Raw genomic sequence first — 57671 nt, 5'->3', positions numbered from 1 at the left:
CGTACAAATGTCTCAATATAGAAACGTTGGAAACTAGTAATCTGTTTACCTTCAGAAATACGTTCTAGAGCATCATCTTCGATGGGGCCTTTGCTGACTCCCAAATCAAGAATCCTTCCAGCAACATATTTATTCATTGCTTTATCACCAGTATTAGATTTCAAAATGAAACCTGTCAATTGCAATGGTGATAGGAAATATTTGAAAGCATCAGCTTGAACACCGGATTTACTAAACCATTGTGGAGAAATAATGAATACAGCTTTATTTCCCTTAAGGTTAGACATCCCACCAACATTCATTGCTTGTGTCAATGAAGCAGTACCAGGATTACCTTGTAAAAATGGTTTATTCTTCCAATGATATTTTTGTGCCATGGAAGATGGATGGAACGGATCCATTCTAGAAAGTTCTGATGAACCAATAATAGGAATATAGTTTTCCTTTTCAGCAGCATTCTTCACACTTTCACCCTTCAAAACTCGGATGTCCAATGAAGTAGCAGCCTGTCTAACTTTTTGCGGTGTAACCGTCTTAAAGTTGATTGGCGCCCAGAGTAGAATTAATAAAGCAGCAATGGCAACTATAACAGGTCCAAAAATCATCCATAACTTTTTTTTCATAGTCTATTCCAATTCTTGTACACGTTGAGCAATTTTGTTAACAGTTGACCATTGTGAACGGTCGAATTCTGAAACTGGTACTTGAATTCCGAAATCATCTTGGAGTGTTACTAAAACTTCTACTGTTGCCATTGAATCCAGAACACCATCTTTAAATAGGTCTTGATCAGCATCTTGACCAACATTGTCTAGGCCTGTAACATCTTGCAAAATACCTACGATTTTTTCTTTAATATCATCCATAATAAACTCTCCTAACTTAATTTAAACGAACCATAATTTGTCTAAAATACCTGAGAAAATCATAAAACTGAAACATACAACATTGAACGTTAAGAAGATAGCAAATGCTTCTGTAAACTTATTGCTTGGGATTTGTTTACGATGTTTCTTCTTAAATCTTAACCAAGCATCATTAGTAATCATTGCACAGGCATGGAAAATACCATAAACAATGTAGTACCAAGTTTCACCATGCCAGAAGCCCATAATCAGGAACAAAGTAATGTAACCGACGTTGGCAATTGTGACACGATTCTTTAACCATTTGTGTTTGATCACAGTGAACATTAAACGCATATAGATGAAATCACGGAACCAGAATGATAAGGTAATGTGCCATCTATTCCAAAAGTCCTTAATATTGTGGGACTTGAATGGAGCTCTAAAGTTCATTGGTGTCTTTACACCCATGAAATTACTGATTGCTACAGCAAAGAGTGAGTAACCAGCAAAATCAAAGAACAAATACATACTATATACATACATGTAGGCTACTAGAGCCCAAGAAAGTCCTAACGGAGTTTCGCCCTTATAAGATAAGGTCAAAATTTGAATCTTTGGTAACAGTAACGTTCCAAAGAAGTATCCAATAATGAATTTGTATAACAAACCTTGCATCAATCTGTTAACACCACTGTGCAAAAGTTCAACATATTCATCACGACTAGGAACATTCATAACATCTTTTTGGAAACGTCTGAATCTATCAATAGGTCCAGATGAGATGGTTGGGAAGAATAGTAAGAAACGAACGAATTCATATGGCTTAATATCCTTAATAACACCATCACGAATTTCCATAATTATTTCGACGGCTTTGAAGGTCAAATAACTGATACCTAAAAAAGCAAAGAGTGAGATTGTTTGATTCTTAAGAAGTGGATCTAACTTTACGAAAACTAGAGGAATGATTGCCAATACAACATAACCGGTAAAGATCCAGAAATTATTGTGTTTCTTGCGATACGACAGATATGTAAACACTAATAACATTTCGTAAAGAACATAGAATATCAATGAAATCCCTTGGGACATATTGCCACCAAAGAATGTGATTATTAAGATAATGACTGTTGCGATAAAATCATAAACTCTGAAACGTTTACCAAACCACAAACCAATCATGATTGGTAACAAGAGCAACATTAAATAGATAAAATAATGTGGACTACTATAGGGTGTAATGTTATTCATTAATCTGGCCTATTAAAGTCTTTCTATCAATTTTTCCATTTTTACTAATTGGTAGTTGCTCTACAAATTTCAAGACGTTAGGAATCATGTATTCCATTGTCGTTTCTCTCAATGAGTCTTTAATATCAGAATTTAAATCGTTCGCATCATTATCTTTAAATTCATCTTCCAAAACGATGCAGGCAATCATCTTACTTACTTGTTTCTTATTGTTATACAAAGGAACTGTACATGATTGCTTTACCTGTCTTAGGTTACCAAGCATTGAGTCCACTTCTTCTAGTTCAATTCTGTAACCATGCATCTTAATTTGGAAATCAGTTCTACCATGATAGAACAACAAACCGTCATCAGCTTCACTAACCATGTCACCGGTATGATAGAACATCTTACCGTCAACTTCTTCAAAAGCCTTTTCAGTTTGAACAGGATTATTTAGATAACCCTTTGATACATCAGGACCACTAACTAGTAATTCACCAGTCATGAGACCTGTCTTTTCATCGATTGCACCAATAATTTGATGGTCCATATTTGGCTTCAAGTAACCAATTGGTAGACGATCAAATTTCTCTAATGCATCTTGATCAATTTTGATTGATGTAATCGCAACTGTATTCTCAGTTGGTCCATAAGTGTTATAAAGTTCAGCACTAGGGAATTTTTTCAAAAGTTTCTTAGCAGTTGCGTGGGTCAACTCTTCACCACAGAAGATAAACTTATTCAATTGTGGCATGTGTTCCTCATCGAAACCTCTAAATAGTAGACACATTTCAAAGAATGATGGTGTTGAGACCCATGTATTGAAATCCGATTCAATGATGGCCTCTTGCAACTTACCAAAATTCTTAGTTGTATCCTTATCAACTACATTCAACGTAGCACCATTCATCAATCCTGGATAAATATCGAAAACTGACAAATCAAAAGAAAATGGTGCTTGTAATAACATATTCATCTTGTCTGAATAATTAAATTCTTTTTCAGCCCATTGAACGAAATCCAAAATGTTATTCGTACTAATTTGTACCCCCTTAGGAGTACCTGTTGTTCCTGAGGTAAAAATGATATAGAAGTTATCATCTGGACCAACACTACGATTGCTATCGTAAATGTTATTATCAGAAGCTAGTACATTGGAGATTTCAGCTTTAGTTACCTGTGGAGTATCTACTCCAAAGTCTGTCGTGTCACTCCAATTAAGGATCAAAGAAGGTTTGGCAACTGAATTGATTTGAATGATTCTTTGTGGATCTGAACCATCGTCAACTGGAATATAAGCATGTCCGGCTTTGATTGAACCTAAGAACATTACTAACATTTCAAATTGTTGTCCACCGTAGATAATAAGTGGGCTTTTAGCAGGAAGAAATTTGTCCTGTATAAAACTTGCTACACGATCTGATTGCTGCATTAATTCTTGATATGTATGTGTCTCTGACCCATTCTTGTAGCAAACTTTGTCAGGGTTTTGTAATGCGACGGTGGTTATTTTTTCAATGATTTTATTCATTAATATTACCTTCTCCCGTTAAAATTCGTTGTAAATAAATTTGGCACTACCAACACCGTTATACCCATATATATATAAGAGCACTAAGAAAATAGCGAAAAATACAACTGTCTTAATAATAAAAACCGTTGCTGGTTTTTTTAGGAAAACAAGTAAACTATTTTTCATAATCAACACCTCGTTAAAAAGAGTTTGCTTTATGCGAAAACTATCTAACCATTCAATATAAATGGTGTCAAACTAAGAAATGAACCTAAATAATTGATTATTGTTATTTCTATATCATTTGTATAAACATTATAATAAAATCTTCGCTATCATACGTATGCTCTTTTTATAAAGAAATTTATCACTTTTTGACCAATCGCAAGGCCGACATATGATTGCTTGATTATCTGTTTAAACAAATTTATTATAATTGAATTGACTGTAACTTTCCACAATATACGCTTTGTACTCGGTAAACTTTCTCATAAAAAATTACTTTTAATTGCTTAGAAAATTATGATAAAGAATTGCTTTACCGTTTTTCATTATGAACAACCAAAATTAAAAGTAAATGAATGAAGGGCATAATTACCAAAGTGTTAGTCTCATGTGACATTTTTGTAAGATAAATCGTTTACATAGAACCGATATATTTTTTTATTTATTTACTTAAAATAACAAAAATCACAATTATCATATTTGATTATTTCGGTATTTTTGAAAGTAAAGGTAACTTTATATATTTAATTTTGGATATATCAAAAAAGGAGTTCATATTAACCAATACAGTTAATATGAGCTCCTTTTGATTCAAGTTCTTCTCTAGATTTTTGTCACTAATTACATACTCTGTTTGAAGTCAACGTAGGCACCAATCAAATTGGCATCATTATGATACTTACATGATTTGATTACTGGCATAAATGGAGCAATCTCTACTTTATCTAATATGATTTGAATTTCTTTTTCAATATTAGGTATTAAAGTATCAGATTGAGATATTCCTCCACCTAATACTATCATCTCTGGATCAAAACCATATTGTAAGTTATAAATAGCCACGGCCAAATGATGATATAAATCATGAGCATATTCTTGAGCTAATTTGTCTCCATTCTTAGCTAAATCGAAAATATCTTTGCCTGAATAGTTAGTACCTTTGGCTTCATTGTAACGTTTAGCTAGGGAAACTGCTGTACCAACATTACTTAGAGTCTTATAACCTTCAGCAAGGGTGTAACCAAATTCACCACCAAAAAGATGTTTTCCATGATGAACATGTCCATCCATGATAACTGAACCACCGACTCCTGTACCAATAACGATAAAAATCAAATTCTTCAATCCCTTGGCTACGCCACGATCCATTTCAGCTAAGGCAGCACAATTAGCATCGTTTTCCATACTTACTGGTAACCCAAAACGTTTTTCTAATTCGTCCTGTATCTTAAAGTTGTGAATATAGGGCAAAGCACTGGCACCCTCGATAATACCAGTCTCTTTATTAACTGCTCCTGGAGTACTCATCCCTACTCCTGCTAATTCATGATTGGTCTTAAAATCATTGATTACTTTGGTCAAGCCCGCATAATACCCTGCAAGATCCTTTGGAGTATCAAAAGCACCTTTTTCGACCAATTGATCATTTTTACTATCCCATAATCCGTATTTAATACTAGTACCACCAACATCTATTAAAGCAACATCTTTCATTATTCTCTCTCCTAATGCAATCGTTTTCATTTAATATCTCTAGATTAACATAGATACAAATAAATCGTTTAAAAGATTAGAAATAAAGGATTTTTAGTATATATGACTGTTTAAACACCAAATATACTCGTTTGAATTTTTTTAATAGAAATGGTCTTGTTTTTGTTTATAATCATTTTTCAATTTAGATAAAAAACATTTATAAATTTAGATACAAACCGTATGGCTTCTTTTGATAAACTCTAAGTATGAAATAGAGTCACTAATATAACAGTTAGGGGGTTAGCTAATGAAATTACTAAAAAATATCATTCGTATATTAGCTTTGACAAGTCTTAGCCTGTCTTTAACTCCCCTAACAACAGCTAAGGCAGCCGATGCTAATGCTATTAGTGTGAATACGAGTGATTTGACTAAATCCGATGATTCTGTTGTTACTTCATTGGCAGCTAACGATACAACTGTGGCTGATTCTAAAGTTTCAACTGTCACTGTAACTGTTCTATCTGGTTACTTGACACTTGATGCTGTACCTGATTTCAATTTTGGTAACATTGCTTTAGGCACAACTGCTAAGTTAAAAAATAATACAGCCGATACTACTGGAATTGAAAATCCAGGTGAAGATGGTAATACCAAAGGGCTTTTACAAGTTACTGATTCACGTAATCTAACTTCTAAAGAAGATATTCCTGGATTTAACTTATATGCTAAAATGGGATCACTAGTTGGGGCAGACAATACATCTCTTGATGCTATTCTAGATTTAAGCTCTATGCCTCTACTAGATTCCAACAACAATAACGTGTCTAGCAGTTCCACTAACCTTTCAACTCAAGCTGCTTCTTTAACTTCAAATGCCAGCACCACTTCAACTGTTATGGATCTTAAAAAAGGTTCATACAATCCTGGCGTTATCAAAGCTGGATTTAACACACCTGATTCAGCAAGTATGACTCTCCCCAAGAGTTCCGACTACAGCTACGACAAATCATCTAAGAATATGAATGCCGTAGTAACTTGGATATTGACTGCAAATCCTACAGTAACAACCAAATAGATACTAAAATCCTCTAGTTCGAATATGAACTAGAGGATTTTTTATGATCATACGTAAAAAAAACAGTTAGATCAATTTTGACCTAACTGTTTTTATTTAAAATCCGTTATCAGAACTTACTTTAGCGTACCAATGTCCCGACTTTTTCAACGTCTTTGTTTGTGTATGGATATCATCACGAATCAATCCATAGCGATTACGATAGGCATTCTTCCATGACCAACAATCAATTGCGGTCCAGACAAAGTAGCCGTGGCAATTAGAACCAGCCTCGATACCCTTGTGCAATTGAACCAAATGATCATGAATAAAATTGATTCGATAATCATCCTGAATAACGCCATCTTTCATGAAACGCTCTTCTCTTGAGACGCCCATACCATTTTCGGAAACAAACCATGGAATATTTTTATAGTTATCACGAATATTAATCGCAATATCATAAAGCGTCTGTGGATAAATTTCCCATCCCTTGTCGACATTCATAACTCGACCAGGCATTTCGTAATTATCGAAGTAAATATCAGGCATCCAATCTTGAAGACTCTTTGGTGAAACACTAGGTCTCTTGACACGTTCAGGATGATAGAAATTAACACCTAAAACATCAACTGTATTGTCAGCAATCAATTTCAATTCTTCCGGTGTGCTCTGGAAAAGAACACCTGCATTGTCTAATATCTGTACTAATTCTTCAGGAAAATGTCCTAAGACGGCTGGATCTAAGAACATATTATCATCCCACATAGTAGCAAACTTAGCGGCTTTAACATCTTCTGGATCGTTTGAAGCTGGATAAGCTGGTGTCAAATTCAGAATTGTTCCAATTTTAGCATCAGAATTATTGGCTGCCTTCCAAGCTCTGAAACGTTTAATAGCTTTAGCCGATGCCAAGTTCAAATTATAAGCAACTTGAACAGATGCTGGCCCATCAACCTTTAATGGATAGTGAAATTGATATAAGTATTCTCCATCCAAAATAACTTTAGGTTCATTAAATGTGAACCAATTTTTAACTCGATCACCAAATAATTCAAAACATTTCTCAGCGTAATCAGCAAATAAGTCGGTCACGTGCTTTGACTCCCAGCCACCAAATTCTTGATAAAGTTGAACTGGTAAATCAAAGTGAAATAAATTGATGTATGGCTCAATTCCATTTTCGATCAGACAGTTGATTACATTGTTATAAAATTCAGCTCCATCCGGATCAACTTCACCAGTGTCTAAATTTTTAATCAAACGTGTCCATTGAATTGAGGTTCTTAAAGCTTTGATACCAGCTTTTGCCATTAACGGAATATCTTTTTGATAATCATTATAGAAGTTAGAAGCCTCATCAGGTCCTACTCCATCGTAGAAATCGTCTGGCTTCTTTTCAAACCAGTAGTCAAAGACATTTTGATTAGGTTTATGAAAGTTACCCTCCGATTGTGGACCCGAAGTAGCTGCTCCCCAGGCAAAATCATCTGGAAATTTTATCATTGTTTAAGCTTCCCCCTTTGAATAAGTTTGAGCAAAATCAACTGCTGCACCACGTAAATTAGACTCGTCAGTATAGTGACATGGGACAATTTCAGGTTTAATTGAAGCAATTTTAACAACCTTACGAATCTTTTCGACTTCCTTTTCAACTTCAGGAATCAAATGTGGATTGTTGGATACTGCTCCCCCCAGAACAATCAATTCGGGATCAAAACTGTATTGCAAGTTATAGATTCCCTTGGCTAAGGAATAATACATCGTCTGTACTTCTTTTTGTGCACGTGCATCTCCATGATCAGCCAAATCGAAAACTTCTTTACCACTATAATTCGTAACTGGTTTGGAATTGGCATTATATCTTTGAGCCACACCAACCGATGTAGCCAAATTGCTCAAAGTATTTTTATTATCGACAAGTGTAAAACCAAATTCACCACCAAATAAATGTGCACCGTGCCAAATTTGATGATTGATAATTACCGAACCACCAACTCCAGTACCAATAATTAGGAATAGCAAACTTGAAACATCCTTACCAGCACCTGAATCTAGTTCAGCCAAAGCGGCACAATTAGCGTCGTTTTCCATACTGACGGGTAAATCGAAACGTTCACTTAAAGCTTGTTGAATTTCGAAATTATGAATATACGGAATAGCGGAGGCTCCCTCAACCACACCTGTCTTCTTATTAACAGCTCCCGGTGAACTGATACCAACACCTGTAATTTGATATTGTGTTTTCATCGTATTCACTTTAGCCGTTAAAGTTTGATAAAACTCTTCGAGTGTTTGCGGAGTTTTAACTGGCTCTAATTTTTCCAACTGACCATTCTTCATTACTGCAAACTTGATAGATGTTCCACCAATATCAATTAAACCTAAATTACTCATTTTTTATTCAATCTCCATTTCAAAAGGTGCTAGTGGAGCACCAAATTCATTAAATAAGGTACACACTGGATAATTTGCATAAGCATAACGAATCTTTTCAACACCTTGGGCATTACTGATCACGATAACATTGCCAACTGCGGAAACTTCTTGTGTTGACCACTTGCCGGCCTTTTTAACATCCATTTCGGCTTTACCACGTTGAACTAAAGCACTCACTGAAGCGACAAACAAAATTAACTGATCGCCTACTACTTGTTTTCGATAAACATATGGAGTTGAATTGTAACTTTTATCTGAGAGGATTTTACCAATTCTAGTTCCTGCTATTCGTTTATGAGTAGGATGAATATTATGTTTCTCACCAGTGTCAGCAATGGAAACTAAGTGAACATCATTCAAAGTTTGCGTAATTTTCAATTGATGTTGTCGAATAATGGCCCAAGCATTTTGTGGTTCGTCATAATAACCTGGTAATTGCACAATATAAAACGGCAATGATTGGTCGGCAAACAATTTGCGCCAACTCGAAACTAAACCACGCAACATAATGGCATAAACATCAGGATTGTCAGCATCGTTTTCTCCTTGGTACCAGACAACTTTATTGAAAGAATAGTTACTTACTTGCTCAATCATCGTATGGAACAAACCGTTTGGACGTAAATAAGATGTTGGTGTCATTGGAGGTGGCCATGGTGTATGACCAACTTTATCCTTGGCATCGCTCAACGAAACTTTAGGATTTTCCTTTTGAAATTTAGCTAAGTCAGTATTATGTTTTTCTACTGAAGCATTATAGTCAGCAAATTCACGATCATAATCAGCCTGGGTTTTACCAGTCGTGGCTTCTTTAAAAGGCTTAACATAGCGTTCAATCAATTCTTGACTACTTTGCAAGACTTCTTCTGGAACCCATGAAGAAATCGAAGTTCCACCTTTATAGCAATCAATAATACCAACTACTTCATCAGGATCTAACTTTGACAATTCCTTGGCAATCCAATAACCAATATCGGACATTTCCCAAAGTGTCTCTTTATTCGCAGTTTCCCACCTAGATGTGGTCAAATCCTTTGGCAGTGTGAGTTCACTATCTTGATATTCCAATTGTGGAACGTTGTAGAAATAAACATTTTGTAAATTCAAATGGTCAATTTGTTTTTGATATTCGGCGTCATCTCGAAATTTGAATTCAATATTAGATTGTCCTGTCAGTAGAATTACTTTACCTGTTTTAATATCTTTCAAGGTCAAAGTCTCATCTAAATTCTTCAATTCAATATCAGCTATCGTTTTTTCTGGTAAGGCTGAAATTTTAATTGTCCATAATCCATTATCATCAGTAATAGTAGTAAAAACTTTCCCCAATATCTTGGCACTGACAATCGTATTACGAATGGCTCGTCCACTTATTTTAAAAGTTTTGTTTTCAGGAACAACCATCTTATCCGTATAGATGCCGTCTACTTGTAAATCCTTATTCATTTACGTGTTCCTTAGCCTTTAATTGAGAAATTTCATCATGCAAATTGATAACTTTTTCAGCAACCGTCATCATAATATCAGCTGAAATGAAATGATCTTGAGAATGAATCAACATGATTGATTTTTCAACTTGTTCACCATTCATTTCATCAGTCATCCATTTAGTTTGAATATTGTGTGCTTCATGTAAAGTCTTTTTGGCATCTTTCAAAGTTGTTCTAGCAGCATCGATCTCACCTTTTTCTGCTTGATTCATTGCATTAATACACATTGATTTAGCAGTTCCGGCAACTGAGATCAATTCCATTGCGCGTTTTAATTGTTTTTCATCCAAGTTAATGACATCTCCTATGCTTGACTTGTCTTTAATTCCTTTTCTGATTCTTTATGAGCTTCGTTCATTTCTGTCTCTTTAACAATATCTGGGTTCAACTTGTTATCCATCTTAACGAATGGGTAGTAAATGGCTGTTGTAGCAACAACAATTACAGCTTGAACAATTAATCCATTGATTGATCCAGTATATAAAAGTCCTGAAAGCAATGTAGGTACTGTCCATGGAACATTGTTTACGATAGGTCCGATGAAACCAAGCTTTGTAAACAATAGTCCGATATAGAATGCTAATGGTTGAGCTACTACCCATGGAATGAAGTACAAAGGATTCAAGATAATTGGCAAACCAAAAGTAACAGGTTCAGAAATATTAAAGATGGCAGGCATCAAAGAAATCTTAGAAACTTTCTTTGCAGCAGCTCTCTTTGAAAATAGGATCAAAGCTAGAACTGGTGATACTGAACATGAACCAGCAGCAACAGTTGAGAAGTTCATAAATAATGTTGAGTAAATGTGATGTGCTTGACCTAGCATATTTTGAGTATCATTGATATTCCATGTTAAACCAAAGATTGGTCCCCAAATTGATGTTGGGTGAATACCAAACCATTGAAGCAAACTCCATGTTGTTTGTGATACGAAGGCAAATAGTCCAGTACCAGAAATAGCAAGAGCGGGTTTTTGCAAAGCAGTTAATAGTAATTCAGGCATTGTTTCACCAGTGAATGTTGTACTCAAACCTGTCAAAACAATGAAGACACCCATTGTAATAACACCAGGAATCAATGATTCAAAGCTTCGTGCAACAGCTGGTGGTACTGAGTCTGGCATTTTAATAGTAATATTCTTTTCAAGAACCTTATTGTAAATCCAAACGGCGAATCCACTAATTAGTAAAGCAGCGAAGACACCTTTAGTACCAAAGAATGTTGTATCCATGTAGTTCAAAACATCAATAGGCTTTTTAGCACCATCTGGTGTGTATTGGAACTTCCATGGCATACATATAAAGAATGCACCTAGAGCGTATAGAACAGAAGTCATATGTTCCTTACTCTTTGGGAAATATTTGCGTGAAAATGTGTGTGAAAAAATAACAACTAACAATACAGCAAAGGTATTCAATGAACCATTTGAAATGAGTCCAATCAAATTACCTGTTGTCGTTAAACCTTTGAACAAACCAGATGTGGCCCATGCAGACCATGAACCACTGATTAAACGACCTAAACCTAGACCTTGTTTACCGAAGATCAACCCATTAGTTGGATCAACGAAAACATTTTGAATCATAATAGCAAAACCAGCAATCATTGATGTTGCAGCAACAATGATAAATGAATCACGTAAAGTTAATAACAATTTATTAGCAGCAATTTTACCAGCTATTCTAGTAAAGTTTGCTTGGAACTTTTGTGTCCCGCTTCCTTTGCTTTTCCCCATTTTAGCCAATTCCCTTCTCTTTCAATACATCTACAAGAACTTGTCCGTCCATACTACCAAATTGTTGCATGGTCAATAGAATAACTTGTGTATCTGGATGAGCTTCCTTTGTTTGATCGTATGCCCAACCGATTTGTGGAGCTAGCAAGATAACGTCAACATCATCTCCAACTTCATCAACCATACCGAAATCATAAGCATCAACTTTTACATCGGCACCTTCAGCATCATAAACTTTCTGCATCTTTGAACCAATTAGACTTGTGGAAAAACCTCCACTACAGAAAATAGCAATCTTTAATTGTTTCATAATGAAACCCCCTTCATTTGTTAACGCTTTCAGTATAAAAGCATATACATTTGAAGTCAATACCATTTTTATATTTGTTATAACAAATATCACTTTTGAATTCTCATTACATGAATCAATGCCTATTCCAATTTTTCAATTAAAAAATTTAAAAACGCCTATTTACCGCAGTACCAACATTTAAAGACAAAAAAAGTGCAAATTCACTTTCGTAAATTTGCACTTTCTGATATTCAATATTTGTTCTAAACTGATTCATGTAATGAGAATTGTGACGAACGAATGTAAGTATATGCATATTCAAAAATCTGTCCATTATCTAAGAATGAGCGCTGTTCCACGGTTAGTAAAGGTTCAGGCTTTGATAGGTCCAATATTCTAGATGTATCATCATTTGATATTTCCGACGAAATGGTTCTAATGGCGCTATCAATATTTAAATCCAGTTCCTTCTCGATAAAATCATAAATTGACCCATTTAAGGACCCCATTTGCATTCCCTGAATTATCTTTACCGGCATAAAAATATTTTGCAAAGCAATAATTGTCTTACCATTCATGATTAACCGTTGAATCTCATAGGTCAGATCAAACTGGTTGATGTTCATTTGATCCATTACTGTAGGGCTAGGCTTACTTACACCAAAATTGATTAGCTTGACGGAATACTTATTAAAATCAAATATCTCTAAGGATTGTTTACTTTTAACGCCCTCACCTGGTTGATTATCTTTGACAAAAGTTCCTGACCCCTGTATCCGATAAATTAATCCTTCACTTACCAGAATATCCAAAGCTTTTCGAACCGTGATTCGACTAACATTCAATGACTTGGCTATGGCAGTCTCCTGCGGTAACTGCTCATTTATTTGATATTCTTTCTCCAGAATCTGCTGTCTTAAACGATTCGCCACAATCACATATTTGGGCGTCTCTTTCATGTATTTGCCTCCGAACTTAACTCAATATTTGTTATAACAAATATTTACTTGAACTATAAGTAATTATAACTCACGGTATAGATAAGTCTAACAATTCATCTATACCATTATTTTTTCTAACTTTATCTTTCACTCTAACTGTTTAAACATGTTATGATACTATTATATGAACCCTCAAAAAGAAGAAATTATTATGATTAAAACTACCACATGGAAACATAACTTCAGTAACTACGATAACCTCGACCACATTAATGCTAACGGTCATCAACATTTGGAAATATTCCAACCCTTTGAAAGTAAAAAAATTAGATTACAACTCAACAATTTATATGGCGAAACGCCACTAGTAATCGATAGTTTGGAAATTTATACTAATTCTAAGAAAAAAGTTTCAGTAACAAAGGATGGCAAGAAGTCTTTTGCCGTGGAATCTCGCTTAGTTGAATGGTCTGATTGGATCGATTTCAATTTGCCCGCCGATTCCTACCTTTCAGTCGACATTGTTTCACCTACTAAAGCTATTCATACACTAGGTCTAACTATTTCTAATGACTTAATTAGAACTGAAAATTCTGATCCTAAAGAAACCAAATATTTCTTCGGCATTTCAGAAATTCAAGTGAAAACTGAACATGCTCATAAGAGAATTGCCTTATTCGGTGACTCCCTAACTAATCAGGGTAACTACGCAGCACCACTTTCCATTGATTTAGAAAAAGAATTCCACTGTGTTACTGCTAATTATGGTATTTCTGGTAATCGTCTGCTTCATCCTGGTCACAGCACCTCGCAATGGTCCACTAGTTTTGGTGAAGCTGGTTTCACCCGCTTTGATCACATGATTGCCGAATATCAACCTAATATTGTAATATTTATGGAAGGCGTCAACGATTTGCTTCATCCTGGTACTGGTGCACCCATCAACGAATTACCTACTGTCAATGCCCTAGTCAAGGCAGTACATGCTCTTAAGAAAAAGTGTAAAAAACATGGTATTACTTTTGTTCCAATGACTATCACACCTGCTTATGGGAATATTAATGGTGGCGTTTTTGCCTGGTCAGAAGAAAAGGAAAAGATTCGTCTAGCCGTCAATCATGAACTATTAAAAATGCCTCATATTATTGATATTGCCGATTTTGTCAGCAATGATGACAAGTTAAAACCAGAGTTTGATTATGGCGATCACGTCCATCTATCTAACGAGGGCGGTAAACAAGTTGCTAAATTTGTTGAAGAACAATTAATTCGTAAGCGGATGGTTTAAGACAATATTCCATGATATATAAATCACATAAATTTTTGGAATATATTCTTATATTTATAATTAAGTTTTCAGGTAATATGTTTAAATCATTTTTAATATAATGTAATATGAATAGTATATATTGATCAATTATATTTATTGGAGATTTAATAATGGTTGAAACTACTAACAGCGATATTTATACAATATTAAAAGAGCGTGTCTTAAGCGGACAATACAACATTAAGATGCGTTTGCCAACTGAAGATGCTCTGATTGAAGAATTCAACGTTAGTCGCTATGCAATCAGAAAAGCCATTAAACAGTTGGTTAATGAGGGCCTTGTTTACAGTGTCAAAGGTAAAGGAGTAGTTGTTTTAGAGCAGACTCCTCAAACTAAGGAGATCAACCTTAGTTTGGCAAAAATAAATGGCCTTCAATCTCTCAATAGTGATCAAAAGATAGACCGAAAAACAATTATTGCCGACTTCCAACAGATCATTGTTGACGAAAAACTTCATCAGAAAACATCATTCTCTGTGGGTGTTCCCGTCTACGCCATCAAACGTGTTCGCAGGATTAATACCAAGAATGCAGTTTTGGATATCAATTATTTCAACGCGCAAATTGTTCCAGAAATCACACCAGAAATCGCATCAGGCTCAATTTATGATTACATAAAAAAAGATTTACAGATGAAAATTGCTGTAGTCAAACGACAATTACGAATTGAGCATGCTACCCAAATTGACTATGAACACCTCAATTTAGGAATCAATAACTGCGTGGGTAATATGGTCAGTTTTGCATTCAACGACGATGGTAAACAATTCGAATACACCGAGTCACATTTTATTCCCGATAACTTTATTTTCAATCAAATCATTAAATTCTAATCATAACAAAAAAGTGAGTACCCTTTTAAGTAGGTACTCACTTTTTTTGTGCTTAATATGATTCAAAACCAACCAACGAAAAATGATTAGGAATATATTTAGTTTCAGTACATTCAAACAAACTGCCCAAATCAGTATAAACATATTTCTTTAAAACACCGACACAATTGGATTCATTCAAATCTAGCAAACCAATTTCTTTTTCATTTGCTGTCTCCACAGTCGCAACTGAACGAGCCGCTGCAATTTTAAAAAGATTTTCATCACGAATATATTGATAAATAGACTTTTGAGCATCAGTTTCACTCAAGTCTGGCATATTTTCTTTTCTAAAATAACTAGTATCTAGGGCCATTGCCTTCCCATTTACCATACGTAATCTCTCAACGTGATAAGCAATATCACCTAAACTGAAAGAAGTGTGCTCTGACAACGCACTATCAATTTCAACTTCCTCAAAGGTTAACACTTTTGTTGACAACTCTCGAATCGATTTGTTCTGTGGAAAACTCATCAAATCTTGAAATCCAAAATGATTAGCGGCTGAAAAAACCATTCGATTATCAGTAACTGGCTCAAGTACAACTACACCACGTCCCTTAACCGTATAAACTAGACCTTCGGATTGTAGTTTCTTCAAGGCACGGCGGATTGTATTTCTAGTTACACTAAAACGTTCTGATAATTCCTCTTCACCAGGCAAAATTGTTTTTGGTGGATAAACGTTACTATCAATTTCACCCTTCAATATGTGATATATATCTGAATATAAATTTTTTGGCATAATTTCTCCTCAATATAATTGCTTAAAAGCAACAACCTCATCTATTCGAAGATATTAAATATCTACTTCTTTTCTAACATGACTGATTCATATGGGCGCAAAGTTACTTTCCCATGATTAAACTGCATATCGCCATAATTCCCCAAAATTAAATCGAAACCTGCAGCCACATCACGCTCATGAGTTTGCTCAGTAAAATTAGCCATTACTAAAATTTTACGCTTATTATTAAATCTTTCATAGCTATAAACGCTATTATCCCTAGGATTCAATAACTTATATTCACCATCAACAAGAACTGTTTTATGTTTTCGTAGAAAAATCAATGCTCGATAAAAATCGAAGATATTATTCTTCGTCTTTAATACTTCTTCAACCGAATAATCATCATGGTGTTGTGGCTTTAACCATGGTTGACCTGTTGTGAAACCATAATACTTACTTGAATCCCATTGCATTGGTAATCGTGAATTCTCACGCGATTTTTGTTGCAGAATTTGAAGTGCCAAATCCTCAGACATTCCATTTTTTAACATTGCATGGTAGGCATTAATTGACTCATGATCTTTGTACTGATTAATATCAGTGAAGTAGGCGTTCTTCATCGCAATCTCATCGCCCTGATAAATATAAGGCGTTCCTTGCAATCCAAATTCCACCATTGCTAATAATTTAGCTGATTGATCACGATATTCATCATCATTTGTAAATCTTGAGATAGCACGTGGTTGATCATGATTATTCCAGAATAGTGCATTCCAACCACCATGTCGTTGCATCTGTGTTTGCCATTCACTCAAAATACTAGTCAAATCAGTTAATTTATAGTGTCCCAAAGTCCATTTCTTACCATTGGTATAATCAACTTTCACATGATGAAAAGTAAAAGCCATCGATAACTCCTGACGTTTAGGATTAGTATATTTAACAGCCTCAGAAATAGGTGTTGATGATAATTCACCAACCGTAACAAAGTTATTAGGACCAAAGACTTTTTCGTACATTTCATGAATATATTCGTGAACATGTGGTCCATTAGTATAGAAATTTCGTCCATCATCTAAAGGCGTGTCAAAAGTATCATTTGGCATATTCTTATCTTTAGAAATGTTATTAATAACATCCAAACGAAAACCATCAATACCCTTATTGGCCCAGTATGTTAACATCTTAAAAATTTCAGCTCGCAAATTTTCATTACGCCAATTCAAATCAGGCATTGTTACATCATATAAATGTAAATAATATTGGTCTAATTCTGGTACATACTTCCAAGCACTACCACTGAATTTTGAAACCCAGTTGTTTGGTTCATGTCCATCAACGGGATCACGCCAAATATAGTAATTATGATATGGATTATCCTTTGATTTCAAAGCCTCTTTAAACCAAGGGTTTTCATTGGAAGTGTGATTCAACACCATATCCATAATGATTTTAATATCACGTTTGTGTGCTTCCGTTAGTAGTTTTTCAAAATCATCCATTGTTCCAAAAACAGGATCGATCTTGTAATAATCAGCGATATCGTAACCATTATCATTTCCAGGTGAAAGGTACATTGGCGTTAACCAAATCAAACCAATTCCCAGCTTTTGTAAATAATCGAGACGCGAAATAATACCGTTGATATCACCGATACCATCCCCGTTAGAATCTTGAAAACTGCGCGGATAGATCTGATAAACAGTTTCTTTTTGCCATTCCTTCATTTTAATACTCCTCAATATAAGTCCTCACTTAACGACGCAATTTTATAATATGTTTATACATCTGTCAATTGTTCTATACCGGATGGAATAATGGAATATAGCCAAAACGACTATTATTGCACCAGTTCCAAGTAAAATTTAATTTAAAAAATAATATATTTTTTATGAAGATAGTTTATCTAATTCAGAAAACCAACCGACTTACCAATATAGCGTAAAATTACCGTCCTCCACAACAAGAAAATTTGGCTGGAACGCCATGGGCCGACTGGAAGCTAATAAATTTGCACTTTGTGCAAATTCATGGATCTTCAAGCTCGGCCTTCATCTAAGCAATAAATTGCTAAGATGAATTTCATGGCTGAGCCAATTTTCTTGTTGTTCCGGACTAAATCCTGCTTCTTTTATCAGTTACCGTAAAATCTAAATAAAAACAGTCCCATCAAAGAATTCAAGTACATAAAATATATCTTGAATGATTAATGGAGACCGTTTTTCTGATTTAAAATTTTCTTTTTGATTATATGGATTCAAAAGTTTAAAACATCAATAATATTAGAACTAGGGAACTAGTCGGTAGTAAAAAATTTGTGGGCCCTCAGTGGTGAAATTATACTTAGCTTGCGTAGCAAGGTTAGTATAAGACCGATCTTCGAGATCCATAATTTCGCACAAGGTGCGGAATTATTAGCTTGAAGTCGTGTCCACCACGTTCCAGCGGCCCACAGATTTTTTGCGGACGACGGCATACTTCAGTTATATTTGTTAGCATTACAACAAAAATCATACCTTCTTTACTCTAGATCAAATCTCTATGAATATCCTGCATGCCACGTTCAATATCTTCTAGTTCGTCAGCGTAACCCTTCAAACGATCGCCATACTTATCGACTAAGTTGCTATCAGTATCTGTTTTATAGCGTAACTTATGTTCCAAACTGGCCCACATATCCATACCAACAGTTCTAATTTGAATCTCCACTGGGACATCAATTGGCCCTTTAGATTGAAAAACTGGTACTTTAACTACAATGTGCAAACTACGATATCCGCTTTCCTTAGGATGCTTTAAATAATCTTTTCGTCTCAATAATGTGACGTCAGTTTGACTAGTCAGTAACTTTTCGATTTTATAAATATCATCAATGTAATTAGTTATTACTCTGATACCAGCAATATCATAAATATTCTTTTGAATACTTTCAGCCGTTAAATCATAGCCTTTACGATCAGCCTTTTCGAGTAAACTTTGAATCTTCTTCATACGTGATTCCATATGGTGAATTGGATTGTAATCGTAATTAACTTGAAATTCTGAATCCAAATTTTCCAATTTAGTACTGATTTCCTTTTGACCTGCTTGATAAAGTTGATACATTTTTATCATTTTAGATAGTTCCTGTACATCAGGTCGGTTATCCAAATCCCCTAATTGTGACTTTAATTCCCGCAAATTAATAGTATTGGATCTTTCTAGTATCATACTTTCCGTCCTTTTAAATTAGTAATTATCAAAAAAGCAGCCATAGTGGCTGCCCTAATTTTAACTCTAATTATTATAATTTTAATGACGGATTTTCTTTTGACACTTTGCGATGCCATAAATAAATTCCAACTAACAATAAGACACTGATGGTACATGACAATCCAAAAGTTAAATGCATTCCATCAATAAATAATTGTGGATCACTTGGTATGTAAGAAGTGACTCTGGAACCTTTCAAGATTGACATCGAACCAAACAACAACGTTGTCGACATAGCTGAACCAACTACCATCCCAACTGTTCTGGCTAAACTATAAACACTACCAGCTGATCCATAATCTTTTTCATCAACTGTACTCATGACTAAAACGTTATTAGGAGAATGGAATAATCCATTGCCCAATCCTGCCATAGCAGCTCCAAAGGCGAAAATCAGAATGGTATTCTGCAATCCACTTAGAACATAGAATATCTGGCCGAAACTAATAATAGCTAATCCTACTAAAGTAATTTTAAATGGATCATACTTATCAGCTAAACTTCCTGAAATTGGAGCGACGAACAATTGCACAACTGGGAAAATCAATAAGAAGAAACCACTGAATAAAGGACTGAACTCTCGAGCATTCTGCAAGTAGAATGGTGCAATCACATCAAAGAAGAAATCAATGATAAAGACCATGAAACAAGTTAGCAATTGTACTGAGAACCATTTATTTTTAAATAATTTCACCGGCAAAATTGGATCAACTTGTTTAGTTTCATAACGATATAATAGCGTCAAAAGAATTACTCCAACGATTGTCAAAGTTAAAATGCGCCAATCACTCCAACCTAATTGTTGACTCAAAAGGATGCCGACAAACATACTGGTAAATCCTACAATCAACAATGCTGAGCCAAACAAATCGAATTTGGCACTAGCAAACTTCTTATCCAAGCTGCTAGGTAAATATTTAAATAGAATAAAAATTGCAATAAAACCAATTGGTACATTTAACCAGAAAATGATGTGCCATGGGAAGAAATTCAAAAGAATCCCACCCAAACTTGGTCCGATAATACCACCTAATGAAACGAATGATCCCATCCAACCTAAAGCTTGACCACGGCGATCATCTGGAAAAATTTCAACAATAATTCCATTTGAAGTAGCCATTGTCATTGCAGCTCCGATTGCCTGCAAACTTCTGGCAATAATTAATGTTAACCAACTTACTGATAAAGCACACAGCGCTGAACTGATAACAAAAATTAGAGTTCCCAATTGGAAAAATTTGATTTTCCCGTACTTATCACCTAATTTACCAAAAATCATCAGAGTGCTACTCATCACAATCAGATACATCGTCACAACCCAATTGATTAAACTCATATTGGTGTGAAGTGCCTTACTCAAGACTGGTAGCGCCACAGTGACAATGCTACTATCAAGAGTAGACATAAAAATAACGATCCCGACACCAATCAAGATCATCGTTAAATTTTTTCTTTGAACTGTTTCCATAATCGTCCTCTAAACTATATATTAATATATATAGTTTAATACATAGTAAAAATTTGTAAAGGAGCATTCCATGGCACGTTCTAATACACTTCAATATATGATTCTAGGCTTATTGACTCGTCAACCAATGACAGGTTACGATATCAAACAAATTTTTGATAAAGAAAAAGCTGAATTCTGGACCGCACCCTTCAGCCAAATTTATCCCGAATTAAACCGCCTTTTGAATAAAGAACTAATCAGCTTAGTTGAACCAACCGAAGCCAATTCCCGAAGAAAAATTTATCAATTAACTAAATTAGGAACTGATACTTTCATGGACTGGTTAAAACTGCCGCTGTCACCAGAAATAACTCAATTAAACAATGACGATTTCATCTTACGCTTACACTTCTTGGGTAAAAAACATCTCGATATTTTAAAAGCTTTGCTAAAAATGAGAGAACAAACTTTGAAATTAGAACTAGCTCAATTGGAACTAGAGTTATCAGAAGTTGTTTACCATCCCGAACAATTTGGACGTGAGTTGATTATTCAAAAAGAACTCTCCAATAAAAAATCAGACTTGAAACTCTGGCGTTCTGAATTAAAAAATCTATAACACTAAAAAAGGTCTCTATTAAACATTCAAGACATACATGTTAATAGAGACCGTTCTTATTTATTATCTAATTCAAATATATAGGCGATAGAACAGGATATTAGTCTGGAGCAACAAGCCGATTGGTCTCAGCCGTGAAATTATACTAAGCGATTTATCGCTTAGTATAAGACCTGTATTTGAGACAATTGCGAACTTTAATTGGCTCAAATCAGCGTCCACAGCGTTCCAGACCAATCGGCTTGTTGTAGAAGATGGCAATCTAAATCTATTTTCAGCTAAACTTCCGAAAAACCAGTCTGTTCCTCTTTAACTTCATGTAAATCAAAAAGAGATTTTTTATCCTGCAATTCTTCGGCAAAAACGACTTTAACAATAATATTCGTCAATACTTCTGGTGACTCTTTCATACCATTCTTAACCCAACGTTTCATAATACCCTGGACGCCTAGCATGATATAAGTAGCTTCATATTCATCCATCGTTGTCTTAACTAATTTAGCATGATCATGAAAGTGACTCATCCGATCTAGCAATTTAGTTTTACCCTCCACAAAAACCAGATTACTCAACGCCGGATTTTTATAGAATTCTCCAAGCATAATCTTTAATCCTTCGATCATTGAAGTACCTTGGGGGATTTTTAAATTGTCCAAAAAATCCGTTTCGATACTGTCGACACATGAATACACATCATCATAATAACGATAAAAAGTTGTTCGATTAACGTCAGCAGCCTTGCAAACTTCCGTTACAGTTATAGAATCGATCGATTCTTTTTGTAAAAGTGATAAAACTGTCTCTTTAATAATCTTTCTGGTATATTGTGCCCGACGATTATTTTTTACTCCGACCATAGCTTCTCCTTGAATACAACAAATAAGTAATTTTCGTTTAATTAATGACACTTTGTCTCAAATTGATGGTTGAAAATTCATTAAATTGTTTTTATTATATGAAACATAGTGTTGCAATAATGACATTCTAACAGAAATTTTATTAGAAGCCATTAAAAATTTGAAGATTAGAGAGAGTTCAATTAATGCTGGAATTAAAACACATAAAAAAATACTATTATGTCGGCGATTCTGTGACTAAAGCCTTAGACGATGTATCCGTCTCCTTTAGAAAACAAGAATTCGTCGCTATTCTGGGACCTAGTGGTTCCGGTAAAACTACTATGCTAAATGGTATTGGTGGTTTGGACATTTATGATTCTGGTGACTTAGTCATCAATGGTAAATCTACTAAAGATTTTTCCGAATCTGACTGGGACGCCTACCGTAATAATTCTGTTGGTTTCATTTTCCAAAGTTACAATATTATCGGTCATTTAAGTATCATCGATAACGTTGAACTTGGAATGACACTTAGTGGTGTCAATGCCGACGAGAAGAAGCGTAAAGCCCGTGAAGCTTTGGAAAGAGTTGGCTTAGGACCTCATATCAACAAGAAGCCTAACCAACTATCTGGTGGTCAACTTCAACGTGTTGCCATTGCCCGTGCAATTGCTAATGATCCCGAAATTCTACTTTGTGACGAGCCAACCGGTGCACTGGATACTGAAACCAGTGAAGAAATCATGAAATTGATCAAGGAATTGTCAAAAGAACGACTTGTCATCATGGTTACTCATAATCCTACTTTGGCTAAAGAATACGCTGATAGAATTATCAACTTCGCCGATGGTAAAATTTTAGACGATTCTAATCCTTTTGTTGAAGATACTACTAAAGATAACTTTGAACTTAAGAAAACTAAGATGACTTTCTGGACTGCTTTGAAATTGTCCTTCACTAACTTAAAGACAAAAAAAGCCCGAACAGCTTTGACAGCTTTTGCCTCCAGTATTGGTATCATCAGTATCGCCATTGTTTTGGCCTTATCATCTGGTTTCCAAAAACAAATTGATAAGACTCAAGGAAATACCCTGGCACAGTTCCCAGTTACAATTTCCCAAACGGCTTCCAAACAAACTGCTCCTGACACTAAGGTTAAGAGTTCTAATTCTAAAAAAGTAACTGCTAAACTTAGTCAACAGGAAAAGTCAACGCACACAAACAAATTGAACAAGAGCTACGTTAACTACATCAAAAAGCTTGATCCTGAATTGAGTAAGGATATCACTTACAATTATTCAACTGGAATGAATCTTTTGAGTAAAGTTGATGGCAAAGTTAAAACAGCCCAATTCTCAAATACAAGTAGTTCAAATTCAATGAGTAGCATGTCCGCTGCCATGGCCTCATCTACAGGTGTTGGTAGTTCAGTTTATCCTTCATCAAATAACAATGGAACTAATTTCTTAAAGAAACACTACAAAGTTATCTCCGGTTCACTTCCTAAGAGTGAAAATGATGTTGTTTTGATTGTTGACCGTGACAACTCTACTAACGTCAACGCTTTAAAGAACATCGGCATGAAAGTTAAAGATAATCAGAAATTAGACTTCAGTAAAATTGTTGGACAAGAATTCAAAGTTGTTTCTAACAATAATTACTACAAACAAGTAACAGCTGGTCTCTTCACACCAAACACTGATCTTGCCAGTCTTTACGACAATTCTGATAATAAGACTTTGAAGATCTCAGGTATCTTAAAAGTTAAATCCAAATCATCAGAGAATATCCTTTCATCAGGTATCGCATATAGCGACAAACTAACTAAGGATATCGTTGATACTAATAAGAACTCTGATATTGTCACTGCCCAAAAGAACAGTGATACAAACGTTCTAACAGGTGCCAGTGTTGATGATGCTACAACTAAAGAAAGTCTTGTTAGTTACTTAGGTGGTTCCGCCACACCATCAAGTATTCTAATTTACCCAAGTACATTTAAAACGAAAGATAAAGTTTTAAGTTACCTTGATAAGTACAACAAAGGCAAGAAAACCTCTGATAAAGTTATTTACACTGACTTAGCCGGACAAGTTTCAAGTCTTACAGGTGGTTTAATGGACGCTATCACTTACGTTCTAGTTGCCTTTGCCGGCATCTCATTAGTAACAAGTATGATCATGATCGGTATCATCACTTACACATCAGTTCTAGAAAGAACCAAAGAAATTGGTATTTTGAAAGCCTTAGGTGCTAGAAAGAAAGACGTTACCCGCGTCTTCGATGCCGAAACAACCATCTTAGGAGTTTCCTCAGGTGTGTTAGGTATCTTAATTGCTTGGTTAGCAACCTTCCCTATCAATGCCATACTAAAAGGACTAACCGATCTAAGCGGAGTAGCACAATTGAACCCCGTTCATGCGATAATCTTGATTATTATCAGTACTATTTTGACAGTAATCGGTGGACACATCCCAGCTAGAATGGCGGCAAGAAAAGACGCAGCCACAGCATTGAGATCAGAATAGAAAGCGGAGCAAGGGCGGTTAGCCCACGAGGATTTGTCTAAGTATCAGAATTGCACGCGTACTTTGCGGGCGATTTTGATACTGTAACAAACCGGAATGGGTTGCCCTCGCGCAGCTCATTTCAATAGAGAGCGAAGCAGGCCTGATTAGATTCTGAGCATTTGCAGGATTTTACGAATTGGCTACGTAGCAGACAGTTCGTGAAGTCAGGCAAAGCACAGGAATCTGGCCTGCGCAGCTCGTTTTCACTATAAAACATATACCCCATTGGTTATTCACAAAAAGGACCAGTACTCAAATTCCGAGTACTGGTTCTTTTCTATCTCAAAATTAAATTTTAACTACCGCGACCCCAATCAATCCAGGTCCGGTGTGAACGCCCAAAGCTGGTCCAACTTGTTCGGTAAATTCTTGTTGACCTTTAATACCATTATCGTGCAATAAATCTAGCATATTCTTACCACCGGCCTCATCAGCGCCCTGTCCAATACCAATTAAATAGTTTTTATCTTCACCGATAAATTTTTGAGCAAAGTCTAACATCATCTTTTGACCCTTTTTCATACCTCGTGCTTTAGCGGCAATGGTGTATGAACCGTCTTCTTTACAAGTGATAATAGGTGCTAATTTTAACATTCCTCCGACTACAGAAGCGGCAGCACTAATTCTGCCCCCAGCTCTCAAATAAGTCAGTGTTGGAATACAGAAGTAAACAACAGCATGTTTAATCATAGTCGCTACTTGAGAAGCTACTTCATCAAAGCCTTTTCCTGCATCTATCAAATCTTTAGCACCAATTGCAATCAAACCTGAAGCTATTGCTACTTGCTTAGTATCAAAATATTTTGTTGTGAAACGATCATCATCATCTAAAAATACTTTGAGAAAGTTAAAAGTTCCACTCAATCCCGAAGAAACAGAAATAGAGATAATATGAGTATATCCATCTTCAGCAATTTCATTCAAAGTTTTTTCGATTGATTCCCCTGAAGGCAATGAAGTCTTAGGAATCTCAACAGGAAGATGTTCATAGACTTCTTCAGCTGAAATGTCGACACGATCAAGATAAGTCTTGTCATGATAAGCAATTTGCATTGGTAACTCATATACGCCATTTTTGTCACGGTATTCTTTTGGTAAATCACAGCAAGAATCTACCAATACAGCAATCTTTTCCATTTTACTCGCTCTTTTCGTCTTGATTATTACTTTCAATCATTAATATTTTCTTAGTTATTAATTTTGTTGCAAAAGCCATTGTGACCATCTCAACCATTAAATAAGCTGAAGATTGGTCATTTTCCGAGAGGATCTGTCCCTCTTCACGATGATTTAACATTTTTAAAGCTAACTCTTGTTTATCGCAGAAAAAATCATAGGCCTTGGCAATGCCACCATTCAATTTAGTCTGCACTTCTAATCCCGCCTGAATCTCATTAATCGATACGACTTGTTTCAAAAAGGTTATCGCAATCAAATATGCCAAGTGTTCACGTGTGTAACGTTTCTTGACGGGATGTGGCAATAGTCCATTCTTAACGTAATTATTGACCATCGATGTCGTTACAACCGGTCCTTCTTCTAACCAAACAGGCCCAATATACTTATCAACTAATGTTAAAAGTTGATCACGATACAGATCTAATTCAGGTAGATCTTCAAACCTAGGTAAACGATAATTTTCCAATTTATCTAACCATTCTTGCAACTCATCCATGAACATGCACTCCTTTTGTAATTACAAATATAATTTATCATAATTATTAATACTATTCAATCTAGTTTTAAAAACTAGATAGTTTGATAAAGATAAATTTGCATTACCATTCTTTACGACAAGAAAATTTAGTTGGAATGTCATAAGTAAATTTCTTATTGCTTTAGACTAAATGGTAATTCGATTGTTCGCTTTGAACAAATATTTTAATCTTTTATTTTTGTATCAAAAAAAGCGTCCATATCAACCTTATATAGGTCAACATGAACGTTTCCTTAGCGCTTAAAGCTTCTTTCTTGTCACAATTTTTTACTTATCGTCTAATCCACTAATCACTACTGATGATGAGATATTAACTGTATTTTCTGATACTGATCCTGAGAATTTCACTTTGTCTCCGTCTCTCACAAAGACATTTTTAGGATCATTCTTACTTGAAGCATAGAAAATTTTATCGCTATTATTCAATAGAAAAATGATATTGTCACTATCAATAACTGCTCGTTTGACTGTCCCACTAAATACCCTTTCAACACTTGTATTGGACGAACTGGCTGTGGTTAGTCCATTGGAAACCAATGCACGATATTTTGTCAAAGTAGTTTTGGCATCGTTGCCTACAGAAACAGTACTTTGAGTTCCGTTACCATTCGCTAAAAGATAAACATAAGACATAAATGCCCCATTTGAATCTATCATTGAAACGATCCAAGTTGGTTTGCCATCAATTCTATAAAGTAATGGCATGCTTGCTTTCCATTGGGTCTGCTTCATTCTATTTTCAGCGAGGCTCTTTGCTCTATTAGGTGTCATTGCATCTTCTTTTTCACGATAGAAATAAGTTTTACCGTTTCTGGCATTAACATAAATATATCCTAATACAGAAGTTTGCTTCTTATTCTTACTTGTCATTGAAGCAAAATAATATACCTGACCTTTATAAGAAATCGGAGTAAATTCTTTATTTACTCCTTCTGTTCCCACATTATCAACGGCTTCCATAACGCCAGTTCTTGAGCCACCGATTCCATGAGCATTCCACCAGCCATTTCTGTCACTGCTAAAGGATTCAACCTTACTTGAGGCAATACCAGGATCAAATGTCACATCTAACCATTTAGGTGCATTCTTTTGTTCAATGATTCGTGTCTTTCCTGTTTCTGCATCAACCATGCCTAACCACGTTTTTTTATAGTTAGGAGATCTAGTGATTCCATACGTTTTGTAAAGTGTTTTTACATAGTATGGCTTCCCTTTTTCATCGATCTCTAATTGCGCATCTCCACCTGTCAGCACTAAGTTGGAACCTTTAATTGCTGAATAAATGCGTCTATTAACATCATGTCCAAAATATGCTGATGGAGTATAAGCCATATCTTTCTTTACAAATTTTGGATGAGAATTCTTTGAGGTTGCGTCGACAATAAAATATCCAGGTACTTTCTTATAGTGTACATATCTAAAGAAATCACCTTCAAAATCCAGTGGTGCAATATAAACTAATTTTCCATGATAAAACTGAACTCTTAAATGATTCAAGCTATAAACGTTTGAATTCTTAACATTAGAAAGAGAATTTTGCAGCTGACTGCTGACAGTTTTGTTCGAATTAACAACCGGAACTTCCTTCTTGCTGGAGCTAATTACTGGCATCGGTGCATCTTTTACTTGTTGTGACTGTTGAACGTTCGTTGTCTTAGCGATTGCTTTAGCAAAAGGCCGCATGTTAACGATGGTTCCTAATGCAACCACGATAACTAATGCCAAAATAATACCGAATCCTGGTTTAGCAATATATTTGAGATTTAAACTAGATCCACCATGCGCACTTCTAACACTAAACTTACTAGAGCTAAAAATTAAGAATAGTATTCCAAAGATAGTTGTACATAGCAACAGATTAATAAGATTGTAAAAAATTACATTATACAAATAAGCCCCCGGTAAGAATATAAACACATACAGATATTGGATCAAAAAAATGATCAACTGTAAGCCAGCATAAAAAACTGTATGTTTCTTATCAAAAACTATTGCCAAAATCATTGGCAAGAATGATAACATTCCAAATTTCAGCGTCAAAATCAAAAAATCATAAAACACAATAATCCCCTCCCTATTAGTCATAGAATATCATATTTTGATTGGGGACCATTAGATTGCAAAAAAATTTGAAGGTTCTTTCTTATATTTTAGTTTCCCATCAACCTCCTACCGCCTCAGTCAGCTTTTCTTTTTATGAAGGACGGCAATAAAAAAAGCCTTGAACATTACTCAAGACTTTCTTTAAGATTATATTCACGCCAACCAAAGGCAACCGTCATAACGATGCCAATCGCTGTTAATAAGACGATATAACCAACATTACTACTGAAATTAGTATCTCCCAGATACAAATCACCAAGCAAAGTTGCTAAGACAGTTACCCAGATTCCAATTCTTTGAGCTCTGGTAAAAGCTGTACCTGTCTGACTTCTTTTTTCTCTCTTTGTTATGTATGGTAATACAAAACCTAAGCCAATTAAAACAAATATAGCTACAAAATTAATAACTAATTCATACCACCACATTGAAGATCCGAAAGCAACATCTTGTGGACCGACTGCAGCAATTGTAGCTACTCCTGTCAGACCCAGACACCACCAGCCAACAATCAATGACATGGTTTTATTCTTAATATAAACATACCCTGATGAATAAATATCATCTCTCATTCTAACCTTGATGAAGGACCAGAAAATCCAACATGTAACTCCCGGTGAAATGATTCCATTCAGGTTCAATAACCAATTGAAGATATCCTTCATATTTGGTAACAAAATACCTAAGAACATGATGAAAGCACTCAAAGCTACAGTTAGTATATAACCATTAATTGGTAAACCAGCTGAATTAGTCTTTCTCAAAAATTCTGGCATGTATTTGTTGCCAGTATCAGAAATCAACATTCTGGTCATGGCATTCAATAACACTGCTAACAAAGCTGCTAAGTAAAAGATTTCCGTGAAGGCGAATAAGTACATTAATGTATTACCCATATGGAATTTATTACCTAAAGCCTGGAAAGCATAGTAGGAACCATTGATCTTCAAGTCATCTGGTAGATGATAGGCGTTAAAGAAAACACCTAATGAGAATGATCCAAAGATTGTCAAAAAGCCTGTCATAACAGACAACATAATCATGGCTTTAGGAAAATCTTTATTAGGGTTACGCATTTTCGTAACGAATGGAGCAATTCTTTCAGCCCCGTTAATAGCAAAAATCAAAAATCCTAAAGTTGTTAAATAGTGGAGATTGAATGAAGGTACAATCGTATGGAAAGTTAGTGGTTTAGTCGCAATATGACCACCCATCATTAAGGCCGTAACGGTCATTATTACAAATAGAACCGTCATTCCAAACATGGCAATCCCACCAATTGTACTCAGTACTTCCAATGAATGTTCAAATCGTGACTGAATAATAATGAAGAAAATGAATATCAATAATGTGAATAGTGCGAAATGACTGTTCGACATTTGAGACTGCATTCTGTCACTGCCGTTAACAACCCAGCCCATGGCTACAGCAATTGTATTTGCCGTATCAACGACATAAGGAATCGAGGCGGCCCAGTATGTCCAAGCTGCAAAATATCCTAAGAATTCTCCACTAGTTTCTCTGACCCACGATGTTAATCCACCACCGTCATCATCAAAGGTCGACCCTAGTTGGCCTACCATCAATGAATATGGAATAACATACAGTAAAATCATGATGATCCAGGACGTAATGACGCCCATTCCTTGATTTTGAAAATTGTAGGTTAGATCATCGAATCCAACTACAGTTACAAAATCCATTAGAGCTAGCACTGGCCAGCTAATATATTTCTTCTTTGTTCCTAAATCTGTCATGGCGTTTTCCTCAGTGAAAATAAATCATACTTTCTTAATTTACTCACCAAACGGTTACTTAAAATATACAATATTTTTTGCTAAATAAATTAAAAAATGATTCGAAAGTATAAAAAAATTTAAGCGCTTACTTCCCCGACATGACCGCAACAGTAACTGTTGCCTATTTTGTGTACAATTTGGAAAGTTAGCGACTCGAAATATTTTACCATAAAAGCAACGAACTAGATATATAAAAATTTTTTAAACAAATATTTAGACAACAAAATAACGCCTATTTAGAATTCACACAATATATGCAGTGAAATTCTGAATAGACGCTATTATTTATTATGCTTCTTTTAGATTATATTCCTTCCAACCGAAGGCGATAACCAGAGCTATTCCGACTATACTGATAATCACGATTGAAACGATGTTGTGTTCATAATTAGAACCACCTAAAGCCAAATCACCAACAATTGTTAGGAACAAAGCAGCTAGGATTCCTGTCCATTGTAGACGTGTAAAGGCTGAACCAGTAGTACTTCTACCTTCACGGCGTGTTACGTATGGTAAGACAACACCCAAACCAATCAAGACGATAATGGCAATGAAGTTAATTACTAATTCATACCACCATGTTGATGAAGCAAACTTAACATCTTGAGGTCCAATACCAAAGATTGTAGCTATGGCAGTGATGATCAAGCACCACCAACCAACAGCTAGAGCTAATTTATCATTTTTAATATAGACATAGTCTGAAGGGAATTTTTGACTGTCTTGTCTGATCTTAATGAAAGCAAAGAAGATCCAGCAAGTAACACCCGGTGAAATAATTCCGTTCAAGTTTAATAGCCAATTGAAAATATCATTCATACTTGGTAAGAAAATACCTAGTAACATGATGAAAGCACTCAAACCACAAGTTAATAAGTAACCATTAACTGGTAGGCCATTGGAATTAGTTTTACGTAAGACCTTAGGCATGTACTTAGCACCTGTATCAGAGATCAACATTCTTGTCATAGCGTCCAATAGAACGGCTAACAAGGCTGCTAGGTAAAATACTTCAGTCCAAGCAAAGATATACATCAAAGTATTACCCATATGATATTGCTTACCTAAAGCTTGGAATGCATAGTAAGAACCATTCATCTTCAAGTCATTTGGTAAGTTGAATCCATCAAAGAACACACCCAATGAGAATGAACCAAAGATAGTCAAGAAGGCCGTCATAACGGCTAACATGATCATAGCTTTAGGGAATTCACGCTTAGGATGACGCATCTTTGTAACGAAAGGTGCGATAAGTTCGGCACCATTAACCGCATAAATCAACAAACCAATCGTTGTTAGATAATGAAGATCAAACTTAGGTACGATTGTATGAAGATTCATTGGTTGTGTTGCAATATGACCACCAGCAGCAAGTCCGGCAAAAGTCATTAACACAAACAATACAGTCATTCCAAACATGGCGATACCACCAATTGTACTCAAAACTTCAAGTGAGCGTTTGAAACGAGATTGTACAAAAATAAAGACAATAAAAGTAATCAATGTCCAAAAAGCAAACCAGCCGTTTGACATTTGGCTTTGCATCTTGGCATTACCGTTGTAGGCCCATCCGAGTCCAACAACGATTGAGTTAGCAGTATCAACAACATAAGGAATTGAAGCTGCCCAGTAAGTCCACGCAGTAAAGTAACCTAGAAATTCACCACTAGTACCACGAACCCATGAAGTAAGTCCCCCACCTTCATGATTGAAAACTGATCCTAATTGACCAACCATTAATGAATATGGAATAACATATAAAAATAGCATGATGACCCAAGAGGTAATAACACCCATACCCTGGTTCTGGAAGTTATAAGTTAAATCATCAAACCCGATTACGGTAACAAAATCCATTAAGGCAAGAATAGGCCAGCTTATATAGTTCTTTTTTGGTTCTAAATCTTCCATAATAAGCTCCTATAATTTATATACATATTTAACACAAGATTATATTTTACTCTTTTGAGTTTATATACATAGAGCCTAAAAACGTTTTCTTGAATTAAATTGTTTGTTATTTGTCGATTTCGATTGTTGAAATCAATAATTTATCAGCTAAATTCGATAGTTTAGTAATATCAAAATCTTTTTTGCGCATCGCTGTATGCAAAACGCCGACCATTCCCCAGCAACAATAATTCAAAATATATTCAGCTTCGATTTGATTGGAAAAAGGAATTACTCGTTGGCCGTTCGTAACGGTTAACTGAATTAATTTCTGCATCAACTCCGAATCTGGATTGCGACACAAGACACCAATCATTTTTTGATTAGCTTCTATATAAGACATAACGACTTTGAAAAATTGTGGGCCAATGGCACTCTTATCATTTGGAGGTTCAAACTCCTCTAGTATTTCAGAAAAATGATGCATTACATAGTCTTCCGTTTTATGAAGCAAGTCATAAATATCCTCGTAATGAAGATAAAATGTGCGACGATTGATGTCAGCTTTGTCAGTGATTTTTTGAATCGTTATTTCTTCAATTGGCATGACTGACATTAAATCGATGAAATTTTCACGGATAGATTTCTGCGTACGTCTAGTACGGCGATCATTTTCATTCATTTTGAACCCTCCTTTACTTCACAACTTGGTGCTTTTTGTGTATTAAGACACGAATTACATTGGTCTGTTTATTGTTCACAAAGCACTTTCTTAATATTATAAAGCCATAAGTCAAGGAGGTACAAACATGTATTTAACTTTAAGGGAACTCAGACACGACAAATGGAAATTCAGTGCCTTAGGATTAATCATCTTTTTGATTGTCTTTTTAGTCCTATTCATCACTGGATTAGCTAATGGTCTGGCCAATGACAGTGGTTCAGCCATCAAAGAGACCCCTGCCGAAACATTTATTCTTCAAAAAGGATCACAAGCTCGACTCAATCGTTCCAATCTATCAAAGAAGGATTGGCAAAAGTTTCAAAACAAATATCATAACGACGCTACAAAATTAAGTGTCGCTCAAATGACTATCCAAAGAAAAAATAATGCTAGCAAGAAAACAGATATTGCCTACTTCGTCATAAATCAGGACAGTTTTCTTACTCCTAAAACTGTTAAAAAGACTGACGGCAATCAGGTTTATGTCAGTCGTAAACTAGAATCTGACGGTTACAAAGTCGGTGACAGTTTCAAAGACTCAAACAGTGGTAAAACTTTTAAAATTGCTGGCTTCACCAATACTGAATCTTACTCACATTCACCTGTTATTTATTTAAACAATCAGCAGGCCAAAAATATTCTACCCGACTCCAATAGTTTCAACGCTATTGCTTTAAAGAACAATCTAACTAAGAAATCTGGTTACCAAGTTATCAGCAAGCAAACTTTAATTAACAATATCCCTGGTTATTCGGCTGAACAAAGTTCACTTTATTTAATGATTGGTTTCCTATATCTCATTTCATTATTCGTTCTCGCTGTTTTCTTCTACATTATCAATTTACAAAAACTCAGCGATTTCGGAACCCTCAAGGCTTTGGGTACGAATACTGGCTACTTAGTCAGACACGTCCTATCTGAAATGGGACTATTGTCTGTAAGTGGAATTCTTGTCTCATTTTTAGTAACTTATCTGATTCAACTGAAAATGCCTGCCTCAATGCCATTTAGTCTTAGTTTGACAACACTTTTAGGAACCGGACTACTATTTCTCATCATTGCACTTTTAAGTGCGCTTCTCTCACTCATCAAAGTTGTCAAAGTCGATCCTATCAACACTATCGGAGGTAACAATTAATGTCAGTTTTAGAATTGAAAAATATTATCAAAAATTATCCCGATGGAGAAAACATCAATGAAGTTTTGAAAGACATCTCCTTCCACGTCGAAAAAGGCGAATTTGCTGCCATTATTGGACCTAGTGGTGCTGGTAAAAGTACTTTACTCACAATTATGGGTGCCCTGCTTTCGCCTAGTTCTGGAACTGTTTTGCTGAATAATCAAGATATCAGTCACTTTTCCAAAAAACAACAGACTCAACTTCGTTTAAATGAGATCGGTTTTATTTTCCAAAATTCTGATTTGATTCCTTATTTAAAGATTTCTGAACAACTACAATTCATCCAAAAAATTTCTAACAAGAAACCAACTGATGCCATCGCTATTCTCAAGCAATTAGGATTGGGACATCGTTTAAACAGTTATCCCAATGCTCTTTCTGGCGGTGAAAAACAACGTGTCGCTATCGCTAGAGCTTTTATCAATCAACCCGATTTGATCTTAGCTGACGAACCTACAGCCAGCTTGGATTCAAAACGTGGTCGTGAAGTCGTTCAGATTATTCAAGAAACTGTTCACCAACAAGATAAAGCCGCCGTGATGGTGACACACGACGAACGTGTTCTTGATTTAGTTGATTCCATTTGGCAAATTGAAGATGGTAAACTGAAGAAAGTAAATAAGTAGTTTGAAAGGCTTAAATTATGCGACTAACTTGGCTGTTCTTACTCAAACTTGGTTAAGGTGTGAATCCCGTCTTCCGCAAGAATTGGAAATGTGTTGGAACGCTATGGGCATGACTTGAAGCTAAGTATGTTTAATACGTAATTTTGTAAAAAAAAACGACCTCTATTAAGAGATTCAAGTAAAAGATCTATCTTGAACACCTAATGGAGGTCGTTTTTTTTATTACGTATTTTTACTAACTTAGTTAATTTCTTGGCAGCAACCATTTGATTGAGATATATTCCCAACCAAATAAAGAGATAAATAATAACAAACGTAAACAGATTGTTCCAACTGTGTTTGGATAAAACACTAAGCCACCCATTGTAAGAAGTCATTGCTATTACTAAAGCCAAAGTGACAACAAAATGAATCACTATTTCTAATAAAATATTTAAATCATATTCAAATATCATCGATATCCAACCGATAAAAAGACTCATAATCCAAATACTGATAATATTTTGAGGTGTAACTGTGGTTGTGCCCTGCATAATAAGAATTGCTAAATAGGTTAACGATCCAATCAGAATTCCAATCAAGCCATAACGGAAAAGTTTTCTTATCATCTTACATCCCCAAGCTTTCTTTTAATTGTGTTAAATATTTACGACTAACGGTTAATTTTTCATCATTATCCATAAAAGCTAGCATATTACCCGAAAACGACGCTTCCAATGAACTCAAATGATTCAGATTTATCACGGCGCTTTTAGAAATCTGGATAAAGTCACCATTATTCAGACGTTGATACATTTCTTTCAATTTTCCTCTTAATTTATACGCCTTTATTTGTGTATAAACCGTTAATTCATTTTTGTATACTTCAATCGCGATAATCTCATCTAATTGAATCATAACAACACGATCATCTACCGCTAATGGTACGACATCAGTATGATTATCCAAATTATCAATTGTTTTCATCAAATTTTGGACGTCACCAGAAAAACTTTGTGCCTCAACAGTTACTTTAGCTTTGTCCACCGGCATGTCATCTTTTTGTTGATAATTAATTTCTATTTTCATGAGTTTTCCTAATTAAACTTTATTTAGAACTACATTTTTATTATATCGGTAAAATCCAAGAATTAGGACAATCACAATTACAAAAGTTATTCCCATGTTAAATGTCTCCGTGGAAAATCCTTTGCCAATGATGATTCCCATTGATTTTTTGAAATTCAAAATTTTATCCACAGGTAATCCTTTTAATGCATGATTCAGTTCTTTATTCATCATTACCTGTCGATAAATTGCAGCATTATATGGAGCTGGTGTTAATTTAATCAACGATTTAGCAAAAGTAGGCATGGCTCCGATAGGAAAATAAACTCCCGCAAAGAATCCGGCTGCAGTTCCAATAATCGTATTGATTTTTCCAAAGGTATCAGAGGTCTTCACAAAAGTAAAAATCAAGAGATTGATTGCCGACCACAACAAACTACTTAAAATCATCAATCCTAATAACTTTAGAAAAACTATTCCATCAAAACTTATCTTGTCCTGAATCATGAAATAAACTTGCATGATGGCGTACATAAAACCTTGCATAATAAAACCAATTATCCAAGCACTTAATAGATAGGATAACGTAATTTTAGTGTAGGAGGTATCAGTTAAAACTAAATCAGCTAATCGATTACTTTCACGGTCACTAACTAAATTGTTCATCGCACCTCCGGTAGTGGTTATTGCCGTGACTGTCAAAGTTCCACCTATCAACCAATAATCTAATATTCTTTTTGAATCTTTAATTGCTGACCAACTTTCTTGCATATTCTGTCTTAAAAAAATTAAATAGAGTACAAATGAAATCAATGCTCCCAATAACGAGAAGAAAACTTTACCTTTACTAGAGAAGAACAATCTTAAATTACGCTCAATTAAACTTTTCATCCTATTCGACCTCTCTCCCTGTCAGATTCAAAAAGATATCATCCATATTGCCTTGTCGATAATCAAAACTGACTATTTGATCAGATAACTGACTCAGAATTTCTAAGCAATCCGATGTTGATACGGATATAGAAATTTTATTTCCATCCCACTGGTATTGATATTTTCCTGGTAATTGAACATTCTTTGATCTAACCTTCATTGTTAAACGATTCTGAGCATATTTACATTTCAAATTCTCCACAGAATCCGATGCAATAATTTCACCATGATCAATTACATAAACAAAATCTGCTTCCTCGGCTTCTTCTAGATAATGTGTTGTCAAAATTATGGTCAAATTCATTTCTCGACGTAATTCATTAAGAACCTGCCAGATTAATTCTCGCGTTTGAATATCCAAACCTGTTGTTGGCTCATCAAGAAATAAAACCTCTGGTTCATGCAGTAATGCACGTACAATATCGACTCGTCGCTTCTGACCTCCAGACAAAGTTCGATATTTCTGATCAATAATTTTTTGTAGCGCAAATTTTTCAATCCAATAATCGAGATTACGACTTAAATGTGGATACAAACCCCGACGGATCATTAAATTTTGTCTGACTGTCAAATCATCATCTAAAATGCTCTCTTGAAAAACAACACCAATCTTTTGACGATATACCTTCTCTTGAGGAGTAAATCCGTTTAAAGATATCCGCCCTTCAGTTGGTTGAATAATTCCAATCAACATATTGATCGTAGTCGATTTTCCTGCCCCATTAGGTCCCAAGAAGGCTACTAAATCTCCTTTTTTGATTGATAAATTAATATTCTTAACAACCGTTTTATGATTGAATTTTTTAGTAAGATTTTGAACTTGTAAAAACATAATTTTGACCTCCTTTGTTGAGTGAAGTCATTATAGCCAGGACTTTTTTATCATGGTTTAATTTTTCGATAAGTGGTCAAAATTGGTTGTTAAGATGTTGATTTTTAAGGATAAAAAAACAAGCAAATCTATTTGATTTGCTTGTTGGCATTTAAATTTATTATTGATCGATATCTTCAACACCTAAAGTAACGTTCTCTTTAGCATTATCAACAGCATCAAGAGCTGCCAAAACAACCATGCTGACAGGTAGACTTCTGTGTGGTTCGTTGCTATCAACGGCTTCTTCATCAGATACCATTGTTGCTGGTCTCAAGATAACACTTCTGAAATTGCGTTTCTTTAAATCGTCTTCGGCATCACGTTTTGTTTGGATGTATCTCTTATTGGCATTAGGAATGTCATCAACTGAGAAGTAAACAAAGACAGGAACATTGTTTTCTTCTGCGGCATCGGCGATATTCAAAGCACTCTCATAGTTAACTTTTTCAAAAGTAAGGTTCTCGTTAGGATCTTCATGCCACTCACCGATTGTATCAATAACAACATCGGCATCTTTCAAATATTGTGTCCAAAATCCTTTAGATAAAGCATTCCCAATCTTCCAATCAACCTTGCTGTGCCATGAGTCATTACCAACTGGTTCTCCAGTTCTAGAAATACTTGTAACTGTATAATCGTCTTCCAAAAGTTGTTGGGCAAACTCCTTACCTGCAAATCCATTTGCTCCTAAAATAACTGCTTTCTTAGTCATAATTTATCCCTCTTTCAATTAATTCAAAGCTATTCAACATCCATAAAAGCTTCGTCAATCATGTGATAATCTTTATCACTCAGTTTGATATCTAATGACTTAACGTTTTGATCAACTTGTTCCGGTTTTCTAGCTCCTGGAATTACGATCGAAATATTAGGGTTTTGCATGTACCAAGCTAAAATAACTTGGGCGACGGTTGCTTCATATCTGTCCGCAATCTTCTCCACAATCTCCAATGAAGTGATAATATCACCAAATTTTTCACGACTGTATTGACTAAACTTATCGCTGTCGCTGAATCTATATTTCCCAGTCAATAAGCCCGACGCTAGTGGGAAATATGGAACAAAGGAAATTTTGTTTTCCTTCAAATATGGGAATAATTCTTTTTCAGCATCACGATGTAACAAGCTGTAATTATCCTCAACAATATCAACGTAACCATCCTTATTGGCTTCTTTGATTTGATCCAATGAAAAATTAGAAACACCAATAGCTCTGATTTTGCCACTCTTTTTGAGTTCATTCAAAGCTCTTACGGCTTGATCCTTAGGTGTCTTTTCATCTGGAAAATGAATATAAAAAATATCAATATAGTCTGTTTTTAATCGTTTTAATGCTTCATCGACAGACTTCTTCAAGAATTCTGGACTATTATCAACTTTATTATTACTAGAATCTTGAGCCGCCTTTGTAGCGATAACCAATTTACTGCGGTCATAATCTTGAATGACATCACCGATAATTTCCTCTGAACGCCCTAAACCGTACATGTAGGCTGTATCCAAAGTAGTGATTCCACTTTCAATAGCTTCTTTAACTACCGCATAACCGTCTTCATCTTTTAAACCAGTAAAAATATTATGGCCACCGACTTTATTTGTCCCCAAGCCTAATTTTTTACTTACTACATCCGTGTTACCAATCTTTACTAAATCAGTCATACGTTCACCTCACTATTTTTGAAACCGTTACCTTTATAATAGCTCAATTATGCCAAAAAAATAAGATTACGTCTAATTCGTAATCTTATTTTTAATAAATAAGTATTTTAATTTTCAGATGGTAATTCATGTGCTTGACGTTTTTCTTCAATTGATTGACGAACTGCTTCTTCAGTAGCACGTCCACGTTTAGCAAGTTCACCATTTTCAAGTTCTTCTTTAACCTTAGCCAATTCATCGACTTCTTGGTGTGCTTCAGGATTATTACGTCTGAAAATAGCCATAACCTTGTAAGCAATCTTTTCACCCATAAGAGTAACGAATGAACCAAGTAAGATAACGACAATACCAATAATAGTGTTAACCTTCATAGCCTCGCCTAAAACAATCAATGCTAGAACAGGAGCCAAAGCTGGTTTGACTAAGAAAATCAATGAAGCTTGAAGAATACCAACTTTTTCCATTGAAAGGAAGTACAATCCAAAAGCTACACCAGTAACCAAAACAGAAATGTAAAGAATCAACGGTAGTGTTTGTAAAGTAATTCCCTTGAAGAAAGGAATATTAACAAATTCAGAATAGTTATTTGGAATATTTTGAGCAATTGGTAAGTGACTTAGACCCATCAAAACACCCAATTCAGCTGAACCAAATAAGAATGATAAGCAAGTCATTGAAAGACCATTTAAACCAATTTTGCCACCATTAACACGTGACATAACACCGTAAACACCGAAAAGAATTGATGAAAGCAATCCTAACATGATACCCATAGCACCACTCAAGTGGAATGGATTAATAATGATCAAAAGACCGATCAAAGTCAAAACTAGAGCCAAGACATTAGTTCTAGATAATTTTTCTTTTAAGAACACGAAACCAATAATCAAACCAAAGATAGGATTAGCACTCAACATAATAGCGATAACAGAAGCAGTAGCCATCCCGATAGATAATTGATACAACGTCATACTCAAAACCACAATAACAAAACCAGTTAGAGCAATACGTCCAAAATCAGATCTAGATAATCTGACACTGTGCTTTCTAATGTACATCATAGTGAAAGGCAAAAGAGCCAAACCACCAATCAAGAATCTGACAAAGTTCAATTCAATTGGATTAAATTGCCCACCGGCAATCTTCAAGGCAATTTCCATAGAACTGAAAAGAAAAGTTGGTATCAATATATAAAAGAAACTCTTTAAATTCAAAACTTAATTTCATCCCCATTTTTGTAAGTCAATATTCTAAGTGTACTCCTGATTTTGGGGTCTATTTGAATGAAAGTGTTTCCAGTCAAAAAAAAGAGAGCGAAGCAAGGGTGCTCAACCCACGAGGATTTGCCTAAGTACTGGAATCGACCGTGCACTATACGGGCAATTTCAGTACTGTAGCAAACCACAGGAGACTCCCCCTGCGTAGCTCGTTTCAATAGAGAGCAAAGCAGGGGCGCTCAGGCTCTGAGGATTTGCCTAAGAATTGGAATTAGCCGCTGAACTTGCGGATGATTTCAGTTCTGTAGCAAACCACAGGAGACTCCCCCTGCGTAGCTCGTTTCAATAGAGAGCAAAGCAGGGGCGCTCAGGCTCTGAGGATTTGCCTAAGAATTGGAATTAGCCGCTGAACTTGCGGATGATTTCAGTTCTGTAGCAAACCACAGGAGACTGCCCCTGCGTAGCTCGTTTCCACTATATTGCATAGAACCATGGTTATCTTACTAAAGAGAACCCCCCAACAAAAAAAGAGAAGCTCCAAAAGCTTCCCCTTTCTAAAAACTACTTATTAATAACATTTCGAGAATAACCCTTACCAGCAGTCAAATCATACTGAACCATTCGATAATCATCAATAATCTTTTGTTGCTTCTTAGTTAATTTATCAACACTCTTACTATCTTGATTTACATACAAATTATTAGTACCTTCATCAATACTCTTAGCCATAGCTGGAGCATCTTGTTGAACCTTTGTTAACAATGCATAGTAAGGCGTTACCTTCTGATCCATTTGTTCCAAAGCTAGTGGAATGAATCCATTAGGATCAGTTACTTTGGTAGCATCATCTAACTTAGTTGTACCCTCACCATGATCTCTAGCATACTTATTACTGTAAACAAAGTAGTCTGTTTGATGTTCTTCAACATTGTATTTATAAATATCAACGCCATCATAAATACCTGGTAAATGATCACCATACCAAACAACCGTAATTGGTTTATTTACTTTATCCAACTCTGCTAAAAATTCTTTAGTTGAATTGTCAGTCGTATTAATGCTTTTGGCAAAGTTCTCGATTTGTGTACGTGAACTATCAGTAACACCAGAACCACTAGCCTTGAAGGGATTGTTAGTGTAATTGTTGGTATAAGGCATGTGGTTTTGCATTGTAACTAAATTAATGAATTGTCCACCTTTAGCCTGATTAATCTGCCACAAAGTATCTTTATAAGCTGACTCATCACTGACATATTCCATTTCTGGCAATGTGTCAGCATACTTCAAAGGCTCTGTTTTAGCAGTATCAAGATTTCTAAACGATTGAATTCCAAAATTCTTATAAACTGAATTACGATTATAGAAATTACCATGGAATGGATGAATAGCAGCACTCGTCTTAAAACTATTGGAAATGTTGATTGGATTTTCTTGCTTATTAACCAGCTGCGTATAAGGTGATTGCAAAGAATCCGAGAATTGGTTCATGGCTAGACCTGTTAAAGTCATGTATTCCATGTTGGCCGTTCCCCCACCATAGCCAGAACTCATCATTAAACCAGAAGTGGTATTCTCTTTGATTTTCTCAATGTTAGGAATTGGATCTTGATTGAGTTTCACACCAGGAACTCGATTTGGATTCGAGAAACTCTCACTCAAAACAAAGATCAAAGTTTGCTTACTCAAATTATTATTAGAACGATCTTGGTTAATATCGTCCGCAACACCTTGATATTTTTTAACTAGTTTTTCCATCTTTTGCTTGCTATAGCCTTTAGGCTTATCCATTACATCAACATACATGTTACCCAAGAAAGTCAACATTGGTCCATTGCTGTTAGCTGATTGGTTGATGTTAGAAGCATAGTTAGTATAACCAGCCTTAGCTAGAACTTTGTAAGTGAATGAATTATTGTCACTAGCTGTATAGAAACTACCAATACTGATAGCTGCTAAAGCAATAAAAATCAATCTGACAATATAATTGAAACGCAACGTATGCTTGCCTAAGAAGTGTTCTAACAAGATAGCGGCTGCTATCAAGATTATTAATAGAATCACCATGAAGATAACTATCTTTGGCGTAACCATCGATAAGAGACCTTTGACATTCTTCAAAAGACTCAAATCACTAGGTAAAATCGGTTCTGAACGATAATTAACTTTTAAACGATCAGCAACTGCGTAAATAGCAAAAAACACGTAGAAGATGGCCGATGCATAGAAGAAGCGGTTACATAAACCATACAAACCTAAATAGATGAAAAACAAGATCAACACCGTCAATAAGTAAGTATTTAGATTCGATTGAAAAACAATTTGCTTGGAAAAGACAATATCGCCCGTTTGAGCGTAATTCAAAATAAAACCGACCAAAAAGGCCGATGCAATAATGAATATAAACTGCACTATCCCCAATATGTTAATTTTTTTTTGCATTAGTAAAACGTCCTCATTAATATCCCTTAATATAATTAATATATTAAACCAAATTCCGTTAATATCTAGGTTTATCATTCATTAATTTCTAAAAAAGTTTATTCGTTATACTTTTTAATTTTTATTTAGTTTAATAATTAAGCATAATTTTAAAATTAAATTATAGTAGTTTGGGTACAAAAAAGTGCAAATTCAATTTATGAATTTGCATCTTCGTATTCTTCAATTAAATTAATCAAAAACTTTTGACGATTCTCATCAGTTGTTACATTAACCTGACCAAAGTGAATCCAAGTCGTATTCTTAGGATTTAGTCCAATATCGGCTAGTGTCCGCTTAATAAAAACTGATTGAATTGGATCACCACAATTATTTATCAAATAATCCTTTGTTGTGGTTGAAGTAGTTACAACTGTGACTTTCTCTATCTGCGTTAATAACCCCTTCCAACCATTACTTTCATCATAGGCAAAGCCATTCAACATGACACGGTCGAAAAATCCCTTTAACATGGCTGGTACATTATGCCACCAAATAGGAAAAATAAAAATCAGTTCATTAGAATTATTTATCCGACGTTGATATTTTTTCACCAGTTCATCACTAGTTTGCCCTTGACTGTATGTTTTCAAGCCTTCCGCAGAGAGAATTGGATTGAATTTGTCCGCATACAAGTCAATCACTTCAAATTCTTCATCATTTCGGCAAAAATAATTCGACAATGTATTTAGAATCTCATGATTGAAACTACTAGCATTCGGATGAGTATAAATAATTGTTTTCATAATCTAAAATCTCCTCATGAATCGTTGGTTTCAGTATATTATCTTTGAGGAAATTTATGATATCAATTCATGCTTAAATTTATTTTCTAATTTGATTTAGTGTATTAATTGTCGTTGAACTTACCAGCAATAGACATTGTAGGTTGGATATTAATAAATGCATTGGGATCAACGTCCAAAATAATTTTCTTTGCGAAGAATAATTGATACTTCGTTAGAACCATTGTGATAGAACCAATTTCTTCACCAGAATAAGCACCCTTCAAGTGATAATCCAGCGTCAAACCACGATTGAGTGATTTGAGTAATTCTTGAGAAATCTGATCAATTTTATGTGTGTAAACTGTAACGGTAATCTTTTGTTGTTGAATATACATTTTGTCAATTACCATATTGGTAATATAAATTGAAATGATTGTATATAATGCTAGTTCCCAGCCGAACGTAAAACCAGCAATCGTAATAATAATCGCATTAACTGCAAAGCTGACTTGTCCAACAGTTCTACCAGTACTTCTTTGCACGATCAAAGCAATAATATCTGTTCCACCAGTTGAAAATCCATAACGGAAGCAAAGTCCAATACCTGATCCAGATAAAATACCACCAAACACAGCTGATAATAATGGGTCTTTAGTCAATGGATGCAATGGAACAATTAAGATGAATAACGATGCCGAAACGATAGAAATAATCGACAAAATCGTAAATTTCTTACCTAACTTAAACCAAGCCAAAATCACTAATGGTAAATTTAATAAGGCATACCAGAAGTAAACTGGCGTACTTGTTTGTGCAAATTCATTGAGCAAGTTAACGATTAACTGTGCCGCACCAGTCACACCACTGGTATAAAGCTTTGCCGGCTGTAGCAATAACTGAATTCCTAGAGCCGAGGTAATTCCATAGAAAAGAGCTGCAAAAATACTTTTATAATAGTCTCTAATAAATTTCATGAAATCCCCCTCCTTTTTCTGTAAATATATATTCATATCATATGAATTATAGCAAACCTCATCATACATAAAACAGTTCAAATGTATCATTACTGACAATTTTTTTGTATATATTATAATTAAAGCAATGATTGGAGGATATAATAATGCAAAAAATTGGCTTCATTGGTACTGGCGTCATGGGTAGTGGCGTTATAAACAATTTATTAAAAGCAGGCTATGCTGTTGATATTTATACAAGAACAAAATCAAAAGCTGAACCTCTAATTAAACAAGGTGCTAACTGGTACGCTGATCCTAAAGACGTGGCTGAAAGTGCCGACATAATCTTTTCTATGGTAGGTTTCCCTCAAGATGTTGAAGATGTCTACTTCAAAGACAACGGTATCTTCGCTGGTTTATCAGCTGGTAAAATTATCGTCGATATGACAACTAGTACACCAACACTTGCTAAAAAAATTGGTGAAAAAGCTGAAGCAATCGGTGTCCAAGCCTTAGATGCTCCTGTCTCTGGTGGTGACGTTGGTGCCCGTGATGGTAAATTAACTATTATGGTCGGTGGTTCTAAAGAAGCTTACCAAACACTTCTTCCTATTTTTGAAATTATCGGTAAAGCTAATCACCACTTCGGACCTTACGGTGCTGGTCAACATGCTAAAATGGCTAACCAAATCATGATTGCCGGTACTATGACCGGTCTAACAGAAATGTTTGTTTATGCCAAGGCAGCTGGTCTCGATCTGCAATCAGTTTTGAAAACCGTTGAAGGCGGCAGTGGTGACAATTGGAGTTTGGAAAACTATGGACCCCGTATTTTGAATGGCGATTTTAAACCAGGATTTTATTCCAAACATTTCCTTAAAGATTTAAGAATTGCACTCGATGAAAGTGAGAAAATGAAACTTGACCTTCCTGCTACTAAGCAGGCTAAGAAATTATACGAGACACTAGTTGATGATAAGGATTTGGGTAATGACGGTACTCAAGGACTTATCAAACTTTGGTGGTAAAATAAATCAAAATACAAATCCAGTAACTCAAATTGAGCTACTGGATTTTTTAGTATATTCAGATAAACGACTCATCAATTCCAAATGATGCTTAATTGAAAGTTTTTTTATGACACCTAGACCAGGAAACTTATCTCCATGACCATATTCTAATAGTGTTTCTAGTGCAGGGGTCAAATTAAGCCCATTAATATTTTTATGGACCCAAGGTTCCAATTTATTCATGGCCTCAAAGAATTTTTGCTTTTGTCCACGCATAGACTCATTACTGTCAGATACAAAATGATGCACGCGTAAACTTCCATCCGTCGTCACATAGATAATATGAATTGCAATTGCTCGTGATGGCATACCTTTATCAAAATAGATATGACCTAGCATTGAATAATCACCGAAGCCCTTGAATCCGTCTACCTGTTGATACCAGTCTGGACCTTCAAAAAATTCATCATCCAATTGATCGTAGTCCTCCACATGATGATGAAAAGTAAATGGATCAGTTAAACTAGCAGCCTTGGCTCCAATAATCTTATGCATTCTTGCAACATTGGGAATTAACACTTTATCCACCTTTTTTAAAACGGTAGTATCACGATAAACTTTAAACAGCTCATAATTATTAACAATCAAGATTGATTTTTGCTGGGGTAAAGTTTCAATGAAGTCACTTCGAAAGTCTGCTGCCAAAATTGCACTCGGCACATAAAAATCTAAGTTGTACACATCTGGCAGTGGATAAAGTTTCGTATCATTCAAACCATATACGCTGACCTGTGGATTAGCAATTACACTGAATGACTGTTTTTTATCGATAAAGGTTTGGACTGTCTTCTGTAGCTCTTTAGAATCACGAACCGGTTCAATTATTGGAACAATCTGTGAATTAAACCAACCCTCTTCACATAATTCCTTCAAAGCAAGTAGATCGTACATTCGACCACGAAAATAAGGATAATAGGTCATATTTTATCCTCCAAATTCGGTTGCTGTAATTTTTGTAGTTGAAATTTCAATTCTTGATATTCCGCATTTCTTGCGTCAAGTTCATCTTGTAACGCCGTTACAGCATCATTCTGTATTTCTTCAATAAAGCGATCATAAAGATTGTTATCAGGATTATAGACATCATAACCGGCTTTTTGACGTTTCTTCAATTCCTTATAGAGCCTATCCTCAGAATATAACTGCAATCCCTTCTCCACTTTCTTAGCCTTATCGACTTCTCTAAATAATGAGGCCACAAAATGGCTTGTCAGTTGTTTTTCATCAACTTGTAGTTCTTGGAATTGAGCCTTCTTAGCAACCGTCAAGAATCCTGGTGCCACTAGAGTCTGAGGCGAAGCTTCCATGGCTTTTTTATCAAAGGCCCGATAGATCAAAACTCCAATGTGACTGGGAATTTCATCAGCCACTTCTTCGAATAGTTTCTGAGGCAAAACGAAATAATTGTAATTACCGATAAAAGACAATTTAGCCTTGGAGTGAAAATCAGATTTCGTTACTTTCAATTCATAGCAACGCCACTCAATCTGACCATCCCGCAATTGTTGATAACTCAAAGTATCAACGATACCTTTATCATCTGGCATCGAAACTTCTTCAACAACGTATGAGCCCTGTTCTTTACAATATTGATAAAGCGTACTCTCTAAATCCTTAGTTAACTTAGTTTTCATCTTGTTCCTTCCAAAAGTTATCCACTGTACCTGTTAATTGTTGCAACGATGAAATACGATGATAATTTTGCCAATGCTGTGGAAAAAATCTAGTGTAGCGCATACCGCCAAATCTTTGATCTACCAATAAAACAATCCCTTTATCATGGCTACTTCTGATCAAACGCCCCGCGGCCTGTAAAACATTATTCATCCCTGGCATCTGATATGCATACTCAAATCCATGTCCATTTTTATTATCATAGTAATCTCTAATCAAATTATTCTCAGCACTTAATCCTGGTAAACCGACACTGACGATGGCAACACCGATTAATTTATCGCCTCTTAAATCAATTCCTTCAGAGAAAATACCACCTAAAACACAAAAACCAACCAAAGTTTCCTCCGTGGCATTATCGAATTGATCCAAAAATTCTTGTCGAGTTATACTATCCATCTCTGATGTCTGGGCAATTGTATTAACATGTGGATAACTTTTTTCAAAACTAGTCTTCACCTGTTCTAAATACCCATATGAAGGAAAGAAGAATAAATAATTACCTTTTTTACTATCGACTAAAGTTTTCAAGCTCTCGACAATCCTCTCTTGATTGAATTCTCGTTGTCGATAAGTCGTCTGAATATACTGCGTTATCAAAATAGCTTGATGATCTATCGGAAACGGTGATGGCAACTGATAGGCCAAACTGTTATCACTTCCACCTAAAACACTTTGATAGTAGTCCATTGGTGATAATGTGGCGGAGAACAACACTGCTCCCAATCCAAGATCCAACGATTGATCAATAAAATGACTTGGGTCAAGGCACAATTGTTTAACGACAAGATGTTTATTTTCAATTACAATACGTGTCTTATAAGTATCGTTATACAACGCTCCAATTTTGACAAAGGTCAGACAATCAAAGAAATAATCCTTAGCACTATCTAAAAAATCAGATGGTTTCTGATCTTGCATCCATTCACCCATAAAGTCATCAAACTTACCTAGAACTTTTAACAATTCATCTGGGGCATCTGAAGTTATTTTTTCTTCCAAATCATCCGTTTGTAATTGTTTCTTGATTTGATTGAAAACACGTCGGACTTTTTTTAACTGCTTTTGAAAATCCTTACTGGTTTTGGTTTCAATCTTTTTAGCCACTCTCAATAATGAAGAAATCTTAAAATCACTTACCTCCGCTGAATACATTGAACGTGAACGACTGACCAAATTATGGGCTTCATCAATTAGGAAGAAATTATCTGTGTCCTTTTCGATAAAGAAACGTTGTAGATAGACTAACGGATCGAATAAATAATTGTAATCACAAATAATGACATCACAAAATAACGAGGCATCCAGTGAAAACTCGAATGGGTCAACTGTGTGCTTTCTAGCATACTTTTCCACAACCTCACGGGTAATTGCATCTTCGTTGGTTAATAAATCGGCTAGAGCTGGTTTTAATCGGTCATAGTAACCAATCATATATGGATCCTTTTCCGGTGGTACATCTTGTTCCTTAAAACGTATTTTGTCTTTGGCAGTTAAGGTAATACTCTTCAATTGAAGTCCTTTTTTGGACATCAAAGCTATTGTTTCTTCGGCAACTCGTCTAGTACTCTGCTTGGCCGTTAAATAAAACAATCGTTGGATCTTTTCTTCTCCCATCGATTTAATAGCTGGAAATAAAGTAGAGATTGTTTTACCTGTGCCAGTTGGTGCTTCAACAAAGAGACGCTTTTGATAATAAACAGTTTTATAAACGGCCGCTGCTAATTCATGTTGACCAGCACGGAACCTATCAAATGGGAAAGGCATTTGTTGAATCGATTGATTACGGGTTTTACGTAATTTAGCTCGTAAGACTAGCCAATATTCGTATTCATCTATTAAATTTTGAAAAAATTCATTTAATTCGTCACGCTCAAAAGTCTTGTCATCACTCGTAATTGTCTCGGTGCTGACTTGAAAATAAGTCAATCGTAAATTAACATGTTCTAACTCTGGATGTTCTTTCAAAATAATGTAGCCATAAACTTTAACCTGACCCCAATATAGTTCCAAAGTATTGTCGCTCAATTCATCAAATAGTTGATCTGATGTTTTGATTTCTTCAATTAAAATACTCTTATCAGTTGTCGTAATACCATCAGCACGTCCTGAAATGACATACTCAGTATCATTCATAGTTACTTCCGTCTTTAAATAAAATTCACTTTCATAGTCAGCATTTCTCGAACGTGTTTTTTGTAGTCTACGGTGAATTCGGGAACCGTTTTGAGCCGTATTTTGACTATTTTTATTTTCCATTAAATCACCACTACGTAGTACGAACTCAACTAACTGTCGAATTCCAATTTTGGTCGCCATAGACTACCTCCTCAAATTACTATTTAACATTGTAAAACATACGTTCGATTTTGTCTGTAGACAATTTTTGTAAACTTTCAATCATTAGTGCCAACTACTCAGCTACTTTTTACAATTAAAAAATCATATAATTAATATTATTAATTCAGTTGGGGATGTATTTCATGCAAATTAGTACCGAAGATGTCTTAATTGATTCACTCAATAATCTTTTAGAAAGCAAATCAGTTGATAAAATCACTGTCAAAGACATTGTCTCTGAATGTGGTTTAACCAGACAAACTTTTTATAACCATTTCTCCGATATTTATGCACTGGTGGAATACTCTGCCTGTCAAAATGCTAAAAAATATCTGGACAAAGCTTCTGATTACGATAATTGGCAAGAAGGTTTTTGCAATATCATGATCAAGATCAAAGAGAACAAAACCATTGCTCAAAATGTTTACCATTCGATTTATCGTGATTTGATGGAAAAATATATCTATGATGTCCTTTACGGATATATCATTCAAATTGTCGAAAAACAGGCTGAAGGTATGTCCGTTTCACAAAACCATAAGGATTTTATTGCTCATTTCTATAGTCTTGCCTTCATCGCCATAATTTTTGAATGGATTCGTGATGATATGAAAGATGATCCTGAAGAAATCGTTGAGCAGATTGGTGTCCTGATTCATGGTGATTTTAAAAAAGCTTTGAATAAATACGCTAAATAAGTTTACAGATATTGGGAAGTGTAAATAATATTTACACTTCTATTTTTTTGTCAATTGTTCATTCCCGGAGTTTATTTTATCTTGAATGCAAGGACGAAGTTCCTTTGACATTTTCGAAAGAAGGCAACAACAATGAACATTTATAAAACAATGTATCATCCTCATAAACCAGCCGGTATTGATGACCGCAAATCTAATATCATTGGTGGAGGAATCGCCGGATTGGCAACAGCAGCATTCTTAATTGATGACGCTAAAATGCCAGCTCGTAACATTACCATTTACGAGAAAAAGCCTGTTATGGGTGGTTCTATGGACGGTACTAAAGGTAATGAAGGTTACCTTTGCCGTGCCGAACGTGAACTAGAACCTTATATGGAATGTCTCTGGTATCTCTGCGGCAAGATTCCTTCACTTGAAAATGAAGGCAGAACTGTTCTTGATGATGTCGTTGATTTTAACCGTGATGAACCAATTCATACTGAAGCCAGAGTTATCGTTAACCAAGGAGAAATTGACGGACAATATCATAATTACAAGATGCCTCAACGTTACGTTACCGCTATGGTTAAAATTGTTTCTTCAACTGAAGAAGAATTAGCTGATAAACGAATCGATGAATTCTTCGATAAAGATTTCTTCAAGACTAATTTCTGGACTTGCTTCCACAGTCAACTAGCCTTCAAACACTATCACAGTGCCATCGAATGTCGTCGTTATTGGCAAAGATTTACTTTCATCAACCGTCACGAATATCTTGAAGGTTTCATTCATACTAAATATAACGAATATGACGCAATTATTTTACCTATTGAAAGATGGTTGATTGATCATGGAGTTCACTTTGTAAATAATTTCTCTGTTTACGACCTAACTCTTGATACAAAGAATGATACTGTTCAAGCAATTCTTGCTCATCAAAACGGCCAAGATGTCACTATTCCCGTAAGCAACAAAGACTTAGTCTTCGTTACTAGCGGTTCTATCAGTGAAAATAGTTGCTTCGGTGATAATAATACTGTTGCCAAAACAAATACTGATACTGAAGATATGGGTACTTTCACTATTTGGAAGAATCTAGCCAAGAAGGATGATAAATTTGGACATCCCGATAAATTCTTAGGTCAGATCGACCAAACAAAGTGGATTTCCTTCTTCCCAACTGTCAAAGGCTATCCTGAATTCTTCAGACGTATTGAAGAGTTATCCGGAAGCAAAGCCGGTACTGGTGGTTTAATGACTTTCAAAGATTCAAATTGGGACATGTCATTTGAAATTCACCACAAACCATTCTTCCCTTACCAAGCTGACGATGAAGAAGTTGGTTGGGGCTATGGTCTCTACGGCGAAAACGTCGGTAATTACATCAAGAAACGCATGTGGGATTGTACCGGTGACGAAATCATGACTGAACTTCTTTATCATCTAGGTATGTTGGACATCAAAGACGAAGTTCTAAAACATACTTACATGTCAACAGCTATGATGCCTTACGCAACTAGTCAATTCATGCCACGTAAATTAGGCGATCGTCCTAAAGTGGTTCCTGATGGCTGTACTAACCTAGCCTTCTTAGGTCAATTCGTTGAAGTTGATGACGATGTTGTCTTCACCGTTGAAACTTCAGTTAGAACTGGTCTAGAAAGCGTCTATGAACTACTTGATGTTGATAAAGATGTTCTTGAAGTTAACCCTTCAAGATACGACATCAGATACTTGCTAGAAAGAGTTAAACGTTTCAACGGTATCAAGGGTAAGATTACACCTGATATGTTGCCACAATTAACTCCGGATCAACTCCCTGCTGTGACTCAAGAACTATTACACTACGTAAATAATATTCCACCATATTATACGATGTACCTTGGACGCGACAAGACCGTACCATATAAGGAATCAATCTTGCATCCCAAAGCACCACACAGTAAATAAAATCTAACAAGCAAATAGCCAGTAACTCGATTTTGAGTTACTGGTTATTTTGGTTTTCATTGGAATTTGGATTGGATTAAATCACTTTAAAATTTTTAGACATAGAGGATATTAGATCAAATAATTCTTCTTAAACAGGACAGTCAAAATACTTTTTAGTCTGGAAAAAAATTGGGAATGCATTCAACTATGAAATCATTGTTAGTGGCTTGCCACTTACAATGAGACCGATCTTGGAGATCCATAATTTTACACAAAGTGTAAAATTATTAGCCTCAAGTCGTGTCCATAGCGTTCCAATGCATTCCCAATTTTTTGGAAGACGGAAATATAAGCATATTTATCTTATTTAATTTGTCCAACTAAAATTGTTGATCCAACTGTTATTTGCTTTACCTGATTCCAATCTATCAAACTATTATCAACGTTGAACAATAACGGTGTCATATTGATAAAGGCATTTCGTTCTTCCCCAGAGACGTTATACGTCTTTGTAGCGTCAATTTGATCCACTAACGTACAATGTTCCTCAAAGTAATCTAAAACCTTCTGATTGGAGTATTTCTCTTGTTTCAACTGATCCTTAGCTTGCTGACGTAATTCCTGAACGTGATATTCATTAGGAATAACTTTCAAAACGTACCCTGCTGGTTTTAAAATTCTACTGAACTCGCCATAGTTGGCAGGAGAAAAGATATCAATGATTCCATCAATTTTTTGAGCTTGTATTGGCAAATGAGCTAAATCACCAACAAACCATTCCACCGGCGTATTAGGCCCCTTAGCTGCCAATTGAATTGAGTCTTTTGAAATATCAAAAGCAAAGACATCCTTATTCTCTAACTCAGCAATCTTCTTTGAATAATAGCCTTCACCACAACCGACATCGAGTGTACTTTGAATATTAAGATTCTGAACCAATTTAACAATTTTATCAGCGATATGATCGTACATTCCGTGTTCCAAAACCAAGTGACGATTCTCAAATGATTCCAAATCATAATTTTTCTGTTGCTTACTATTTAATACGAAATCGACAAAACCTTTTTTGGAAATATCGAAGGTATGATTCTGATCACAAATCAGACTATTTCCCACTAAATCCAATTTTTCACCACAAATGGGACATTGGAAATATTCATCACTGTTATTAAACTTTTGAATCTTATTATTCATTAAAAGCACCTATTCTTCTGCTCTCGATATTAACTGAGGCATCGCACTATCTAAAAATTTTTGCGCAAAATCATCGTTATATATCCAGGCATTAATTTGATTTTTAGTTAAGATCAATGGCATTCGATCGTGAATTTTGACCATCGATTCATTCGGTTGGGTGGTAAAAAGAATACTCTGCGCCACACCATCAAAATAATTGTAACAACCTGCAATGAAAAGTGTTTCGGGGTCATTACTGAAATTAAATTTATATTTCTGTTTTGTCTTATTCCACTCAAAGAAACCAGTTGTCGGATAAACGCAACGCCGTTTTTTAAAAGAGTCCGCAAACATCTGCTTCTGTTGAACCGTTTCTGAACGAGCATTGATAATTGATTGTCCCGTTTTAAAACCTGGGAAACCCCATTTCATGCCGACGACTCTTACCATTTTTTCTCCAGCAATAATCAACGCCGTTTCATCAGTTGGAAAAACTTCACCAACCTTAGGATTGTACCCAGCATCGATCGCCAACTGATAAATTCGTTTTATTTCAGGATTCTGATCTGGTTGAAACATATAACGTCCACACATAATTGTCCTCCCGCTTTTACTTTACAATTATGCAACAAAAAAAAATCAATTCCAATTAGAATTGATTTTTATGTTGAAAGCAAGTTAAATATTTTTGGGCCAGGAATTTCCCAAATCTTTTTGTGACAAACATAACAATACTAGTAACGCTATATCGCCTAAAAATGGAATTATTGGTAACAATACCCACCAGCCATGCATCTTTCTATCATGCAATCTTCTAATAACGGCTGTGAAAATAGAAATCATATAATATCCGAATGTTATCGCCAACGCTACACCGACAATTGAACTCCAATAGAAATCAGTTATTGGCATTTTTGTAATTACAAAAGCTAAAATTCCCATAATGATTCCGGCCACAATAGTCATTCCTAAAAAGCCCCACCAAAAATCCTTACGACTCATTCTTTTAGCACCTACAAATAAATCTTGAAAATATAATTTTGTGGAAGAAATAATTCCTGGATGAAAACTTTCATTCCATACGTGTTCTTTCATTTGCATTTGATTTCTCCTAAATATGAATTCCAACGATAAATCCTAAAATACCGAAAATATAAGTTAAAACAAAGTATAACAGACATCTCCACAAACGGTGTTGGAAACACAACTGACTTAACTCCATACTGAAGGTACCAAAAGTTGTAAAACCACCACAAAATCCAGTACCTAGTAGTAATAATATCGCACCATTATGAATTTTTGCAGTGAATATTCCCAACAACAAGGCACCAAAGATATTAATCAGTAAGGTTATAACGGGAAAATCAACCGGAATCTTGGATTGCAATAAAGTTAATTCATTTCTTATAAAGGCACCAATAGCAGCACCAAAACCTACAATTAAAAAGTTCATTTGCGTCTACTCCTTACATAGTCGTTAAATGCCTGACCAGCTGCCCAATAGTTACCTAATAGAGCTAATAAGAAGCCACCGACAAGTGTAAACGTTAAATATATCAGTAGGGATTGCCATTGACCGTTCTCATACAATCGATAAGTATCAGCCGTAAATGTTGAAAAAGTTGTATAAGAACCTAATAGACCTGTACTTAAGGTCAAAACTACTTGTGAGGACAAGTTGTAACGATCCTGTAAATAATGAATCAAAAATGGTAATAGCAAAGCCCCACTCAAATTTGCTATTAACGTACCCAGAGGAAAACCGTCACTCGTTTTAAAAATTAAACTCTCGGCATAACGAAGATTACTACCGATAAATGCTCCAATTAAGAGAAGCAAAAACACTTTACCTTTTTCCTTCACCATAAAAAATCACCCTCAAGAACAAAAAAAGCTTGTCAACGGCAAGCTTCCTTAATTATTATTTTTTATCGACATCATGTCCACCAAATTCATTTCTCAAGGCAGCCACGACTTTACCGGTAAAGGTATCATCTTCCAAAGAACGGTAACGCATCATCAACGATGCTGCAATAACTGGTGTTGGTACTTGTAATTTCAAGGCTTCTTCCAAAGTCCACTTACCTTCACCAGAGGAGTGCATTACCCCTTTTATTTCATTCAAATTAGGATCTTTTGAAAATGCTGATTGTGTCAATTCCATCAACCAACCACGAATAACTGATCCGTGTTCCCAAACTTTAGCAACAGCTTCATTATCATAATCAAATTGACTGTGTGCCAAAACATCGAACCCTTCAGCAATTGCTTGCATCATTCCATATTCGATACCATTGTGAACCATCTTTAGATAATGACCACTACCGGCCTTTCCAGTATACAAGTATCCGTCTGTTTGAGCAATTCCTTTGAAAATTGGTTCGATATATTCAAAAGTTTTTTCATCGTCGCCACCAATCATGAAGTTACCATCACGATTAGCACCACTCATACCGCCTGAAGTACCGACGTCAAAGAATTTAATTTGTTTATCTTTCAAGATTTGGTTATGTTTCAATGAATTCTCGAAAAATGAATTGCCACCATCAATCACAATATCATTGGGATCAAGAATTTCGCTAAGCTTATCAATTGTTTCATTTGTAGGATTCCCTGCTGGTAACATTACCCATACGATACGTGGAGCTTGTAATTGTTTAACAGCGTCTTCCAAGGTTTGTTCTACTTGTGCACCTAGTGTTGAGGCATCATTTCTGGCAGCGTCGTTTAAATCGAACGCAACTACCTCGTTTCCATTACGAATCAAATTCTCAGTCAAATTGATTCCCATCTTGCCTAACCCAATCATTGCTAATTTCAAAATTAATCCTCCTAAATTGTTATCACAAGGATTAATTATACATAAAAAAGCCGCACCAAAAACAACATTTTGGTACGACCCGATTGCTTAAAAGGTTGATATCATAGACTTAATTGGCTGCCTAGCCCATGAACTTGTTCCACCAGTGACCTTTTTTATCATTATTAACCTTTTCGTTTACGCGTTCTTTGATCTCTTCATTATTATTGCCATCAGCACTAGAATCCGTACTTTGAACCTTTTCCTCTGCTTGTTGCTTCAAGGTATCTAGTTCAACCTGTAGTTCTTCCTTAGCTTTTTGAGCGTCATTAAGTTCGCCTTGCAATTCTTTGATTGTAAGCTCACGTTTCTTATTTTCAGACTCTAATTTAGCAACGGTTACTTGTAATTCCTTAACCTTTGCTTCTTGTTGTCCATCCTCAACTTTATCCTTTTTCACTTCAGAAGTTGGATAAATTTGCATTGCGGACGTTTCCAGAGTCATTTTAGGTCCATGGCTCAACTTAACCATTTCTCTAAAATCTTCGATGTTTTTTTGCGTATACAAACGATTATTTTGACTATTACGTTCAAAATATTTACTATTCTCAGTCGTGCGTTCAACGATCAAAGAATATTTACGCAGTGTAGCTACACTTATCCCTAAATCTTTAGCAGCTTGTGCAGGAGTTAATAAATTGTTGCTTTTTACTTTAGTCAAAAGGATTCCCCCAAGGTTGTTTCATTCTCTTCATTATAAAAATAATAATTGTGAAGTTCAACTACAAAATCGATGTAGTCTAAATTAAAATCATCCTTGCTATATTTTAACCTTCAAATTGGATATACTAAAGATGTATTAATAAAATATTTACTCTTAGCCGACACAGTCGGTTTTTCTTTGGTGTATAATTCATCTTACAAGAACAGAAGGGGAAATCATATATTGTCAAGTTCTACAATTACAACAAATTTCATTATCATTTTACTTACTTTCATTTTTGCTTTCTTCTTTGTTGCTGCTGAGTTTGCTTTGGTACAAACCAGATCCAGTCAACTAGAAGATGCAATTTCAAAGGGTAATGGTAATACCAAAAAATTAAAACGTGCTCTTATGATGGTCAACAACCTCAATGAGTATTTATCAACAACACAGGTTG

At 35.3% G+C, this 57671-nt stretch carries 55 protein-coding genes (2 of these 55 cut by a window edge); 11 read left to right on the top strand and 44 right to left on the bottom strand.

Going from position 1 to position 57671, the window contains the following annotated elements:
- The 6 genes from dltD to LKACC16343_RS03545 form a co-directional block, all read right to left on the bottom strand.
- Positions 1-623, bottom strand: the start of a protein-coding gene (dltD, locus tag LKACC16343_RS03570) for a D-alanyl-lipoteichoic acid biosynthesis protein DltD (protein ID WP_056954247.1). 640 nt of this gene lie to the left of the window's left edge; 623 of the gene's 1263 nt are visible here — the first part of the coding sequence; the start codon lies at positions 621-623; its stop codon lies beyond the left edge, outside the window.
- 3 nt (positions 624-626) lie between these two features.
- Entirely contained in the window at positions 627-866 is a 240-nt protein-coding gene (gene dltC / locus LKACC16343_RS03565; protein ID WP_371125783.1) for a D-alanine--poly(phosphoribitol) ligase subunit DltC, read from the bottom strand.
- Between the two features lie 21 nt (positions 867-887).
- Positions 888-2099, bottom strand: a complete 1212-nt coding sequence (dltB, locus tag LKACC16343_RS03560) for a D-alanyl-lipoteichoic acid biosynthesis protein DltB (RefSeq protein ID WP_056954245.1) — start codon at positions 2097-2099, stop codon at positions 888-890.
- Positions 2092-3612 (bottom strand): D-alanine--poly(phosphoribitol) ligase subunit DltA, encoded by a 1521-nt coding sequence (gene dltA / locus LKACC16343_RS03555; RefSeq protein ID WP_056954243.1) that lies wholly within the window; start codon positions 3610-3612, stop codon positions 2092-2094. Before dltA ends, dltB begins: the two co-directional genes overlap by 8 nt.
- Positions 3613-3630: 18 nt before the next feature.
- Complete coding sequence (locus tag LKACC16343_RS03550) at positions 3631-3780, bottom strand: teichoic acid D-Ala incorporation-associated protein DltX (protein ID WP_056954241.1); 150 nt, start codon at positions 3778-3780, stop codon at positions 3631-3633.
- A gap of 660 nt (positions 3781-4440) precedes the next feature.
- Positions 4441-5313, bottom strand: coding sequence for an ROK family protein (locus LKACC16343_RS03545; protein ID WP_056954239.1), 873 nt, complete (start codon positions 5311-5313; stop codon positions 4441-4443).
- A gap of 289 nt (positions 5314-5602) precedes the next feature.
- On the opposite strand from LKACC16343_RS03545, the gene LKACC16343_RS03540 reads away from it, so the two are divergent.
- Entirely contained in the window at positions 5603-6373 is a 771-nt protein-coding gene (locus tag LKACC16343_RS03540; protein WP_056954237.1) for a WxL domain-containing protein, read from the top strand.
- 96 nt (positions 6374-6469) lie between these two features.
- Here the strand turns inward: LKACC16343_RS03540 and LKACC16343_RS03535 are convergent, their stop codons facing one another.
- From LKACC16343_RS03535 to LKACC16343_RS03505, 7 genes are all read right to left on the bottom strand, one after another.
- The gene (locus LKACC16343_RS03535) at positions 6470-7858 is read right to left on the bottom strand and encodes a glycoside hydrolase family 1 protein (RefSeq protein WP_056954235.1); all 1389 of its coding nucleotides are present in this window, start codon (positions 7856-7858) and stop codon (positions 6470-6472) included.
- Between the two features lie 3 nt (positions 7859-7861).
- Entirely contained in the window at positions 7862-8749 is an 888-nt protein-coding gene (locus tag LKACC16343_RS03530) for an ROK family protein (RefSeq protein ID WP_056954233.1), read from the bottom strand.
- Positions 8750-8752: 3 nt separating this feature from the next.
- Positions 8753-10237, bottom strand: coding sequence for a sialate O-acetylesterase (locus LKACC16343_RS03525; RefSeq protein WP_056954231.1), 1485 nt, complete (start codon positions 10235-10237; stop codon positions 8753-8755).
- On the bottom strand, positions 10230-10571 hold the full coding sequence (locus LKACC16343_RS03520; protein WP_056954229.1) for a PTS lactose/cellobiose transporter subunit IIA: 342 nt from the start codon (positions 10569-10571) through the stop codon (positions 10230-10232). Before LKACC16343_RS03520 ends, LKACC16343_RS03525 begins: the two co-directional genes overlap by 8 nt.
- 14 nt (positions 10572-10585) lie before the next feature.
- Positions 10586-12016: a PTS sugar transporter subunit IIC gene (locus LKACC16343_RS03515; RefSeq protein ID WP_056954227.1), complete on the bottom strand. Its 1431-nt coding sequence runs from the start codon at positions 12014-12016 to the stop codon at positions 10586-10588.
- A 1-nt stretch (position 12017) separates the two neighbouring features.
- Positions 12018-12326, bottom strand: coding sequence for a PTS sugar transporter subunit IIB (locus LKACC16343_RS03510; protein ID WP_056954226.1), 309 nt, complete (start codon positions 12324-12326; stop codon positions 12018-12020).
- Positions 12327-12571: 245 nt separating this feature from the next.
- Entirely contained in the window at positions 12572-13267 is a 696-nt protein-coding gene (locus LKACC16343_RS03505) for a GntR family transcriptional regulator (protein WP_056954223.1), read from the bottom strand.
- A 193-nt stretch (positions 13268-13460) separates the two neighbouring features.
- Between LKACC16343_RS03505 and LKACC16343_RS03500 the strand changes: the two genes are divergently transcribed.
- The gene (locus LKACC16343_RS03500) at positions 13461-14537 is read left to right on the top strand and encodes a GDSL-type esterase/lipase family protein (RefSeq protein ID WP_056954221.1); all 1077 of its coding nucleotides are present in this window, start codon (positions 13461-13463) and stop codon (positions 14535-14537) included.
- A gap of 152 nt (positions 14538-14689) precedes the next feature.
- Positions 14690-15412, top strand: a complete 723-nt coding sequence (locus LKACC16343_RS03495; protein WP_056954219.1) for a UTRA domain-containing protein — start codon at positions 14690-14692, stop codon at positions 15410-15412.
- A 52-nt stretch (positions 15413-15464) separates the two neighbouring features.
- Here the strand turns inward: LKACC16343_RS03495 and LKACC16343_RS03490 are convergent, their stop codons facing one another.
- From LKACC16343_RS03490 to LKACC16343_RS03475, 4 genes are all read right to left on the bottom strand, one after another.
- Positions 15465-16196: a GntR family transcriptional regulator gene (locus LKACC16343_RS03490; protein ID WP_056954218.1), complete on the bottom strand. Its 732-nt coding sequence runs from the start codon at positions 16194-16196 to the stop codon at positions 15465-15467.
- A gap of 62 nt (positions 16197-16258) precedes the next feature.
- Positions 16259-17908 (bottom strand): alpha,alpha-phosphotrehalase, encoded by a 1650-nt coding sequence (locus LKACC16343_RS03485; protein ID WP_082604586.1) that lies wholly within the window; start codon positions 17906-17908, stop codon positions 16259-16261.
- Positions 17909-18707: 799 nt separating this feature from the next.
- Positions 18708-19391 (bottom strand): GTP pyrophosphokinase, encoded by a 684-nt coding sequence (locus LKACC16343_RS03480; RefSeq protein WP_056954216.1) that lies wholly within the window; start codon positions 19389-19391, stop codon positions 18708-18710.
- 73 nt (positions 19392-19464) lie between these two features.
- Entirely contained in the window at positions 19465-20901 is a 1437-nt protein-coding gene (locus LKACC16343_RS03475) for an MFS transporter (RefSeq protein ID WP_056954214.1), read from the bottom strand.
- A gap of 70 nt (positions 20902-20971) precedes the next feature.
- Here LKACC16343_RS03475 and LKACC16343_RS03470 point away from each other — a divergent pair, with 70 nt between their 5' ends.
- Entirely contained in the window at positions 20972-21502 is a 531-nt protein-coding gene (locus LKACC16343_RS03470) for a PadR family transcriptional regulator (RefSeq protein WP_056954212.1), read from the top strand.
- A gap of 278 nt (positions 21503-21780) precedes the next feature.
- Here LKACC16343_RS03470 and LKACC16343_RS03465 read toward each other — a convergent pair whose 3' ends face one another.
- Positions 21781-22359: a TetR/AcrR family transcriptional regulator gene (locus tag LKACC16343_RS03465; RefSeq protein ID WP_056954210.1), complete on the bottom strand. Its 579-nt coding sequence runs from the start codon at positions 22357-22359 to the stop codon at positions 21781-21783.
- Between the two features lie 185 nt (positions 22360-22544).
- Between LKACC16343_RS03465 and LKACC16343_RS03460 the strand changes: the two genes are divergently transcribed.
- Positions 22545-24869, top strand: a complete 2325-nt coding sequence (locus tag LKACC16343_RS03460; protein WP_056954208.1) for an ABC transporter ATP-binding protein/permease — start codon at positions 22545-22547, stop codon at positions 24867-24869.
- Positions 24870-25199: 330 nt separating this feature from the next.
- Here the strand turns inward: LKACC16343_RS03460 and LKACC16343_RS03455 are convergent, their stop codons facing one another.
- The 6 genes from LKACC16343_RS03455 to LKACC16343_RS03430 all read right to left on the bottom strand — a co-directional run bounded on the left by LKACC16343_RS03455 (position 25200) and on the right by LKACC16343_RS03430 (position 33099).
- Entirely contained in the window at positions 25200-26048 is an 849-nt protein-coding gene (locus LKACC16343_RS03455) for a DegV family protein (protein WP_056954206.1), read from the bottom strand.
- A gap of 1 nt (position 26049) precedes the next feature.
- The gene (locus LKACC16343_RS03450; RefSeq protein ID WP_056954204.1) at positions 26050-26586 is read right to left on the bottom strand and encodes a DUF1836 domain-containing protein; all 537 of its coding nucleotides are present in this window, start codon (positions 26584-26586) and stop codon (positions 26050-26052) included.
- A gap of 309 nt (positions 26587-26895) precedes the next feature.
- Complete coding sequence (locus LKACC16343_RS03445) at positions 26896-28689, bottom strand: hypothetical protein (RefSeq protein WP_056954202.1); 1794 nt, start codon at positions 28687-28689, stop codon at positions 26896-26898.
- Between the two features lie 167 nt (positions 28690-28856).
- Positions 28857-30485, bottom strand: a complete 1629-nt coding sequence (locus LKACC16343_RS03440; protein ID WP_056954200.1) for an APC family permease — start codon at positions 30483-30485, stop codon at positions 28857-28859.
- 330 nt (positions 30486-30815) lie between these two features.
- Positions 30816-32438: an APC family permease gene (locus LKACC16343_RS03435; RefSeq protein WP_056954199.1), complete on the bottom strand. Its 1623-nt coding sequence runs from the start codon at positions 32436-32438 to the stop codon at positions 30816-30818.
- Between the two features lie 106 nt (positions 32439-32544).
- On the bottom strand, positions 32545-33099 hold the full coding sequence (locus tag LKACC16343_RS03430) for a TetR/AcrR family transcriptional regulator (RefSeq protein WP_056954198.1): 555 nt from the start codon (positions 33097-33099) through the stop codon (positions 32545-32547).
- 127 nt (positions 33100-33226) lie between these two features.
- On the opposite strand from LKACC16343_RS03430, the gene LKACC16343_RS03425 reads away from it, so the two are divergent.
- Both LKACC16343_RS03425 and LKACC16343_RS03420 read left to right on the top strand, forming a co-directional pair.
- Positions 33227-34279 (top strand): ABC transporter permease, encoded by a 1053-nt coding sequence (locus tag LKACC16343_RS03425; protein ID WP_056954196.1) that lies wholly within the window; start codon positions 33227-33229, stop codon positions 34277-34279.
- Positions 34279-34947, top strand: coding sequence for an ABC transporter ATP-binding protein (locus LKACC16343_RS03420; protein ID WP_056954194.1), 669 nt, complete (start codon positions 34279-34281; stop codon positions 34945-34947). Before LKACC16343_RS03425 ends, LKACC16343_RS03420 begins: the two co-directional genes overlap by 1 nt.
- Before the next feature lie 200 nt (positions 34948-35147).
- Here the strand turns inward: LKACC16343_RS03420 and LKACC16343_RS03415 are convergent, their stop codons facing one another.
- The 10 genes from LKACC16343_RS03415 to LKACC16343_RS03365 form a co-directional block, all read right to left on the bottom strand.
- Complete coding sequence (locus LKACC16343_RS03415; protein ID WP_056954192.1) at positions 35148-35555, bottom strand: DUF3021 domain-containing protein; 408 nt, start codon at positions 35553-35555, stop codon at positions 35148-35150.
- A gap of 1 nt (position 35556) precedes the next feature.
- Positions 35557-36015: a LytTR family DNA-binding domain-containing protein gene (locus LKACC16343_RS03410; protein WP_056954190.1), complete on the bottom strand. Its 459-nt coding sequence runs from the start codon at positions 36013-36015 to the stop codon at positions 35557-35559.
- A 12-nt stretch (positions 36016-36027) separates the two neighbouring features.
- Complete coding sequence (locus LKACC16343_RS03405) at positions 36028-36885, bottom strand: ABC transporter permease (RefSeq protein WP_056954188.1); 858 nt, start codon at positions 36883-36885, stop codon at positions 36028-36030.
- A gap of 1 nt (position 36886) precedes the next feature.
- The gene (locus LKACC16343_RS03400) at positions 36887-37762 is read right to left on the bottom strand and encodes an ABC transporter ATP-binding protein (RefSeq protein ID WP_087721258.1); all 876 of its coding nucleotides are present in this window, start codon (positions 37760-37762) and stop codon (positions 36887-36889) included.
- A gap of 157 nt (positions 37763-37919) precedes the next feature.
- Positions 37920-38513, bottom strand: coding sequence for an NAD-dependent epimerase/dehydratase family protein (locus LKACC16343_RS03395; RefSeq protein WP_056954184.1), 594 nt, complete (start codon positions 38511-38513; stop codon positions 37920-37922).
- 29 nt (positions 38514-38542) lie between these two features.
- Positions 38543-39460 (bottom strand): aldo/keto reductase, encoded by a 918-nt coding sequence (locus LKACC16343_RS03390; RefSeq protein WP_056954182.1) that lies wholly within the window; start codon positions 39458-39460, stop codon positions 38543-38545.
- Positions 39461-39567: 107 nt separating this feature from the next.
- Positions 39568-40674 (bottom strand): DMT family transporter, encoded by a 1107-nt coding sequence (locus tag LKACC16343_RS03385; RefSeq protein ID WP_056954180.1) that lies wholly within the window; start codon positions 40672-40674, stop codon positions 39568-39570.
- Between the two features lie 564 nt (positions 40675-41238).
- Positions 41239-43116: an LTA synthase family protein gene (locus LKACC16343_RS03375; RefSeq protein ID WP_056954176.1), complete on the bottom strand. Its 1878-nt coding sequence runs from the start codon at positions 43114-43116 to the stop codon at positions 41239-41241.
- A gap of 197 nt (positions 43117-43313) precedes the next feature.
- The gene (locus LKACC16343_RS03370) at positions 43314-43901 is read right to left on the bottom strand and encodes an NAD(P)H-dependent oxidoreductase (RefSeq protein WP_056954174.1); all 588 of its coding nucleotides are present in this window, start codon (positions 43899-43901) and stop codon (positions 43314-43316) included.
- Between the two features lie 104 nt (positions 43902-44005).
- Positions 44006-44857, bottom strand: coding sequence for a YitT family protein (locus LKACC16343_RS03365; protein ID WP_056954172.1), 852 nt, complete (start codon positions 44855-44857; stop codon positions 44006-44008).
- A 146-nt stretch (positions 44858-45003) separates the two neighbouring features.
- Between LKACC16343_RS03365 and LKACC16343_RS03360 the strand changes: the two genes are divergently transcribed.
- The gene (locus LKACC16343_RS03360; protein ID WP_056954169.1) at positions 45004-45867 is read left to right on the top strand and encodes an NAD(P)-dependent oxidoreductase; all 864 of its coding nucleotides are present in this window, start codon (positions 45004-45006) and stop codon (positions 45865-45867) included.
- Positions 45868-45894: 27 nt separating this feature from the next.
- On the opposite strand, the gene LKACC16343_RS03355 is transcribed toward LKACC16343_RS03360, so the two are convergent.
- From LKACC16343_RS03355 to LKACC16343_RS03345, 3 genes are read right to left on the bottom strand one after another with little or no spacing between them, the layout of a single operon-like run.
- The gene (locus LKACC16343_RS03355; RefSeq protein WP_087721257.1) at positions 45895-46830 is read right to left on the bottom strand and encodes a sce7725 family protein; all 936 of its coding nucleotides are present in this window, start codon (positions 46828-46830) and stop codon (positions 45895-45897) included.
- On the bottom strand, positions 46827-47543 hold the full coding sequence (locus LKACC16343_RS03350; protein WP_056954168.1) for a hypothetical protein: 717 nt from the start codon (positions 47541-47543) through the stop codon (positions 46827-46829). Before LKACC16343_RS03350 ends, LKACC16343_RS03355 begins: the two co-directional genes overlap by 4 nt.
- Positions 47533-49902 carry an ATP-dependent DNA helicase gene (locus LKACC16343_RS03345; protein ID WP_056954166.1) on the bottom strand — a complete coding sequence of 790 codons (2370 nt, stop codon included), beginning with the start codon at positions 49900-49902 and terminating at the stop codon, positions 47533-47535. The genes LKACC16343_RS03350 and LKACC16343_RS03345 overlap by 11 nt, the downstream gene beginning before the upstream one ends.
- A gap of 164 nt (positions 49903-50066) precedes the next feature.
- Between LKACC16343_RS03345 and LKACC16343_RS03340 the strand changes: the two genes are divergently transcribed.
- A complete protein-coding gene (locus LKACC16343_RS03340) occupies positions 50067-50621 on the top strand; it encodes a TetR/AcrR family transcriptional regulator (RefSeq protein WP_056954164.1) in 555 nt (184 codons plus the stop codon).
- A 132-nt stretch (positions 50622-50753) separates the two neighbouring features.
- The gene (locus tag LKACC16343_RS03335; RefSeq protein ID WP_056954162.1) at positions 50754-52553 is read left to right on the top strand and encodes an oleate hydratase; all 1800 of its coding nucleotides are present in this window, start codon (positions 50754-50756) and stop codon (positions 52551-52553) included.
- A gap of 345 nt (positions 52554-52898) precedes the next feature.
- Here LKACC16343_RS03335 and LKACC16343_RS03330 read toward each other — a convergent pair whose 3' ends face one another.
- The 7 genes from LKACC16343_RS03330 to LKACC16343_RS03300 form a co-directional block, all read right to left on the bottom strand.
- Positions 52899-53729, bottom strand: coding sequence for a methyltransferase domain-containing protein (locus LKACC16343_RS03330; RefSeq protein ID WP_056954160.1), 831 nt, complete (start codon positions 53727-53729; stop codon positions 52899-52901).
- 9 nt (positions 53730-53738) lie between these two features.
- Positions 53739-54305 (bottom strand): SOS response-associated peptidase family protein, encoded by a 567-nt coding sequence (locus LKACC16343_RS03325; protein ID WP_056954158.1) that lies wholly within the window; start codon positions 54303-54305, stop codon positions 53739-53741.
- A gap of 84 nt (positions 54306-54389) precedes the next feature.
- Positions 54390-54812, bottom strand: coding sequence for a DUF805 domain-containing protein (locus LKACC16343_RS03320; RefSeq protein WP_056954156.1), 423 nt, complete (start codon positions 54810-54812; stop codon positions 54390-54392).
- 10 nt (positions 54813-54822) lie between these two features.
- A complete protein-coding gene (locus tag LKACC16343_RS03315; protein WP_056954154.1) occupies positions 54823-55164 on the bottom strand; it encodes a fluoride efflux transporter FluC in 342 nt (113 codons plus the stop codon).
- Positions 55161-55577, bottom strand: coding sequence for a fluoride efflux transporter FluC (locus tag LKACC16343_RS03310; protein ID WP_234032619.1), 417 nt, complete (start codon positions 55575-55577; stop codon positions 55161-55163). Before LKACC16343_RS03310 ends, LKACC16343_RS03315 begins: the two co-directional genes overlap by 4 nt.
- Positions 55578-55632: 55 nt before the next feature.
- Entirely contained in the window at positions 55633-56532 is a 900-nt protein-coding gene (gene gnd / locus LKACC16343_RS03305) for a phosphogluconate dehydrogenase (NAD(+)-dependent, decarboxylating) (RefSeq protein WP_056954152.1), read from the bottom strand.
- 121 nt (positions 56533-56653) lie between these two features.
- Positions 56654-57232: a MerR family transcriptional regulator gene (locus tag LKACC16343_RS03300; protein ID WP_056954150.1), complete on the bottom strand. Its 579-nt coding sequence runs from the start codon at positions 57230-57232 to the stop codon at positions 56654-56656.
- 225 nt (positions 57233-57457) lie between these two features.
- Between LKACC16343_RS03300 and LKACC16343_RS03295 the strand changes: the two genes are divergently transcribed.
- Positions 57458-57671: the 5' end (the start) of a hemolysin family protein gene (locus LKACC16343_RS03295; RefSeq protein ID WP_056954149.1), read on the top strand. Its footprint extends 1175 nt past the window's final position; only the first 214 of its 1389 coding nucleotides appear in the window; it begins with the start codon at positions 57458-57460; its stop codon lies beyond the right edge, outside the window.

The sequence above is a fragment of the Companilactobacillus bobalius genome, from assembly GCF_002179915.1.
Lineage (GTDB): Bacteria > Bacillota > Bacilli > Lactobacillales > Lactobacillaceae > Companilactobacillus > Companilactobacillus bobalius.
This window is presented reverse-complemented; position numbering and strand designations above follow the sequence as displayed.

Coding starts and splice junctions, on each gene's coding strand:
- LKACC16343_RS03410 (WP_056954190.1), bottom strand. CDS start 36,015: ATGAAAATAGAAATTAATTATCAACAAAAAGATGACATGCCGGTGGAC.
- LKACC16343_RS03525 (WP_056954231.1), bottom strand. CDS start 10,237: ATGAATAAGGATTTACAAGTAGACGGCATCTATACGGATAAGATGGTT.
- LKACC16343_RS03330 (WP_056954160.1), bottom strand. CDS start 53,729: ATGAATAATAAGATTCAAAAGTTTAATAACAGTGATGAATATTTCCAA.
- LKACC16343_RS03475 (WP_056954214.1), bottom strand. CDS start 20,901: ATGGAAACAGTTCAAAGAAAAAATTTAACGATGATCTTGATTGGTGTC.
- LKACC16343_RS03510 (WP_056954226.1), bottom strand. CDS start 12,326: ATGAAACAATTAAAGATTGCTATTTTCTGTAGTGGAGGTTTTTCCACA.
- LKACC16343_RS03480 (WP_056954216.1), bottom strand. CDS start 19,391: ATGATACTAGAAAGATCCAATACTATTAATTTGCGGGAATTAAAGTCA.
- LKACC16343_RS03405 (WP_056954188.1), bottom strand. CDS start 36,885: ATGAAAAGTTTAATTGAGCGTAATTTAAGATTGTTCTTCTCTAGTAAA.
- dltB (WP_056954245.1), bottom strand. CDS start 2,099: ATGAATAACATTACACCCTATAGTAGTCCACATTATTTTATCTATTTA.
- LKACC16343_RS03545 (WP_056954239.1), bottom strand. CDS start 5,313: ATGAAAGATGTTGCTTTAATAGATGTTGGTGGTACTAGTATTAAATAC.
- LKACC16343_RS03390 (WP_056954182.1), bottom strand. CDS start 39,460: ATGACTGATTTAGTAAAGATTGGTAACACGGATGTAGTAAGTAAAAAA.
- LKACC16343_RS03450 (WP_056954204.1), bottom strand. CDS start 26,586: ATGGATGAGTTGCAAGAATGGTTAGATAAATTGGAAAATTATCGTTTA.
- LKACC16343_RS03470 (WP_056954212.1), top strand. CDS start 20,972: ATGGCACGTTCTAATACACTTCAATATATGATTCTAGGCTTATTGACT.
- LKACC16343_RS03335 (WP_056954162.1), top strand. CDS start 50,754: ATGAACATTTATAAAACAATGTATCATCCTCATAAACCAGCCGGTATT.
- LKACC16343_RS03350 (WP_056954168.1), bottom strand. CDS start 47,543: ATGAAAACTAAGTTAACTAAGGATTTAGAGAGTACGCTTTATCAATAT.
- LKACC16343_RS03395 (WP_056954184.1), bottom strand. CDS start 38,513: ATGACTAAGAAAGCAGTTATTTTAGGAGCAAATGGATTTGCAGGTAAG.
- LKACC16343_RS03505 (WP_056954223.1), bottom strand. CDS start 13,267: ATGAAAGAGACGCCCAAATATGTGATTGTGGCGAATCGTTTAAGACAG.
- LKACC16343_RS03460 (WP_056954208.1), top strand. CDS start 22,545: ATGCTGGAATTAAAACACATAAAAAAATACTATTATGTCGGCGATTCT.
- LKACC16343_RS03370 (WP_056954174.1), bottom strand. CDS start 43,901: ATGAAAACAATTATTTATACTCATCCGAATGCTAGTAGTTTCAATCAT.
- LKACC16343_RS03325 (WP_056954158.1), bottom strand. CDS start 54,305: ATGTGTGGACGTTATATGTTTCAACCAGATCAGAATCCTGAAATAAAA.
- LKACC16343_RS03435 (WP_056954199.1), bottom strand. CDS start 32,438: ATGGAAGATTTAGAACCAAAAAAGAACTATATAAGCTGGCCTATTCTT.
- LKACC16343_RS03420 (WP_056954194.1), top strand. CDS start 34,279: ATGTCAGTTTTAGAATTGAAAAATATTATCAAAAATTATCCCGATGGA.
- LKACC16343_RS03375 (WP_056954176.1), bottom strand. CDS start 43,116: ATGCAAAAAAAAATTAACATATTGGGGATAGTGCAGTTTATATTCATT.
- LKACC16343_RS03540 (WP_056954237.1), top strand. CDS start 5,603: ATGAAATTACTAAAAAATATCATTCGTATATTAGCTTTGACAAGTCTT.
- LKACC16343_RS03345 (WP_056954166.1), bottom strand. CDS start 49,902: ATGGCGACCAAAATTGGAATTCGACAGTTAGTTGAGTTCGTACTACGT.
- LKACC16343_RS03315 (WP_056954154.1), bottom strand. CDS start 55,164: ATGAACTTTTTAATTGTAGGTTTTGGTGCTGCTATTGGTGCCTTTATA.
- LKACC16343_RS03430 (WP_056954198.1), bottom strand. CDS start 33,099: ATGAATGAAAATGATCGCCGTACTAGACGTACGCAGAAATCTATCCGT.
- LKACC16343_RS03440 (WP_056954200.1), bottom strand. CDS start 30,485: ATGACAGATTTAGGAACAAAGAAGAAATATATTAGCTGGCCAGTGCTA.
- LKACC16343_RS03340 (WP_056954164.1), top strand. CDS start 50,067: ATGCAAATTAGTACCGAAGATGTCTTAATTGATTCACTCAATAATCTT.
- LKACC16343_RS03490 (WP_056954218.1), bottom strand. CDS start 16,196: ATGCCAAAAAATTTATATTCAGATATATATCACATATTGAAGGGTGAA.
- LKACC16343_RS03550 (WP_056954241.1), bottom strand. CDS start 3,780: ATGAAAAATAGTTTACTTGTTTTCCTAAAAAAACCAGCAACGGTTTTT.
- LKACC16343_RS03455 (WP_056954206.1), bottom strand. CDS start 26,048: ATGGAAAAGATTGCTGTATTGGTAGATTCTTGCTGTGATTTACCAAAA.
- LKACC16343_RS03500 (WP_056954221.1), top strand. CDS start 13,461: ATGATTAAAACTACCACATGGAAACATAACTTCAGTAACTACGATAAC.
- LKACC16343_RS03425 (WP_056954196.1), top strand. CDS start 33,227: ATGTATTTAACTTTAAGGGAACTCAGACACGACAAATGGAAATTCAGT.
- LKACC16343_RS03485 (WP_082604586.1), bottom strand. CDS start 17,908: ATGAAGGAATGGCAAAAAGAAACTGTTTATCAGATCTATCCGCGCAGT.
- LKACC16343_RS03515 (WP_056954227.1), bottom strand. CDS start 12,016: ATGGGGAAAAGCAAAGGAAGCGGGACACAAAAGTTCCAAGCAAACTTT.
- LKACC16343_RS03535 (WP_056954235.1), bottom strand. CDS start 7,858: ATGATAAAATTTCCAGATGATTTTGCCTGGGGAGCAGCTACTTCGGGT.
- LKACC16343_RS03365 (WP_056954172.1), bottom strand. CDS start 44,857: ATGAAATTTATTAGAGACTATTATAAAAGTATTTTTGCAGCTCTTTTC.
- LKACC16343_RS03355 (WP_087721257.1), bottom strand. CDS start 46,830: ATGACCTATTATCCTTATTTTCGTGGTCGAATGTACGATCTACTTGCT.
- LKACC16343_RS03415 (WP_056954192.1), bottom strand. CDS start 35,555: ATGATAAGAAAACTTTTCCGTTATGGCTTGATTGGAATTCTGATTGGA.
- dltA (WP_056954243.1), bottom strand. CDS start 3,612: ATGAATAAAATCATTGAAAAAATAACCACCGTCGCATTACAAAACCCT.
- LKACC16343_RS03530 (WP_056954233.1), bottom strand. CDS start 8,749: ATGAGTAATTTAGGTTTAATTGATATTGGTGGAACATCTATCAAGTTT.
- LKACC16343_RS03495 (WP_056954219.1), top strand. CDS start 14,690: ATGGTTGAAACTACTAACAGCGATATTTATACAATATTAAAAGAGCGT.
- LKACC16343_RS03465 (WP_056954210.1), bottom strand. CDS start 22,359: ATGGTCGGAGTAAAAAATAATCGTCGGGCACAATATACCAGAAAGATT.
- LKACC16343_RS03310 (WP_234032619.1), bottom strand. CDS start 55,577: ATGGTGAAGGAAAAAGGTAAAGTGTTTTTGCTTCTCTTAATTGGAGCA.
- dltC (WP_371125783.1), bottom strand. CDS start 866: ATGGATGATATTAAAGAAAAAATCGTAGGTATTTTGCAAGATGTTACA.
- LKACC16343_RS03360 (WP_056954169.1), top strand. CDS start 45,004: ATGCAAAAAATTGGCTTCATTGGTACTGGCGTCATGGGTAGTGGCGTT.
- LKACC16343_RS03320 (WP_056954156.1), bottom strand. CDS start 54,812: ATGCAAATGAAAGAACACGTATGGAATGAAAGTTTTCATCCAGGAATT.